A 55,880-nucleotide genomic window follows, 5' to 3' on the forward strand; every position below is an offset into this window, starting at 1 on the left:
CTTCACGCCGGGCTCTGACACTGCCGGATCGATACGCAAGAGGCGTGCCATCGGCTGCGCCAAGCGGTCCTTGAACCGAGTGGCTGCATTCCGGCGGACCAAGGCTTCGAGCTTGCTGATCTCGGTCGCATCGTGCCTATTTTTTGGACCGCTGTCCATCTTGCGCGCAGCACATGTCGCGGCTTGAAGCGACCGCGGGTTCGGTCTTAGCTTCGCATTTTACGGAGCGAACAATGTTCAGATACCTGACGCCGAAGACGATCAAACCTCCCTTCGCACGCTACAGCCATGGCGTCGAAGTACCGGCCGGCAAGCGGCTTGTCCTGTGCTCCGGCCAGCTCGGGATCAGACCGGACGATTTGGTACCGGACGATCCGGGCGAGCAGGCGCAACTCTGTTTCGCAAACATCGCCGCAATCCTCGACGAGGTCGGCCTGGCGCTTTCAGACATTGTCCGCATCAACGCCTATGTCACCGACCGCGCCTATCTCAGGGCCTACATGGACGTGCGCGACAAGCTATTTGCCGATCCGGCCCCGGCCTCGACGCTGATGATCGTTTCGGGCTTCGCGCGGCCGGAATTCAAGGTCGAGATCGAAGTGATCGCGGCTGGTTAAAAATAGCCGCCGAAGAGTAGCAGGATCGCGCCGACCGCGACGAGGAGAAGACCCGGCCAGTTCAGCCCGATCCCGAGGAAGCGGACGCCGCGATGCGCGGGTTCGAGCGTATTGCGCGACCCGAGGCCTACCGGGCCGGGTTCGCTCATGCGCCCGCGCCAGATCGCCTGCCCGGCCAGATAGACTATGCCGGCGACGAACAGCAGCGCGCCAAGCCAGATGAGCAGCATAATTGCCTCCCAATGCAAAGGATCGGCCGTTAGATAGGGCGCTACGCCCATTCGGAAATGCCAGCGCTAAATGCGCCCCTTACAAAATGCGCCGCGCTGAAATATTCAGGCAGTGCAGTTTGCGGCTTTCCCGACGAGGTCCGATGTGACGGAACAGAAGAAACGAGTCTGGTGGGGCGATTTCCCAACCACCGAATACGCCTCCATCAATCCGGAAGTAACGATCGCGGTGCTGCCGGTGGCGGCGATAGAGCAGCACGGCCCGCATCTGCCGGTTTCGACCGACGCGACTATCATGCAGGGCATGCTTGAGGCGGTCATCGGCCGGTTGCCCGCTGATCTCGACGTGAGGATCTTGCCGGTGCAAGCTGTCGGCAAGTCCAACGAACATCTCCACGCCCCCGGCACGCTGACGCTGCCGGCCGCGACGCTGATCGACGCCTGGACGGAACTCGGCGCCTCCGTCGCCCGCGCCGGCGTGAGGAAGTTGGTCGTGGTCAATTCTCATGGCGGCAACGAAGAGATTATGGGCATCGTCACGCGCGAATTGCGCGTGCGCTTCGACATGCTGGCGGTGAAAACCAGTTGGCAGCGTTTCGGACGGCCGGACGGCATGTATCCCGAACTGGAGGACCGCCACGGCATCCATGGCGGCGACGTCGAGACGTCGCTGATGCTGCATTTCCGGCCGGATCTGGTCGACATGACGAAGACGGAGAATTTTGTGTCGACCGTCGCCCGCGCCGAGCAGGAGTTCGAGCTGTTACGCCACACCGGCACGCACGCCTTCGCGTGGATCGCCAGCGATCTCAACCCGCACGGCGTCGTCGGCAATGCAGCCATCGCTACGGCGGAAAAAGGCAGTTTGACTGCCGCGCATCAGGCCGAAGGGTTCGTCCGCCTGCTGCAGGATGTCCGCAAGACCAAGCTGGCCGACTGGCTTGCGTGAAACGCGGCTGCGGTTCTAGCCGTCGATCCTGAGGGCGAAGGGCGTGCCCTCGAAGGCGTCGGCGCCGCGCCCAATCGCCTTGATAGCCTCGACCATCCGCCCATCGCGGCCGAGCACCTGGTCGGCCAATGCGATCAAACGCGGGTTCGGCGTGGCTGACGGCGACACGGCGCGCAAGGTGTTGGCGAGTTCAGCCTCGTCGCGCTTCGGCGAAAGAGCCGCGGCGATGATGTAGGCCGAGGCCGTCGAACGGCTGATGCCGGCGTAGCAATTGATCACCAGCGGGCGCGAACGATCCCAATTGCCGGCAAAATCGAGAATATCCCGCACGTGGACTTCGCCGGGCGGGGTCATTCCTTCCTGCGCCTCGATGATATCGTGCATGGAAAGCAGGAGGTGGTCCTGTTGCGAAATCGTCTCCGGCCGCATCATTTCTGTGCCGGCCGCAAGCAGCGAGATCAGCCTGGCCGCGCCAGTCGCGGCAACCGTCTCGCCGACCTTCGACAATGGACAGACATAGATCATGAGATTGTTTTCCTCTGGCCCGAAACGCGCTGCCGCGCCGAGCTTTGCAGAGCCCGTTCGAGCTTTGCCCATTGCGCTTCGCCGCCGGGAAGTCCGATGCGCAAAGCGGTCGAACTCCAGGCGAAATTTCGAACGAGAATGCCTTGTTCGCCAAATAAATCAAATAGGTCGGCGGCATGCGGAATTTCAAGATAGCGGAACAGCGGCGTGCCGCCGCGCACCGGGATATCGAAGCGCGAAAGCAGCGTATCGAGCCGTGCCATCTCGCTCCGCAGTCGTTCGCGCATTTCGTTTTGCCAGGCGTGATCGCCCAGCGCCCTGGCGCCGTATTCCAGCGCCGGACCCGCAACGGCCCATGGCCCGAGTTCCGTCTCCAGCCGCCGCGCGACAGGTTCCGCCGCTATCGCGAAACCCAACCGCAGGCCGGCGAGCCCGAAGAATTTCCCGAAAGATTTTAGCACGACGAGGCCGCCATGCCCTACGTCGCCTGCAACGCTTTGCTCCCGCGGCCCGACATCCATGAAGGCTTCGTCGACCACCAGCAACCCGCCTTTGGAATGCAGCGCACGCGCCAGTCCGAGCAGGTTTTCGCGCGTCACTACCCGTCCATCCGGATTGTTCGGATTGACGACGATCGCCAGATCGGCATCGGCAAGCGCGTCGATGTCGGCGACTTCACTCACAGCGTGGCCGGCGAGCGCCGCCGCACGGGCATGCTCCGCATAGGTCGGCCCGAGCACCAGCGCCCTGCCCGGCGCGACAAGCGACGCCACGCGCGGCAGCAATATCTGCGTGCCCGGCGCGGACACTATGTTGAATGCCGAGGGACAACCGTAAACACCAGCAGCAATTTCATTGAGTTCGCAGACCCGCTCCGGCTCGGGCAGGCGAGACAAGGCGGTGGCGGGCAGTTCGAAAAGCGGATAGGAGTGCGGATTGATCCCGGTCGACAGGTCCACCCACGGCTCCGGCGCTTGCGGAAAAAGCCTCCGCGCCCGGCCAAGGCTGCCGCCGTGATCGGTAATTTCTGCTGCCTTTTCCCCTTTCGGAAGCGCCATGTTCGTCCTTACCGCCTTCCTGTCGCTTCTGGTCGAACTCGCCATCGGTTACCCCGACCGCCTCGTGCGCGCAATCGGCCACCCCGTGATCTGGATCGGCCAGCTCATCTCTTTCTTTGATCGCAGGCTCAACCGCGCGGCCGCTTCCGACAGTTTCCGCCGCTTTTCAGGCTGCGTGGCGCTGTTGGTGCTGGTCGGCGTTCCGGCAGGACTGGCTTACGGCATTCAAACAACCCTTGGAGCGGGCCTGTTCGGCATCGTTGCGACTGCTGTCCTGGCCAGCAGCCTTCTTGCCCAGCGCAGCCTCGCCAGCCACGTCAATGCGGTCGCCGAAGCGCTTGAACAAGGCGGTCTCCCCGCGGGGCGAACCGCCGTGTCGCAAATCGTCGGTCGCGATCCCGAGCGCCTCGACGAGGCCGGCGTCAGCCGCGCGGCGATCGAGAGCCTGGCCGAGAACTTTTCCGACGGCATCGTTGCGCCGGCTTTCTGGCTGGCGGCAGGCGGGCTGGCGGGCGGCGTCGCTTACAAGGCCGCCAACACCGCCGACTCCATGATCGGCCACCGCACGCCACGCCACGAAGCTTTCGGCTGGGCGGCGGCGCGCTTCGACGATCTCATCAATCTGCCGGCCTCGCGTCTCACAGCGCTGCTAATTGTATCGGCCGCGTTTTTCGTGCCCGGCACGGACGTGGCGTCCGCCTGTCGCGCGGTGTGGCGCGATGCGAAAAAACACCGCTCGCCCAATGCCGGCTGGCCGGAAGCAGCGATGGCCGGCGCGCTGGGCCTCGCTTTGGCAGGCCCGCGCGTCTATGGCGGCGTCACCGTCGATGACGCGACGATGGGCGCAGGCGGAAGGCGCGACGCCAACGCGGCCGATATACGAATGGCGTTGAAGCTCTACTGGATGGCCGACCTGCTGATGATTGGATTGTTCGGCACGATCGGCGGGCTTTTCCTGCTTTTGAACTGAGCAAGTGGGTGGTGCCTAAAACTCGATGCCCTGCTGCGCCTTCACGCCGGCCGAGAAATGATGCTTCACCGCGCCCATCTCGGTGACGAGGTCGGCGGCTTCGATGAGCGCAGGCTTGGCGTTGCGGCCGGTGACGACGACATGCAGCCCCTCGCGACGGCTCTTCAGCGTTTCGACCACCATGTCGAGATCGAGATAGTCGTAGCGTAGCGCGATGTTCAGTTCGTCGAGAATGACGAGGTTGATCGACGGGTCGGCCATCAGTTCTACGGCTTTCGCCCATGCCGCTTCGGCGGCGGCGACATCGCGCTTGATGTCCTGCGTCTCCCAGGTGAACCCCTCGCCCATCGTATGCCAGACGACGCGATCTCCGAACGCGGCGAACGCGTCCTTCTCGCCGGTGTGCCACGCGCCCTTGACGAACTGCACGACGCCGACGCGCCGGCCATATCCGATCATGCGCAGCGCCAGCCCGAAAGCCGCCGTGGTCTTACCCTTGCCGGGCCCGGTGTTGACGATCAGCAGGCCTTTTTCGACGGTCTTGCCGGCGACTTCGGCGTCTTGCATGGCCTTGCGCTTGGCCATCTTGGCCTTGTGCTTCTCGGCGGTTTGTTCATCGATCGTCTTCATCATTTCACCTGCAGCGGCAGCCCCGCCACCATGAACAGCACGCGGTCGGCCTTTGCCGCGATCTTCTGGTTGAGCCGCCCGGCGACGTCGCGGAATTTTCGCGCCAAGGCGTTGTCGGGCACAATGCCCAGGCCGACCTCATTGGCAACGACGAACCAGTTTCCGCGCGGTTTTGCGAGGATTTCGGCCAGCCTCTCCGACTCGGCTTCCACGTCATGATCGGCGAGCAAATGGTTCGACAGCCAGAGCGTCAGGCAGTCTATCAGCAGCGGCCGCCCGTCTGGCACGCCGTCAATGGCTCCGCAAAGATCGAGCGGCGCATCAATCGTCTGCCACCCCTCTTCACGCCGCCCTCGATGAAGCGCAATCCGCTCCGTCATTTCCTCGTCGAAAGCCTGCGCGGTTGCGATGTAGGTCCACGGCGCGGGTACGGAGGTGACCAGCTTCTCGGCGTGCGCGCTCTTGCCGGAACGCGCGCCGCCGAGAAGCAAGGTCAGTGAAGTGCCGTCACGCAAAACTGTCGCGCAGGCTGCCGGCCGACCGGGCGACCCTCGAGCGGATCGCACCGGAGACGCCGCCGAGCACCACCCAGAAAATCAGGTTGGTGACAGTGGCGGCGACCACGAATTGGTGGTGCAGGTCGGCCGGGATCGGCGAATCGTGACTCACCGGCTGCGGCGCGCCGACGATGTGCGGAGCGACGATCAGCGCGACACCGACAAGTGACCAGACCACTCCGCTGCGGAAAGCGATCAGGCCGAGGCCGACGGCGGTCGCAATCACGGTCGCCGTCCACCAGATCTGTCGGTCGCCGAGATCGGCGGCAGGCATCGCCGGCAGTTCCGGCGGCAGGCCAAGTCCCGGCGCCAGAGTGAACACGGCAAAGCCTGCAAAGCCCCAGAAAATGCCCTGGCGCCAATTGGCGATACCGCCGAAGATTTCCGAAACCGCGACCAGGACCAGCGCGAAGCCGATGGCGGTGACTATGTTGGCGAGCGCCGTATAGGCGAAGCGCTCGAAGCCGTCGGCCGGTCCCCAGGCTTCCTCATCGTGCTCGTGCGCGGGCGTCGCGGCATCGTGCGAATGAGGCGCGGCGGTTTCGGCACCAGCCACAGCATCGGCAGCAGCGTGATCATGGCCGCCGCCGGCGTTTTCGAAGGTTTCGGCCTTGAGGATCAGCGGAACGGTCGCATAGGTCTGCATGGCGGTCATGACGAGACCAGCCAATAGCCCGGCGAGCGCCGCGACGAACACGACGTTGCGAAAAATGGTCATGTCAAAAATCTCTCAGTGGCAGGGAAAGGCCATCGAATGGCGATAATCGTGGGCCGCATTGTGGACCGCGTCCATCTGCGAGAAGCCCGCGAAGCCGACGATGAAGACGCCGAGCAGGGCCGCGAAGCCGAGCTGGACGGCGCGCGACGCGGCGGAAGACGAAACGCCGAGAGAAGAAATTGCTGTGTTCATAATCAATGTCCTTTTCGCCCTCCACCCGAGGGCCTGTAGAGTGTCTGCGTCGCCGGCAGGTCTCCTGGCTTGCGGATCGCCGCCCTTCCCCGCCTTCCCGAAGAATTCTTCAGTGGCCTCTGGGGAGGGCTAGCCGCTTACAGTTGCGGGGGCAGCCGCGGCTTTGGGCAGAAGCCCGCACCGCATTCCCTATTGATTCCTCGCGGAACCGTCGACAGCGCGGATCATAAGCACAATCCAAAAATGCCGCAAACCAAATTCCCGGCGCTTCCCCGCGAAATACGTCGCAATCGCGCTAGCGGCCCTCTTCGATCAGTTCGGCAACCAGCTTCTGGAGCCGCCACAAATGGCGGTCGTGAATGCCGCGTTCTTCCAGATGGCTGACGGTGTTGTAAAGATAGTCCGGCCCCGAGCCGAGATGGCCGCAGGCGCCGGCCAGCGCTCGGGCCACGGCTTCCTCGTCGAGTTTGCCGGCATAGGTGCGGCCGCTGCGGTTGACGACGAAACCGAGCGCCGTGACCTGCCCTTCCGCCGTCTCCAGCTTCATCCAGCTCGGCGTGTAAGTCGAGGGTTTGGCGGTCATTTCGCGCCGGAACAGTTTTGCAAAGCGCTCGCGCAAATCCCCGCCGGGCAGTCTGTAGGCGAGGCCGCGGCACTGGCCGCCGCGATCGAGGCCCATCATCAGTCCCGGCCTGTCGAGCGTGCCCCGCCAGCGCGTCATCTTGATGCAGAAGGCCCGATGCCAGCCGCGCGCCAGCGCCAGCCGCTCCTCGACATGCTCCAGTTCCGGCCTCCAGATCAGCGAGCCATAGGCGAACAGCCAGACCGGCTCGGCGTCGCTGCGACCCGCAAGGGCGGTGTCCAGCATCGCCTCGTAATCCGCGTCATCGAGATATGCCAGGCCCGGTTCGGGCCCGGAATCCTCGACCGCCCGGTGGCAGCGCGCCACCAGTTCAGGCGTCAGCGATATTCTTCTCGGCGGCATATTATGCCGCGTCCCATTGTGGCGAGAAATCGTAATCGCAGATCCGGATATTAGCCTTTGACAGAGCCGAGATCGCCGCCATTTCGGCATCCGACAACGCGAAATCGAAGATCGCGAAATTTTCCGCCAAGCGCTCCAGCCTGTTGGTGCGCGGAATGGCGACGACGCCGTCCTGCTGGACGTGCCAGCGCAACACGATCTGGCCCGGGGTCTTGGAATGACGCGCGGCTGCCTCGGTCACCGCTCTTTCCGCAAACAACAGGCCGCCTCTCGACAGCGGGCAATAGGACACCATCGCCATCCCAGCATCGCGGCAGGCGCGCCGCACCTTGGTCTGGTCGAGATAGGGGTGATACTCGACCTGGTTAGCGACCAGCGGCGCATCCGACAGCGCGATCGCTTGCGAAAGCAGCGCGGTGGGGAAATTGGAGACACCGATATGCCGGGCCAGCCCAGTGCTTTTGGCGGCGTTCAGCGCCTTGATCGAACCTTCGAGCGGGATTTTCGGATTCGGCCAATGGATCAGGAGCAGATCGACCTGATCCAGCCCGAGGCGTTTCAGGCTCGATTCGGCGGAGCGCATGAGATCGGCCGGCGCGAGATCCGTCCACCAGACCTTGGTGGTGACAAAGATGTCACTCCTGGCGAGGCCGGACGCCCGCAATCCCGATCCGACAGCGGTTTCATTGTCGTAGGCTGCCGCGGTGTCGACATGGCGATAGCCGACCGACAAGGCGTGCGACACCATTTCCGCGCAGTGATCGCCCTTCAGCGTCCATGTGCCGAGGCCGAGCGCGGGAATTGCCGCTCCATTGGCGTTGACATTGTGCATGGGAAATTCTCCGGTTCTTGCCGATCGCACATCCGTGATAACGGTTGCGCGACTCCGCTCCAATAACACGCGCCGCATGTATCCTGAACAATCCAGACCCAAGGAAGCGTCTACCGGACGCATCGAAGCCCTCGACGTGGCGCGCGGCGCCGCGCTCGCGGCCATGGCGATCTACCATTTCGCTTGGGATCTGGAGTTCTTCGGCTATGCCGACGCCGGCATGACTGCCACGGGCGGCTGGAAACTGTTCGCGCGCTGCATCGCGTCGAGCTTCCTGTTCCTTGTCGGCGTCAGCCTGTTCCTCGCCCATGGCCGCGGCATCCGCTGGAAAGGCTTCTGGCGGCGGCTGGCCATGGTTGCGGGCGCCGCGGCGGCAATCTCGCTGGTCACCTGGCTGGCGGTGCCCGGTGGCTTCATCTTTTTCGGCATATTGCATCAGATCGCGCTGGCGAGCCTGCTCGGCCTCGCCTTTCTGCGCCTGCCATGGTGGCTGACGTTTATCGCTGCGGTCGCGGTGATCGCCGCGCCAAACTTTCTGCGCTCGGAACTCTTCGCCCACCCGGCATGGTGGTGGACCGGCCTGTCACCGGTGAACCCGCGCTCCAACGACTACGTGCCGGTGTTTCCGTGGTTCGGCGCGGTTTTGATCGGGCTGGCGTCGGCAAAACTAGCTGCTTCGCTCGGTTTTTTCATACGGCTCGCCGGCGTAGATACGGGCCGGTGGTCGCTGCCCCTCGCCTTTGCCGGCCGGCACAGCCTCGCCGTCTATCTCATTCACCAGCCCGTTCTGATCGCCGGCCTATGGCTGTTTGCGCAAGCTTTTCCGGCGCCGGTCGAAACGCCGGAGGTGCAGTTCCGCGCTTCCTGCGAGGCGACATGCGAGGAGAGCCGCGACGCGGAGTTCTGCACGCGCTATTGTGTCTGCATGCTGGACGCACTCGAACCGGACGGTTTGTTGAAGAGGCTCTTTGCGGGCGACCAGAGCGCCGAACTGCGCTCGAAAATCGAAACGTTCGCCGGCCAGTGCACCATTGAGACCGACAATTCCATTCTCGAGGGAGGCGCGCCATGACGGACATCCAAGCTAGGCCTAACCGGCTGCCATGGCCGCCGATCATCTATCTCGTAGCAATCGCGATCAGCATAGCGCTCGGTCTGCTCTATCCGCTGCCGTGGATTTCGGCGCCGCTCTCCGACATCCTGTTCGCCGCCGGCTGGCTGCTTGTCGCGGCGATGGTCGCTCTCGACTTTTCGGCGATGCGCACAATGGCCCGCGCCAAGACCACCATCAGGCCCGACAAGGCTTCCGAGCACCTAGTCACGACCGGCGCGTTTTCCTTCACCCGCAACCCGATCTATCTCGGCAACACCCTGCTGATGATCGGCGTCGGGCTGATAACCGGTATCGCCTGGTTCCTGCCGCTTGCCATTATCGCCGCCTTCGCGACTCAGAAACTCGCCATCGAGCGCGAGGAGAGGCATCTCGAGGCGCGGTTCGGTAAAAGATACCGCGATTATGCGAAGCGAGTCAGACGCTGGATATGAGCACAGACCGTGCGGGAGGATTTGGCTATGGGATCGCGTAGACCATCACTTCGCGCTCTATACCGCGCAGCGAAGCGCCCTGCGACACAGGCGTGAGATCCTTCATGTGCAGCAGGTCCGCCGCTTTGGCGTCGTTGACGACCGACCCGGTTGCAAAGATCGACTGCGAATTGGCGAGGCCCTGGACGCGCGAGGCGATGTTGACGGTCTGGCCGAAATAGTCCTGGCGCTCGTTCATCGTCACGGCGATGCAGGGCCCTTCATGGACGCCGATCTTCAACAGGAGATCCTCGCGGCCGCTTTTCGCGTTCATGTCGTGCATCGCCTCGCGCATCCTGAGCGCCGCGGCGACCGCGCGGTCGGGCGTCGGAAAGGTCGCCATCACCGCATCGCCGATCGTCTTTACGACCGCGCCCGCTTCCGCCGCGACGATCTCGTTCAGAACGCGGAAATGCTCCCTGACGAGATCGAACGCGACGAGATCGCCGACCCGCTCGTAAAGCTCGGTCGAGCCGCGCAGATCGGTGAACAGGAAGGTCAGGCTGGTGATCTTGAGGCGCTGATCCACGGTCAGCGTATCGGTCCGGTAGAGGTCGCGAAAGGTCTGGTTGGTCAACAGCCGCTTGGCCGTAACGAACGGCCGGCGCTTGCCAAGCAATCCGTGGAGGACATCACCTGCGATGCAGATGGTCGGCAAGGTCCGCCTGTCGGTTCGGTTCTCGAATGCTATGCGCAGCGGCCCCGGGCGCATTTCCAAAGTTTGGCTGTGGACGTGGTCTTTGTCGAACGTCAGCGAAAGATTCTGCCGCTCGCGCGTCGGCTCGCCTTTCACATCGATGAACTGCGCCGAATGCGTCACTGGTTCAAAGACGATGATGAATTCCGGGGGAAGCTGGATCGACAGAATCGCCTTCTCGCCCGGAGGCAATTCAATGTCCTCAAGCACGAAGCCTTCGATCGCCTGCTCAAAGCCCTCTTCCGGAAGGTCGACCCCCGAGCCCCAGTAGATCTGGCGAAAATACTCGGCGAGCGGCAATTCGTCGGGATCGTGCGCGGCTATCTTGCGGACACGCGGGCTGACGGTGAAGGTCACCTCCACCATTTCGTCGAGCGTCGGCGAATATCCACCTGCGCAGAGCGCGCACACATATTCGTCCTTGAGCACGGTCTTCAGCGAGGCATTGGCGTCCAGAACGCCGCCGCAACCGGGACAGAGCACGTTCCAAGACATGTCGAACAGGCCGATCCTGGAGGCGTGAAGGAAGGCCGAGACCGTCTTTTCTTCATCCAGCGCCTGCTTGTCTGCGAAGGCCAGCGCGTTGATCCGGCACAGGCCGCGGTCGGGTCCGCGCTCTAACGCAGCCTCGATGGCGTCGACGGCCCGGGCATCGGCTGCCTCGCGCAGGATCGACAGCAAGTTTCCGGTTTCGCTCATTTCACCCTCTCAGGGGACGGAGCATCTTCGGAATTTCTCGGACATGTTCCGAAGCAGGGGCGGCGAGGCATCGACGCCCGATCGCAGCATCCTACATCTCCCCTGCCCTACCTGTCACCTGCGACGCAGGGTGGGCCGACCGTCAGGTGTTGACGCCGAGTTCGGCGAGGCGCTCGACGCAGGATTCCTCCGCCTGATCGAGTTCGGCCAGCGTCTCCTCGAGATCGCGGCGCTTCTGGCGCAGGTCATCGCGCTTTTCCTCAATCCGCTTGATCATCAACTTGAGTTGGCCGACCTCGCCGGGCGGCTCCTTGTAGATCTGGATGATCTCGCGGATTTCGTTGATCGAGAAGCCGAGGCGCTTGCCGCGCATGATCTGCCTGATCAGATGCCGGTCGGTCGGCCGGAACAGGCGGGTGCGCCCGCGCCGCACCGGCTGAATCAGCCCCTCATCTTCGTAGAAGCGGAGCGTACGCGTCGAAATGTCGAACTCGCGGGTCAGTTCGGTGATCGAATAATATTCCCGCATCATTGCTCCCAAGGGCGTTCGCCCGATTCCCCGGGGCAAAGTCGCATGACACTTACGTAAAAGTCAATTACGCATGCCCTTGGGGAAAATTCATGCAGGAGGGTAGCCGAGATGGAGCCACCAGGCGGCGAGCCCGAGGAAGGCGAAGAAGCCGATCACATCGGTGATCATGGTGGTGAAGATCGACGAGGAGATCGCCGGATCGGCTCCCAGCCTGTCGAGGAACAGCGGTATCAGGATGCCGCCCAAGGCCGCGGCCAGCATGTTGATGACCATCGCGGCGGCGATGACGCCGCCGAGATCGGCATTCTGGAACCAGAAGCCGGCGATCAGCCCGATGATCGTGGCGATAACGACACCGTTGAGCAGTCCCACCATCACCTCGCGGCGGATGACGCGGCCGGCATTGTAGATGTCGAGATCGCGGGTCGCCAACGCGCGCACCGTGACCGTCATGGTCTGCGTGCCGGCGTTGCCGCCCAGCGACGCGACGATCGGCATCAGCGCGGCAAGCGCCACCATCTCTTCGATGGTCGCGCCGAACATGCTGATGACCGAAGCGGAGAGGAAGGCCGTCGCCAGATTGACCAGCAGCCAAGGCACGCGCGAACGCGACGTGTCGATCACGGTGTCGGATAGTTCCTCGTCGCCGACGCCGCCCATGCGCAGCAGGTCTTCCTCGGCCTCCTGCTGGATCACGTCGACGACGTCGTCGATGGTCAGCACTCCCACCAATCGCTCATTCTCGTCTACGACGGCGGCCGACAGAAGATCGTACTGCTCGAATTCGCGCGCCGCCTCTTCCTGATCCATGCTGGCCGGGATGGCGTGCCGCGTCTCGTGCATCACCTCCTCGATCTTCACCGAGCGCTTCGAGCGCAGGATCTTGTCGAGGTCGACCGCGCCGAGAAGCTGGAAGGTCGGATCGATGACGAACACCTGGCTGAAGCGGTCGGGCAGGTTCTGGTCGTCGCGCATATAGTCGATGGTCTGGCCGACGGTCCAGAACGGCGGCACGGCGACGAACTCGGTCTGCATGCGCCGGCCGGCCGATTCCTCCGGATAATCCAGCGAGCGCCGCAGCCTGATCCGCTCGGTGAACGGCAGCTGCGCAAGAATCTCGTTCTGATCCGCTTCGTCGAGATCCTCCAGGATGTAGACCGCATCGTCGGAATCGAGTTCCTGGACCGCCTGTGCGATCTGCGCGTTGGGCAGAGCGTCGACGATTTCGAGGCGTATAGCCTCGTCGACCTCGGTCAGCGCCGAAAAGTCGAAATCCGCGCCGAGAAGATCGACCAGCGCGCGGCGCTGCTCGGGCAGCAGCGCTTCGAGCAGGTCGCCGAGTTCGGACTGGTGAAGGTGGCTGACATCCTGCTTGAGCGTCAGCGTGTCGCGATCGGCGATGGCCGCGCCGATATGAGCCAGGAACGAGGCACGGATGACACCGTCCTCACCGTAAATGTCGGGATGGACCGGCTCATGGGCATCGGCGCCCGGCTTCGGATCGTCCTGGCTTTCCAAATGCGCCTCTCGCTCCAAGATTCCGGGAAGGGGTTGTGGAGAGCTTTAGAGCCTTTCTCGTCTATATTGAAGCGTTCTGCCGGAGGAAATTCGCGATAAGATCGAGGGATTTGTCGCAGCGCCGCGCCAGAGGTGTGGCCAAGATAAAGCCCGAGGATTTGGCCCGCATTCGCCGCCCTCGTCGTGGATCAGATGGCATCTCAGTTTAGCCTGCCGCATCTCGCTCCTCGCAGCATCAAAGCGCATAGTCAAAGCGCATTGTCAGCCGTAACGGCTCCTGCAGTCGCCTCCATCACGCTACTGATTCGGTCGGAACAAATACCCAGCGGTAGAATTCCGATATAAAGCGAATGAAATTAAAGATGATCGCGCCTTCCCTCTAGCTCTATGGAGGACAGAATGTTTCGCGAATTTCTTGCAGTTGCCGCCACGGCAACCTTCATCGCGGACCCGACGATCGCCCTGTCACAGGCCCTGCTGTCAGATCAGCGAGACGCCATCGCGCACATGGCCAATGCGGCCATTGCAGGTGAACTGTGCGAGATGCGAGTGAACCAGGAAGTTATCGATATAACTATGGTTCATGTAGGCTTGAACCTGGTGGATTTGGAGGCTGAGCCATACAAATCCGCGTTCACGGAAGCAGCACAGGAAGCGCAGGTTAGTCTCAAAGCATCTGGCAGTCAGGCAGTCTGTGACCGCCTTGATACTATGTATGGGGCAACCGGCTTAAGGATCCCTGGTCTTATCACGAGATAGCTACCGAGGTGAGCGAAGGCCACTGCCGGGGTATTTGCCTGGCGCTTCTTAGGCGGAGGCCCGCTCCATCGCCGGGCTCGAACGCGCACGGAGGCGATGACCGGCGTTGAACAGGAAGATCAGGATCGCGGAGCGGTTTATGACGTTCAGTCCGACGATTGCGGCCACCACTGCAAGGCAGGGCAGCGTGAAAAAGGTGATCGGGAAGAGATCCGACCCATAATTTCCGAAGACGCGCCGGAAGATGATGCCGCCGAAATTGAACAGGATCGCGTGGCTGCAGAACAGGAAGAACGCGTACGGCTCGGATCGCATGAACAGTTCCGACAATGCGGAGCGGCGGACGGATTCGGTCAGCTTCCAGAAACCCGCCGCCATGGTGACGCGCAGCAGCGTGTCGAGCGTCAGCCGCAGCGTGTCGTCCATCTCGGACAGCAGGATACGTTCAATCCGGAGCGCCAGGAAAATCGCCACCATCGCAAAGAGGCCGATCGCGAGGAAGCCTGCGACACGGTCGATCGCTTCGTCGTCGGCGGCGCTAATGCGCAGCCACATGCCGAGCCCGAAGAACAGCATGAGTTGCGGCCTTTGCAGGATATAGAGATTTTCACCAAGCAGCGTGAACGCGACCAGCGCCAGTATGGTCGCGGCCGGAAAACGGCGCAGCCCAAGATAGAGAAGCGGGGCGAACAGGCAGCACACGAACAGATCCCGCAAAAACCATAGGGGCACGACAAGCGGCCATTCGGTAACGGCAAGGAGCGCGTTGGCCATGCCGAGCGGGCTGAATTCGGGCATGTCCTTCCAGTTGCCGGATAGGACGCCATATGCGGCAAGAAGCACCAGCATCAGGAGGTTCCAGGCGACCAGAGGCACCACGAGCGTCTTGAATTTGGAGACCGTCAGGGACCCGGCTCCGACCTTCAGCAGGCTGGAGACGATGAAATAGCCGGAGACGACGCTCAGCAGCGAAACCGAGCTCAGTCCCATCATCCGCGTCAGGACGAAATAGACGATGTCGAAAAAACCCGCGTCGCGGTCATAGACGTTCTCGGCAATGCCCTGCGGGACGTGAACGAAGGTCATGAAGAAGATGCAGAGCGAGCGAGCGATCTTTATGCGGTCCGACATGGCTTTCCCGATCGGCGCGACGGCGTCGTTCGGCGCAAAGGAGTTGGGTTTGATCGTCATCTGCATCTCCTCAAACCGATGGTCGGCATACCGCTTCGGACGTCGTCACGAGGGTCGACGGCAAGCCTGGCGCAAGATGAACGGAGCGGATGGTCCAAATGCGCGAACTATGGCATTCACACCGTTCGCCGGTTCACGAAACGCGGTGCGCTCGCCTGGAAGGCGGGCGACCGCGGATGGAAACAGTAGGGTCTTCGATGAGAAAGCTGGCAGGGCTTCTGGGCCTGCACAGAAACGCGGATAGGGAACGCCGGGCGCGGCTGAGGCTCGATACTTCCGACATCGCCGTCTATGCAGTGGGCGACGTCCATGGCTGCCTCGACGAACTGCTTTCGCTGGAACGCGCGATCGTGGCCGACGGCAAGGATGTGCCGGGCCGCAAGATAATCATCATGCTCGGCGACTATATCGACCGCGGACCGGCGTCCTCGCAGGTCATCGACCATCTGCTGGCGCCGCCGCCCGCCGGTTTCGAACGCATCTGCCTGGTCGGAAATCATGAAATCGTGATGCTGGACTACATCGACGGCCGGCTTGGACTTGCGGACTGGATGAGCATGGGCGCGGCGTCGACGCTGCTTTCCTACGGCATCGATCTCGACCGTCTCAGCCAGATCTACCGATCCGGCAAACAGATCGACGATGTGATCAGGAAGGCGATTCCGGCCTCTCACATCGCCTTCCTTCGATCGTTGCCGATCCTTGTCGAGGCGCAGCGCTTTGTCTTCGTGCATGCCGGACTGCGTCCCGAGGTCGACCTCGAGCGGCAGTCGGATGATGACCTGGTCCTCATCCGATCCGAATTTTACGGACGCGCTCATCTGCTCAAGAAGTACGTGGTGCATGGCCACACGCCGGTTTCCGAAGCGAGACGGGAGGGCATGCGCATCAACATCGACACCGGCGCGGTCTTTGGCGGTCGGCTGACCGCGCTTCGCATCTGGCGGGACAAGGGCCGATATCTGACCAACTGACCGGCGGTCATCGGTCACGCCCTTCCATTCATGCCGGCCTGCTCGATGTAATAGGAGGAGTAGCGGTCGAGATACTGCTCCGAGCCGCCAAACGCTCCATATCGCGCCAATTTCTTCATGTCAGTCTTGTTGAGGATCATCCCCAGCACCTTGGCCGCGATCTGCGGTTCGGCCTGCAGCGTCGCGCGGACCAGCGCGCGCGGCGTCACGCCCCACTCGGCAACCATTACGAAGCCATCCGCCAGCGGCGCGAACGCCTTGGCATCCACGACCGGTCCGAGCGGCGGCAGGTCGACGATGATGTAATCATAGGCCGTGCGCGCATCCTCGATCAGGTCGTGCATGCCCGGACCCGAGAGCAGTTGGCTCGTGTGCGACAGGCGCCCGCGCACGACAGCCGGGATTATCGCGAGCCTCGTCGAGCGGTCGATCATCACGGTGCTTCGCCAAGGTTGGTCGCCGACGATCGCCTCGACCAGTCCCTTCTCGGGCGTCAGCGAGAGGCCGCGGCTCAGGCCTGGATTCCTGAGATCGCCGTCGATGAGCAGCGTCCTTGCTCCATGGGAGGCAAGCAGGCCGGCAAAATTCGCGGCGACCGTCGTCTTGCCCTCGTGCGGCAGCACCGAGACGAAGCCGATCACCTTGCAAGGCTTGCCTTGCAACACCACGTCGCTGGCGATCTTCGCGTTGCGCAACGTTTCGGCAAAGGAGGAGGCCGGCGCGTTGATGGCGACCCGCAATATGCGCGGAGTGACGGCGCCAGTCTGATCTCGCGGCGGCTTGTCCGTGGCCTTTGCACCCCCGGATTTCGGGTTGGCAGCCGCCGTGAGACGGGCGCCCACGATCGGCAGGTAGCCCAGGAAGTTAATGTTCAGCGCGGCGCGGACATCGTCGCCGGTACGGAAAAACCGCTCGCGGAATTCCTGGAAAGCGCCCACCGCGGCTCCGCCAAAGAGGCCGAGCACCAGCGACAACCCCAGCACGATGGCCTTGCGCGGGCTCGATGCCGCTACCGGATCGCTGGCATCGGAGATAACCCGCGCCTTCGCGATCGGAAACGAGCGCTGCTGCGAAGCCTCCTCATGGCGGGCCAGGAATGTCTGGTAGAGCGTCGCGAGCGCCGCGGACTTCTGCTCCAGTTCGCGCAACTGCACCAGGGACTGGCTGGTTTCCGAACTCAGGCCGGCCATCAGGCCGACATTGTCGCGCAACGAGGTCTCGCGCGCCTTGGCAACCTCATATTCGTTGCGATAGCTTTCGGTGATCCGCTGCAATTCCTGGAAAATCCGCCCCTCCAGACCCTCCTGCTCGCGCCGCAGCGCGACCGCCTGCGCGTGGTCTTCGCCGAAGCGGGCGGCTATCTCCTGCTCGCGCTTGGTGACGCCGAGATAGCGCGTCTTGAGATCGTTGATCACCGCGCTGTTGCCGTTGTCGGATGGGATAGTCGCATTCCTGACGGCGTTTTCCGGACCGCTGTCGACAATCGACTTGAACTGACTGTAGCGGCCGAGCGCGTTGGCCGTATCGGCCTGCGCGAGAATGAGCTGGCTGTTCAGATCGGAAAGCTGCTGCTCGGAAATAAGCTCGCCGCGCGCCGAAGTCAGACCGTTTGCGGCGCGGAATTTTTCAACCTCGAGCGCCGCGGCCTGCGAGCTGTCACGCAAATCGGCTAGCCGCCCCTGGAGCCATAGGGTGGCGCGCTGCGTTGCGTCGAAATTGGCGTTGAGCTGGTCGGAAAGATAGGCTTCCGCGTAGGCTCGCGTGATCGCGCCGGCAAGCTTGCGGTCGTTGGACCTGAACGAGACGTCGATGACATAACTGCGCCCGGACCGCTCGGCAGTGAGACCGTTTTGCAGAAGTGCCACCGCCTTGCCGATCTTGGCGTTCTCCACCGAAGTGGCGGAGGGCGGCGGATCGAAGGCGAACATTCCGGTGATGCTCTTGATCTGAGCTTTAACCCATCCAATGGGCGAGCGGGGTGGATTGAGGAATGCCTCGTTGTTCTGCAGCTTTTCCGCGAGCACGACGGCGCGGGCAAGCCGGGCGGACTTCAGGATCTCGACTTCGCTGGAAACCATGGAATCCGCCTGGATTTGGGCGGGCGCCGTATTCTTCTCCTCCGCGAATTTGGTCAGGCTGTCGTCGAGCAGGATGCGCGTCGCGGCCGTATATTCCGCCGGCGTGAAGAGGAGATAGAGAACACCAAGAACTACGCCGATGGCGGCGCAAAGTGCTACCACCCTCGCCTGGCGCATTGCGATCACGGCCAGCCGCTCGAGGTCGATGAAGCGATCCGTGTCCTCGGACTCCATCGCCAGTCTGGCGTTCGGTGGAAAGCTTCTCTGGTGCATGGTCCTCGCAGGCGCCGCGCGCCACTTTCGGGTTTCTAGCTGTCGGCCGGCAGTTGGTCTGGAGCCGGAGGGAAATACTTTTGCGGGACCGTCATTCCCTGACGGCCCCGCCCGGATCGAGCCGCTCACAGCCGGACGCGCGGTCCGGCCATGCGACGGCTGGCGGCATTCAGGCCGCTACGGCGCTCTGTTCCTCGGCCGCGATCATCTCGGCTATCGGTTCGAAGACGAGATCGCGTATGTCCGCGCGGCCCAGCGCGAAGGCCACATTCGCCTGTATGAAGCCTTCCTTCGAGCCGCAGTCGAACATGCGTCCGTCGAACGGATGGGCATGAAAAGGCTGGCTGCCGGCAAGCCGCTTCATGGCGTCGGTAAGCTGTATCTCGTTGCCCGCGCCGCGCTCCTGCGTACCGAGAAGATCGAACACTTCGGGCTGCAGAATGTAGCGGCCGTTGATGTAGTAGTTCGAGGGAGCGACCGCCGGAGCAGGCTTCTCGACCATCTCGGTAACGGCAAATCCCGTTCCGACATTCCGGCCCCTGCCGACGATGCCGTATTTGTTGGTTTCGGTCGGGTCGCACTGCTCCACGGCGATGACGTTGCCGCCGGTTTGCTCGTAGAGTTCCATCACGCCGGCAAGGCAGCCCCTTTTCCCGAACGACACCATGTCGGGCAGGAGCAGGGCAAAGGGTTCGTCGCCGACGATGTCGCGGGCGCACCAGACCGCATGGCCGAGCCCGTGCGGCGCCTGCTGGCGGGTGAAGCTCACGGCGCCCGCCGGCAGTTGCATCGCTTGAAGCGCAGCGATCTGCTCGTGCTTGCCTGACTGGGCCAGCGTGTCAAGCAGTTCCGGCTGAATATCGAAATAGTCCTCGATCACGTGCTTGTTGCGTCCGGTGACGAAGACGATGTGCTCGATGCCTGCCTCAAGAGCTTCGTCGACGGCATATTGAACGACGGGCCGATCGACCACCGTCAGCATTTCCTTCGGCATGGCCTTCGTGGCCGGGAGGAAGCGCGTTCCAAGACCGGCTACCGGTATCACTGCTTTTCTGACTCTTTTCATATTAGCATCCCTGCACATTGAGCCGCCCCGCCCAATTCCGTGTTCATCGCTTAGCTATCCAACCTCCCCAAGGACCCTCCCCGGAAAAAACGGCAGGCCGAGCCGCCGCAACCTGGCTGCAATCGGCATTTTCAGGTGCCTCACCGCCCTCGGGTCACGCAAAGCGGCCCTCGCCGCCTTCAGCAGCGCGCGCTGCTTCAGGTGCTGCACAAGAGTAAGAAACGATGCGGCTTCTTGAAGGCTGCGGGTCCGCCGTGCCTGCGCGACGCCGGCGGCGGCATCCAGCGGATGGCCCAGCAGGAATACCGCATCGGCCGCCAGCATCGCCTCGACATGATGCAATTCGAGCACGCGCGAGATCGACCCCGACCGAATGTGGTAGGCGTAGCCCGGCCGCGGATCGACGACGCAACGGCCGCCCTTCGCCAGCGCCGAGGCGAGGAAAATGTAGTCCTCGCCGATGCGCAGCGCCTCGTCGTAGCGCAACGCATTCTGCTCGATAAAGCGCCGCTGGAAAATCGGCTTCATGTATCCGAAGGAGAATGTCTCCTTAAACAGCAAGTTCGCCCCGATGAAGTCGGCGAGGGTGAGTTCGGGGAATTTTTCGAGCGATGGCGGCGCAAACATGGTCGTCTTTGCGCCGCTCGTCTCTTGCACTACGTCGAGATTGTCGACCGCGACCTGCGCATCGAGCCGTTCGGCGCGTTCTATCATGCGGGCAAGACGGTCCGGATATACCACATCGTCGGAATCGAGCACCGCGACCCAGCGGCCGCGAGCGACTTCAAACCCCGCATTGCGCGCGCCGCCCGGACCACGGTTCTTTTCCAGCGAGACGACTCGCACCAGCTCCGGCGGGAATGAGCGCGCGAATTCGACGGTGCGGTCGGTGGAACAGTCGTCGGCGACGATCACTTCCACGGTCACATCGCGCTGCGCCGTCGCGCTTTCGATGGCGCGCGCGATCGTCCGTTCCGCGTTGAATGCAGCGATCACGAAGCTAACGTCAGGCTGCATCGGCGCGCCCCCCTGCCGGTTCGCCGTACTGGCGGATTTCGCGAACGCCGAGCAGCCCGCTGACCACGCCGGAATGCATGACGCCGCGAAGCACGAAGCGGTTGCGCCTTACCGGCGAGAACGCGTGAGCGGCAGCTGCCACGAAGCAGTAGATTGCCTTCGCCGCCGCGAGTCCGACCTGCCCCACGATACCTGGAAGCTGGCGCTCTTCGCCGACCAGCCGGCCGTGGGTCTGCCCCATCCTGAACCGGCGCTTCGTCAGCCATGAGAACTGCGTGCGGTTTTGGGGTACCGGCTCGTAGACCGCCGCCCGTGGCGCAAAGGCGATTGTGCCGCCCGCCTGGTGCAACTGGGTGAAATATTCGGTGTCCTCGCCGCCGGTGCGGCCGAGCGCGAGATTGAAGCGGCGTCCCGCGACATGCGGCGAAGCACGGCGCAGCAAGGTATTGGCGGTATAGCCGGTGCGGATCTCGTTCTTGACCCAGACGGGAGCGGTCGAATGGAAATCGCCTCGCCGCATCCAGCCCGGCGCGTCGTTGGCATAGAGAGCGAGCACCGGCCCGAGCACGACATCCGCGCCCGTCGCCTCGGCCACTTCGAGCAATTCCGCCAGCCATTCCTTCGATGCGGCCTCATCGTCGTCGATGAAGACGAGGAAATCGCCGGTCCAGTTGTCGAGGCAGGCGTTGCGGGCAATCGATATGTTGGAAGCCGGGCAATGAACATAGACGACTTCGAACGGGATCCCCGCCGCCAGCGCATGGACGCGATCCCGCGCGCTTGGTGTGGCGTCATTGTCGGCGACGATGATCCGCACGGCGGCGTTGGCAGGCACGAACAGTTCGCCCAGGGAGCGGAGCGTGTCGTCGAGTTCGCGCCTGCGATATGTGCAGACGCAGATGTCGATCCGCAGGGGCTGTTTGGAGTTTTCCCGAATCATGCCGCCGCCTCGCGTTTCCGGAAATCGAGTATCTGCAGCCAGAACCCCGCCGACCATGCGAGGTGCATGACCATCGCAGAAAACCCGGCAAGCGGGCCGTAGGGGTTGCGCTGGCTGACCGCCATCCATGCGCCGTAGCCGAGGCAGGCCGCCGCCCATAGTCCCGCCGGTATCAGCGCGGCCAGGTGCAGAAACGCCAGCGACATGCCGGCGACGACCGGGAACACCATCAGCGGAATCATTTGCCGGACCTTCGGCACGGCCCGGTGTTTCAGGATGTTCCTCGCGCGGCCCCTGCCGTAACCGAGATATTGCCGAAACAGCGCCGGCACGGATCCGCGCGGGTAATAGACCATGAAGGTCTTGTCGGTCATCCAGATGCGATGGCCTGCCGCCCGAAGCCGGTAATCGAGTTCGGCGTCCTCATTGTGGCTGAAGCCTTCGTCATAGCCGCCGACGGAGCGAAATGCCGGGATGCGCATGAAGGCGTGGTGGCCGTGGTCGGTCCAGTGGCCCTTGGCACCGTGCCTGTGCGGCGAGCCGCCATTCCCGAGCCGGGAATTCTGGGCCATGGCGGTCGCCTTCTGGAAAGCGCCGACGCCTTCTGTCGCCATGGAAACGACGACGGAATCGGCGCCCGTGGCCTCGGCGTCCTCCATCAACCGGTCGCAATAATTTTCCGGATAGTCGCCATGCGCGTCTATCCGGATGAAGCTCTGGAACTGATCGCCGAATTCCTCGATTGCCAGATTTATCGCCGCGCTCTGGATTTTCTTGGGATTGTGCAGCAGCGCTACGCGGGGATTGGCGGCCGCGATAGTCTCCACGATCTCTTGCGTTCCGTCGGTGCTGCCGCCATCGGCAACCACGATCTTCATGTCGAGCCGCTCCGCCGGCGGGCTTAGCTGGTCGATCAGCGCTTCGATGTGCTTCGCCTCGTTGAGGCAGGGGATCACCACCATGCACGGCATGACCGGCAAGCCGTTGGTCGCGCTCTGTTTGCTCGTCTGACCAGCCGACATCACGCCACCTGCAACACGGTTTCAGGTACGGACGAGCCAGCCAGCGCCTTCAGCCTGTCGACCAGCGCCCGGCAGTCGCGGAGATCGCAGGTCCACGTCCCGCGATCCTCGGCCAGTATCTTCCGGCGGGCAGTCGCGTATTTGTCGGCGTCCATATCGGCGAGACGAGCCGCAAGCGCTGGCGCCGACGCTTCGTCGAGCAGAACGCCCATGTGGCGATCGGCAAGGAACCGCCCTGTTTCGGTCTGCCTCATGGCGATCGGAACCGCGCCATACCGGCAGCCTTCGTAGAGCCGGTTGGGCAGCAGCCAGCTTGAGTTCAACCCCTCCTCGAAGAAGTCGATAGCCCAGGAGAAATGCACCTCGCCGTAGATCCGGGCGAGGTCTTCCGGATTGCGGTAGGCGCCCTCGAAGCGGATATGCGGTTCGGCGCTGACAAAGCCGTCGAAGTCGGCAAATTCCGAATAGGCGGGGCGGCCGCGCAGGACCACCTCGAAACGGCCTTCCATGCGCCGCGTGAATGCGGCGAGCAGCTCCAGCGACTTGCGGCAGCGCAATGCGCCGAACCAGCCGATCGTCCATGGCTCGTCTGGCGGAGCAGCAGGTTCGTGGCTTTCGGAATCGACGGGCCTGTCGGCCAGTTCAAGCACCTTGTTGTGCAACAGCAGCACCGGTGCGTCGATCTGGCCGAAGCGGTGGAAATAATCTCGCACGAATGCGGGCGAACTCGTCATCAAGAGCACCGCATCCCTGCCGAGCGCCCGCTCGGCGCTCCGCATTGCCTTGGACGCACCGCCTTCCCCGAGCAGCAGGCGATGGATGTCGAGGCACTCGTAGATAACCGGAATATCGTCTGAAAACAATGATCTAGCCCGCTTGGCCAAGGCAAGCATTTCGAGATTGCGGCCTATGATGACGTCCGGTCTGGAAACGCGATTTAGCCTTGAGCGGAGCGACAGCGCGGCTTTCCCGATGGCGAGGAGCCGTTGCGCGAATTTTCCGTCTTCTGTCTGTCCCAGATCGATCGGCGAAAGCCCGTCAACGGTAGCGGCCGCCGGGTGCGCGGTGCGCCGGAAGCCGGCCAGCGTCACCTTGGCGCCGCCCGCCTGAAGCATGATCACCCGGCGGCGCACGGCCGGATCGGAGAGATCATGCACGAGGTAAAGAACGTGCAGCATGGATATCACCCGCGTCCCGCCCGTCAATCCAGCTTGCAAACAATGGATTCGGGAAATTGGCAGGTCTCGCCGGCAGCGGTGAATGCTACCCTGTCGATTTCGGCTGCAACCGGCGCCTCCGGGTCCGCGAATGTGCCCATCCATGATTTCAGCGTGTCGCTGCCCCACAGGCTGATGTATATTTTCGAAGCGTGGCTCGGTAGCTTGGCCGGGTCGGTTGCTTCCCCGACGAGTTCGCCGTTCACATACCAGCTGATGCGATCCTTCTCCCAGACGAAGGCATAGTCGTTGAAGCCCTGGTCGGCGCCGCCGGGAACTTCCACCAGCTTTTCCTCGCCAACGCTCTTGCCGTCGACATACTGGTTGATCTGCACCTTCGAGGGATTCTTGCCGAGCACTTCGAAGTCGATTTCGTCATGCGGCTGTTTGTGCACCGGCCCGATATAGGTGAAAAAGCCCGTGTTCAGCCCTGATCCGGCGGCGGCCTTCATGCGAATTTCGTAGGCGCCGTAGCCGAAGCGCTGGTTGGTCTGAACTTCGCCGCAGACGTACTCGCGATCCTTGGCCTTTTGCTTGATGAAGCTCAGCCGCAGAGTGCCGTCGGACACCTTCACCTGTTCCTTCGACCAATTGCAATTCTGGTGATCGCCATTCGACCAGCCGTCCGAGACGAACCAGCGCTTCTTGTCGATCCGGTCGAAATTCTCGACGAAGGATTTCCCCCGCGGGTTCCTGTGCGCTGGAAACGTCCATGCTGCCTCCAAGGGAGACGAGCAGGACTCCGGCGCTCAAGATCAGGGGATTGAGTTTGATTTTCGTCGTGTTGGTCGCGTTGATAATCACGTGGCCTACCACCTGTATCTAGGCCGCGTCCTCCCAGCGCCGCCTGCCTACATTACAGCAAAATGCTGCACTGCACATAGATCGACGGCAAGATCAGAATGTGACGAGGAGGTCCAATTTCCGGGTGGCAGGCGGTAACTTTTTATGAGCGTCCGTTAATCCGGGCTTGCCTTCTCGAAAGCATCCTCCGGGCCATCGCCAGCATTTTCGCGGGAAAATTGCTCCACCTGGCCGTCAAGCCCGGTAACAAAACCGATCTGCTTCTCCAGCGTCTGCATGCGCTTCCTGTAGCGGATCATGGTCTCGGTCATGTCGGCGATTTTCAAGGAGGTCCCTGCCCCGGTGCGGTCATTCTCCAGTGCCTGCTGCGAAAAAGCGGCATCGGCGGCGACTTTCTCATAGCGGTCGCGAAGACCATCCCGCTCCCGCATTAGTTCGCCGCGAATATCCCCGAGCAGTCGCTGGAGCCTCAGCAGCCGGCCAGCGTCGGTCTCGCGATCCCGATTCGGGTTTCTGGTCTGAAAGCGGAACAGCGCCATTGATTTGATCCTTCGTAGTGTCTTGCCGATGGTGATGTTGTGTGGTGCGCTATCCGGCGGCGGCGAGCGCGCCGAATTCCTCTAAGGGAAAGGATCAGGGCGAGAATCGGGACGGTGACAAATTTCAGCCCGAATGTGATTGTCTTGGAGAGAACGCCCCAACCCACATTATTCGTCACAGTCTTCAGGCTAATTGCAGGCGGCATATACGAGCACCGTTTTTGAGAACGGGTCTTGTCCTCCACCGGACCCTGAAATTTGACAACCGACCGGAACGTCACCGATAGCCCGCGAGCCTCTAGATTTCATAAGGCGCAAGAAATGACGAAGTGTACAGTCATCATTCCTTACTTCCAGCGAGAGCCCGGCATTTTGCGCCGCGCGCTGAACTCGGTGTTCGCCCAATCGCATTCGGATTTCGATGTAATCGTCGTCGACGACGCCTCGCCATCGCCGGTCGAGACCGACCTAGAGTGTCTTTCGCTGGCCGAGCGGGCCCGGATAACCGTTATAAAACAACCGAATGCCGGTCCCGGAGGGGCGCGCAACATGGGCCTCGATCATGTGCCTGCTGACAGTTCTTATGCAGCCTTTCTCGATTCAGACGACGAGTGGACGCCCGATCATCTAAAGAATGCGGTCGCCGGCCTGTCACTTTTTGACGCAGACTGTTACTGGGCCTCGATCACTGGCGGAGAAGAATTCCACTACCATTTCGGGGTGTCGGCGCTGGCCGAAATAACCACCGTCAAACGGCTTTCACACAAGCCGTCACTGCTGGAAGTCCCGGACCTCGCCGGTGTGATGCTGAAGGACTGGGCCTTCCTGCACCTTTCCTGCATGGTCATCGGCAGAAGCCTGTTTCGGACGGTTCGCTTCGAGGCGGCGCTCAGGCTTGCCGCAGAGGACGTGCTGTTTTTCTACGATTGCGTCCGCGCGGCAAGACGCGTCATCTTGAGCGATGCGGCCGGCGCGACGCGCGGCGAAGGCGTCAATGTTTTTCATGGCCTCGACAGCGATTCGCCGCTTTTCCTGAAGCAGCAGTTCAACACCTGGGTAGCGCTCGACCGCCTCGAGAACCGCTTTTCGCACAAGCCCGAAGACAGGGCCTCGATCGAAACCTACAAGCAGAGGGCGCGCCGCCAGGCGCTCTGGGGGCAGATGCGGCTGATCCGCAGACGCAAGGCGCCGCAACTCGGCCTCCTGGCGGAATGGGCCTGGCGCGATCCGAAAATCCTGCGCAGCGCGGTGGAACTCGCCGTCGCCAAGATCTCCCGATAGCGAGGAATACATGCAACCGTTCTACTGGGAATCGGATCACGGCAATTTCGGCGACGACCTCAATCTCTGGCTCTGGGACTTTCTTCTCCCCGGCTTTCGCGAGGTCCATCCCGAGGTGCTGCTTGTCGGCGTCGGCACGGTCCTCAACGAGGTGCTGCTGCCGCGGACGACGAAGAAGCTCGTCGTCGGCAGCGGCTTCGGATACGGCAAGCTGCCGGATTTTTCCGAGGCATCCGAATGGGACATCCGATGTGTCCGCGGACCGCTGACGGCGGCCAAGCTGGGGCTCGACGCCGGCATGGGGATCATCGACCCGGCGGTCATGGTCGCAGACATGCCGGAGTTTGCAAACCTGCCGAAGACCGAGGACGCGATCTTCATTCCTCATTGGGAATCGACCGTCTGCGGCATCTGGCCGGCCATATGCAAGGCGATAGGACTTTCCTATGTGGATCCCTGTGGCGAAGCAAAATCGGTGATCCGGGCGATAGCGCAATCGCGGCTGGTCATCGCCGAATCCATGCATGCGGCGATCCTTGCCGACGCTTTCCGCGTGCCCTGGATCGCAGTCAGCACCTCGCACAGCATCAACAGCTTCAAGTGGCAGGATTGGGCGGCAACCGTCAACGTCGCCTACAAACCGTACCATGTACCGGTCTCCACGCGAGCAGAGGCTCGCGCCAAGGGCGCGCGCTTCTGGGGTGTGGACTTCAGCAGCAAGGCGCTGGCGCAGCCCGATGATCCCAATAAGCGCAGCTTCGAGGAGAGCCTTGTGATGACACGCACCGATCCTCGCTCGTCGACGCTTCGCAATGTGGCCAAGCAGGTGCTAGGCACACCGGCCACGCTGGCCCTGCGCCAGGCGCGCAAGGCAGCGCCGCAATTGAGCGCCGACGGCACTCTGGCCGGTCGCAAGGAGCGCTTCCGCGAGGTTCTTGACGGAATACGCCGCGATTATTTCTGAACGATCCTGGCCGGAAGCAGGTAGCGAAGGGCCGCGGTTTCCGGCCTGTTCGGCGCGCGACGCGCCTTGAGCGCATCGAATTTGTCCGCCGCCACGCCTCCGGCGATCGCCGGGAACGCCAACGGGTTCGCCAAAGCATAAAGTCCGGCTCGCCAGATCCCGGTCTCGGCCTTGATGTCGAGGAACCGGCGCAATTCATAACGCCCGCGAACATGGCGTTCGTGCCGACGCAGCGCGGCCGCGATCTCCTTCGGCAGGCCGGGCACGGCGAGGATCGCCCGGTCGGCCTCGTACAGACGCTTCAGGTCGAGGGTTCTGTGCCGGCCGCTGAGCAGATCCTGGCGAACGACCGCGCCATAGCCGCATCCGTGGACGATCTTGTAGCGCGCGCCATTCACCAGCGCCCGTGCATAGAGGTCGTAGTCCTCGCCGAGCCGCAGTTCCTCCTTGTAGCGAAGCCCATGGCTGTCGAGAAAAGACCGCCGCATGACCGGCTTGAGAAAGCCGATCTCGCCGCGCGAAGCGCCGCGCCGTGAGATGTTGCCTTCGATAAAACCATGAATGTCGAGGAAGCGGGGCGCTGCCTCAAAATCGGGAACGTCGGGTTCGATCACCTCGCCCCGCCCGTCGATGAAGACGATATTGTCGGCGACGAAGTCCCAGTCATCCTCCGCCAGAAGCCGATCGAAGCGGCCGTCCAGGAAGAAATCATCGGCGTCCAGAATGGCGATCAGCGGAGCCGTCGAATGGGCAATCGCGTGATTTCTGGCAAAAGCCGGGCCCTTGTTGACGCCGAGCGACAGAACCCGCAGGCGACCGCTGCCGTCATCGGCCGCCCGCGCCGCTTCCGCCGTACCATCAGTCGATCCGTCGTCGACAACAACAACTTCCGCGACGCAGCCCTCCCGTAGCCCCGAGCGGATGGCGCGCGTGATTGTCCCTGCAGCGTTCTTCGCCGCGATGACGACGCATACCTTGGCAGAAGATGTCATACGCACCTCGATCAATCCGTTCCAAATACCAGTAGGCCGCGGCTAGTCAGCCGCAGACGCTACTGATCCAAACCGGGATGGAGATTGTTCGCAAGTGCGAAAGGCGATTTCATGACAGCCGAACTGTCAGAGATCAGGGGTGACCCGAACGGGGCACGCCGGGCAACCGGCTGACCTCGCCCGTCTGGTCTTCCTTGGGCAGGTTTTGCAAGATTTCGTTCTTGGCCGGGGCTTCTTCAGCCTCCGGCCTGCCCGCAGACCTCCAAACGAGAAACAGGACTGCGACGAAATAGCCGACCTGCAGCACAACCGCGCAAATCACGGTTTGAATCAATGTCGTCCATAGGGATTGCGTAATCACATAAGTAGTGATCGCAAACACCAACAAGACACCGATAAGGCCACGGAGAAAGAGCAGAAAGGACATTTTTATCCCGTCGTGCCGTTTCCACGCAGTTGTGCGTTCAAGATCATGCGCAAATTCCTCCCGCCGGAACGTCCAGCCCACCAGCGGCCCAAATCCGCCGGTTTTCTTCGGGCCACACGTCAATGTTAACACGCGCGCATAGCATATATATTGAGCCTGAAGGAGATAGGCAACATGGCGGCCTTTTGCTTTGCGGTGCTTTCGAGCGTCGAACCGCCAGAGCCCAAATTCATAGTGCAGCGCACCCAAGATACGAAAAGCGCACGCCGAGAGAGATAATTCAAGGAATCCTGCACAAGGCAATATTTAACGTCAACAAAGGAAATTTTCGATTTATTCGAGTGTTTTTTTATAATTTCATTGAATTTTTGTTAATCGCACAAATTATAATTCCACAATACGCTCGGATTAACCAATTTATATTCCACAGCATCAACCACGGGCGGCTTGATGGATCGCCCGTTTGTGACCGATTGTCACAAAATATGATCTAGCGATAATTATTCGTCCAAATTTGATCACAGACATGACACATGCCTCGCGATATTAATGTCGTGTTGCGTTGCAGCATTTCGTATCGCCCCGAACCATTTTTCATCGTGGAGCAGCAAAATGAAATACGCCGCCAGATTGGCCAATTTGTCGTACCGGCTCCGATCGGCCTCCGAGAACCAGCCGCCGATAGGCGGGGCCATCAAACGCGGATTCGATATCGCCGCCGCCGCCTCGGGCATCGTGCTTCTGAGTCCGCTGTTCCTCATGCTTGCAATGCTGGTGAAGTTTTCGGACGGCGGCCGAGTGTTCTACGGTCACAGCCGCATCGGCCGTAACGGCGATATTTTCCATTGCCTGAAGTTCCGCACCATGGTCGAGAACGGCGATCAGGTGCTGGCGGCGCATTTCGCCGGGAACCCGCAGAGCCGTGAGGAATGGCTCGCCACCCGCAAGCTGCAGAACGATCCGCGCGTGACGCGCGTCGGCGCCGTGCTGCGCAAGCTCAGCCTCGACGAGTTGCCTCAGATGTTCAACATACTGCGCGGGGACATGAGCATTGTCGGCCCCAGGCCCGTGGTCAAGGATGAACTCGAACTCTATGGTCCGGCGGCGGACTTCTATCTGAAATCACGGCCCGGCCTGACCGGCCTGTGGCAGGTCAGCGGCCGCAACGACGTCTCCTACGGGACGCGCATCGCCTTCGACCGGCACTACGTCGAAAACTGGTCCTTCATTTTCGACCTCAAGATCATCGCCAAAACGGTTCCGGCCGTCTTTTCATCTCGCGGCAGCTATTGATCCGCGCGGTCTGCTGGTTCCGGGCGCTCGCCCGAGAACTCGGCCAGCGCCGCCAGAAAGGCTCGCTTTGATCAGCAAATTCACCGCCTGTTTCGCATCGTCCCCAATCGGACGTTTTTTTCTCGCCGGCATGACGGCATTCGCCGTGCTGGCGCCATTGACCGTGACAGCGGCGCAGGCCGAGGAATACCGGCTCGGCACCATGGACAAGCTCCGCATCCGGGTGGTCGAGTGGCAGACTGCCGAAGGCGCAGTTCGCGACTGGTCCATGATCAGCGGCGACTACACTGTCGGCCCTTCGGGCAACATATCGTTGCCGTTCGTCGGCGAAATGCCCGCCAATGGCAAGACCACGTCCGAGATCGCCACTGCGATCAGCGAGGAACTGCAGCAGAAATTCGGATTGCTCGACCGCCCCGATGCTTCGGTCGAGCTTGCCGAGTTCCGGCCGGTATTCATCTCCGGCGACGTGCAGACGCCCGGCGGATACCCCTACGCTCCCGACCTGACCGTGCTGAAGGCTGTCAGCCTGGCCGGCGGAATACGCCGGGCGTCGGATGCCGGGCTGCGCATTGAACGCGACTTCATCAACGCCCGGGGCAATTACGACGTGCTCCTCGCCCAACGGAATGGCCTTCTGGCCAAACGCGCGCGCCTGATCGCCGAGGCCAACGGCCAGGAGGAGATCGAGTTTCCCAAGGAACTCCAGGAAAGCGCCGAGGGCAAAAAGCAGATCGCCGACGAAACAGCATTCAAGGCTGCGCGAGAGAGGCAGTTGCGCGTCCAACTTTCCGCGCTCGAGGATCTGAAGTCGTTGCTCCAGAACGAGGTCGCCTCGCTGGAAAAGAAGATCGGCAGCCAGAACCGTCAGATAGAACTCTCGCGAGAGGAACTGAAGGGCATCGGCAACCTTGCCGACCGGGGGTTGGTGGTGAACGCCCGCGTGCTTTCCATAGAGCGCTCGATTGCCGAGCTGGAAGGCAAGGTGCTCGATATGGAAACGGCGTCGTTGCGCGCCAAGCAGGATATCAGCAGGGCCACTCAGGATGCGACGAACCTGCAAAATGATCGCGACACGGAGATCGCCCAGGAACGCCAGCAAGCCGAAACGGAAATCGAAGGACTGGACCTGAAGATCGCCATGTACAAGGACTTGATGGCCGAGGCGATGGCCCGGGATCCGCAGGCTGCGCTCAGCACCGGCGCGGCAGCCACTGTCAGCTTTTCCATTGTCAGGAAGACGGGGGAAGAGCCGACGGAAACGCCGGCCGACGAGAACACGCCGGTTCTGCCGGGGGACGTCATCAAGGTGGGCGTCGCGCCGGTTCCCGCCAATTAGAGATTTCATTCCGATGGAATCGGAATGGGATCTCAACTGCCGATTAGCCGCGGCGCACCCCCGTCACTACGGAAACAGGCCATGAAAATCGCCAAGGCAAGCCTTATCAGTCCGGATCACAATTTCTGGTACGGCTTCGTCGCGATTACGATTTCGGTCTTCGTGCTCGCCTATTCGGCCCGGTTCGGACAGGTATCGGTGCTTGCATATTATGCGCTGTGGCTGCCGCTCGTTCTGGTGGACTATCGCCACTCGTTGGGAAATTACGCCAGATTCTACTGGATTATGGCCTTCGGCGTCTTCGCCTGCATGTCGGTGTTCTGGTCAGCGGCTCCCGGCGTCACGGCACGCGCAGGCGTGCAATATATGTCCCATATCGTCTGCGCACTGATTGCAGCTCGGACCATGAACGTCAGGACAATGACACTCGGCATGCTGGCGGGCGTCTTCGTCGTCGTGCTTTATTCGCTAGCCTTTGGCCGCTACCACTACGACCCGCTGGACGGCAATTACAGCTTCGTGGGCGCCTTCTCCTCCAAGAACCAACTCGGCTTTTTCTCCTCGCTCGGCATCTATTTCGCCTTTGCCTGCCTTTTCATCCTTCGCGAGCGCGGGCTCGGGAGGCTTCTGGCCCTGTCGGGAGGAGGTTTGTCTGGCTATGCGCTGATCGCCTCGCAGTCGGCGACGTCGATTATAGCCACGGCCGCCACCTTGTCCGTCATGATGGGCTTAAGCCTCATTCTCCTGTTTGCACCGCGCACCAGAAAGGCGTTCCTGGCCGTCGGCCTTGTCCTCGCACTCTGCGTCGCGGTCATCGGACTTAACTTTGGCGGCATGGACCTGCTGCTCGGCGCCTTTGGCAAGGATGCTACACTGACGGGGCGGACTTACCTCTGGGCGGAAGGTCTTGCGGCGGCTGCGCAAACGCCGGTCGTCGGAGTCGGATATTACGGCTATTGGGTTCAGGGCTTTGCCGAGGCCGAGCGGCTCTGGGAAGAATTCTACATAGACTCTCGCACCGGTTTCCACTTCCACAACACTTACATAGAAGTGCTGGTGGAACTCGGCGTCGTCGGGCTTCTGCTGTTGAGCATCGTGATCGCGCGGGTTCCTGCCGGGCATCTGATCAGGCTTCTCAATGATCGCGACAATGCCGCCTCGCATGTGATGTTCGGCGTCACATTGATGCTTTTGGTGCGTTCCTTCTTCGAGGTCGACGTGATCCATCCATATGTGATCGGGTCGTTCCTCCTCTATTACGCGGCTGGCCTGCTTGCGGCGTCGAAGTCAGTGCGCCGCCCGGTCTTCCCCGCCGCCTATCGCGACCTGCGGGTGCGCCACGTCTGATGAACAAACTGTACGGCATCCAGTATTTGCGTGCTCTCGCGGCCCTTGCCGTGGTCGTTTTCCACGCGGCCGAGCGCACCGGCGGCCATTTCACCATCGGCGCGGCAGGCGTGGACGTGTTCTTCGTCATAAGCGGCTTCATCATGTGGATCATCTCACAGCGCAGGCCCACAACACCCGCCCGGTTTCTGCGCGACCGGCTGGAGCGCATCGGCCCGGTCTACTGGATGGCCACCGGCGTCATGGTGTCCGGCGCGCTCGCCGGCCTGTTCCCGAACATGAAGCTCACGCTCGGCCACGTACTCGGTTCCCTGTTCTTCATCCCCCACCGCTCGCCGAGCAACGGCGAAATCTGGCCGGTGCTGGTTCAAGGCTGGACGCTGAACTACGAAATGTTCTTCTACGCCATCTTTGCCGCTTCGCTGCTGCTGCCTTCGAGGATGAGACTGGCGACTTTGGCGACAATTTTTGTTTGTCTCGTCGCGGTTGGCTTTGTCCGTAGCAACGGAGGCCCGATCTTCGCGACCTATACCGACCCTATGATTCTGGAATTTCTGGCAGGCGCCCTGATCGGCAAGCTGTGGCTCGATGGAAGGATCCCCTCGCCGGCCATCGGCGCTGCCTTGGTCGCCGCGGCCCTTCTCGGCTTCGCCTTCGTCGGCGTGACCTATATCGGGTTTGGTCCGTTGACCTTCGGGCCCTTGGCCGCCGCGCTTGTGATCGGCGTACTCGCGCTGGAAAAGAGTGGCGCGGTTCGTCTTGTCAGGCCAGTCGTCTATCTCGGCGACAGTTCCTATTCAATCTATCTCTGGCACACCATGGCGGTTTCGGTCGTGGCCAAGCTCGCGCTATCGCTATCGATGCCCGCCGCGCCGGCAATGATCCTGGCAGTCGCTTCCGGTATCGCAGTCGGCATCGGCTCCTACGAACTCCTGGAAAAGCCCTTGGCCGCGGCCTTCAAAAATTTCCGCAGCCGGCGCAATGAAAAAGACGCCGCCAAGAAACTTGCATCCGCCTAAGGATGGCGTGGAATCTGGCTCCAGGTCTGGGGCCATGGGCTGACCCCGCCGACCTCCATCGGAATCTTGATCCGAGCATCGGCATCACCCCAACAACAATGCCTCGAAATGTCAGGAGACGCATTTCGGAAGCTGACCAATTCTGTCAAAACTGATATATGCGTCGGCTCGCCGCAGCCCCAGCGTGTGAAATTCCATCTTGCGACTGCCGGACGATCACCATGAACGATGTTTCTCCTGCCAGGAACCTGTCCTTTACCGAATTTGCGCCGCCGGCCATTTCTGCGCGCGGCCTGGTCAAGACATTCGGCGATCTGCGCGCAGTCGACGGCATCGATCTCGAAGTGCCGCGTGGCATGATCTTCGCCATCCTGGGTCCGAATGGCGCAGGCAAGACCACCCTGATGCGCATGCTCGCGACCCTCGCGCGCCCGGACGCCGGCTCCGCCACCGTGATGGGACATGATGTCGTGCAGGCTCCACACGATGTCCGCGCCGCCATCGCCATGACCGGGCAGTTCGCGTCGCTCGACGAGGATCTGACAGGCCGCGAGAACCTCGTCCTGCTAGCCCGCCTCTGGGGCTTTCGCGGTCGCGCAGCGAAGTCCCGGGCCGACGATTTGCTCGCGGCCTTCGGTCTGTCCGATGCAGCGACGAAGCAGGTGAAGGACTATTCGGGCGGCATGCGGCGGAGGCTCGACATCGCAGCCTCGCTAATCGTCACTCCGGGCGTCCTGTTCCTCGATGAACCCACCACCGGCCTCGATCCGAATGCCCGAAAGGACGTCTGGGGCATGATCCGGGGGCTCGCGGACTCCGGCGTCACAATCCTGCTGACCACGCAATATCTGGAAGAGGCGGATCAACTCGCCGCGCGCATCGCCGTTATCGACCATGGCAGGAAGATCGCCGAGGGCACGAGCCGCGAATTGAAGGCGGCGACCGGCATTGGCTTCCTCCATGTCGCGCTGGCCGATCGCTCGCGTCTGGACGAGGCTGCGGAGATCCTTGAACGGCGGTTGGAACATCCGGTCCAGCGCAGCACGGAGGGCGCGGAACTTTTCGTCATGGCCGGTACGGCCAAGGCGGCTAACGATGCCCTCGCCGCACTGGTTGCCGGCGGGATCGAACTGTCCGATTTCTCCATGGGCCAGCCGAGCCTGGATGAAGTCTTTTTCGCTTTAACGGGAAAGCCGGCCGCTGGGGACAGCCAGAAGGACGAAAAAGCATGAGCGACGCGACATCCTTGCAGCGGCTGCCCAAGGTTGCCCGGCCTGCCAGCCCGTCAGCGGTTTCGAATGCACTGGTCTTCGGCTGGCGCGCGGTGCTGAAATTCAAGCACGTGCCGGAGCAGCTCTTCGATCTGGTGATGACGCCGATCATGTTTACGCTGCTCTTCACCTTCGTCTTCGGTGGCGCGCTCGCCGGTTCGCCCGCCGAGTACCTGCAGTTCTTCCTGCCCGGCATCCTCGTCCAGACGGTGGTGTTCAACGCCGTCTATTCGGGAATGGGACTGTCGACCGACCTCGGCAAGGGCCTGTTCGACCGCTTCCGTTCTCTACCGATCTGGCCGCTTTCGCCATTCGCCGGCCTGATGGTCGGCGATATCTTGCGCCACTTGATAGCAGCGTCCATCATTCTCACCATCGGGCTTATTCTGGGCTACAGGCCCGAGGCAGGCATCCTCGGCGTGCTCGCCGCCTTCGCCATGCTTGTCGCCATCGGATTCGGCATGGGCTGGGTATTCATCGTGCTGGGCCTTTTGATCCGCACGCCGACCACGGTGATGACGCTCGGCTTCACGTTCCTGTTCCCGCTCGTCTTCGCCTCGAATATCATGGTCGACCCGGCGACCATGCCCGACTGGCTGCGCGCCTTCGTCGACGTCAATCCGGTGTCTCTGATGACTACGGCGCTGCGCGGGCTGATGGGTGGCGGCGCGAGCCTCGGCCAGATCCTGCTGGCGCTGATCGCGCCGGTGGCGCTGACCGCGATCCTGGCGCCGACGACGCTGTGGCTGTACCTCAGAAGGTAGACCGCCCAATCTGACGGTCGAAAGTGGTGGAAGCTGCCTGCATATCGGCACTTTCTCCAGTCCCTGAGCCGTCGGCGCCCACAACTCGGACTTGCTGCCGCTTCGGTGCACGAGAAGCCGGCAAGCTTGACTTGCAGCGTCATGATGGTGCTCCCTAAGCTTGCGGGTTCGATCGAGGGCCGCGGTGATCGCCAGCCGTTTATGCCAGTGGGCCTAAACGGAAGGCGCTTCAGGTCGGCGTTTCCTCCGCGCGACCTGAATGCTTGAAAGGGAGGTTCACCACCATGAAACTTCGTCACGCACTTCTTGCCTTCGCCGTCGGCACTGTTCTGGCGGCCGGCCCGGCGCATGCCGTCGATATGGCGATCGTGTCGGGCGACACCGGCAACGGCCTGCAAATTCTTCGCGAGATACTCGATCAATTCGAGGAGAACACCGGCAACAAGGTCACCATCGTTCCGATGCCGACCTCGACGACGGATCAGTTCGGCCAGTACAGGCTCTGGCTCGCCGCCCAGAACACCGACATCGACGTCTATCAGACGGATGTCATCTGGGCTCCGCAGCTTGCCAACCAGCTCCTCGACCTGACCGAGGCTACAAAAGACGTCGTCGGCGCCCATTTCCCGTCGATCATCGAATCACAGACCGTCGACGGCAGGCTAGTCGCCCTGCCGATCTTCACCGACGCGCCGGCGCTCTATTACCGCAAGGACCTGCTGGACAAATACGGCGCCAAGGTCCCGACCACCTGGGCGGAACTTGCCGACACCGCCAAGCTGGTCATGGATAAGGAGCGCGATGCCGGCAACCCCGACATGTGGGGCTTCGTCTTCCAGGGCAACGCCTATGAGGGGCTGACCTGCAACGCGCTCGAATGGGTGAAGTCGAATGGCGGCGGCCAGATCGTCGAGCCGGACGGCGCCATCTCCATCAACAACCCGCAAGCGGCGGCGGCGATCGAAACGGCCAAGAGTTGGGTGGGAACCATCGCGCCTCCCGGCGTCCTGGCCTATCAGGAGGAAGAGGCACGCGGCGTCTGGCAGAGCGGCAACGCGGTCTTCATGCGCAACTGGCCGTATGCCTATTCGCTCGGCAACGGCGGCGACTCTCCCATAAAAGGCAAGTTCGACGTGACCACGCTGCCGGCCGGGTCCGGAGAAGGCGCCCGCTCGGCCGCGACGCTTGGCGGCTGGAACCTCGCGGTCTCCAAATACTCAGAGAATCAGGAAGCGGCTATCGAACTGGTCAAATGGATCGCCTCGCCAGAGATGCAGAAGTATCGTGCGCTGAAGGGATCGAACCTTCCGACCATTCAGGCGCTCTACGACGATGCCGACATCGCCAGAGAGCAACCGATCATTCCACGCTGGAAGGACGCCTTCCTCAACGCAGTGCCGCGACCCTCGGCCCAAGTCAAGCTCAAGTACAATGAGGCGTCGAGTCAATTCTGGACCGCCGTGCACAAGACCATGTCCGGCGAGGGCACGGCGGCCGACAATTTTGCCGAACTCGAGGTCTCCCTGACCAAGCTCAAGGGCGCCGGCTGGTAGTCGCGCCGCGCCGGCGGGTCGCCCGCCGGCTTTTTTTTCACACTCGTCAAGTCGAGTGGATCACGGAATTGCCGCCGCCCCTTGCAAGGGCTGTCAGCGATTCGAGTGAGTGAATTAGCAGGTGTGCCATGGCGCAAGCCGGACTGACGCTTGAAATCGCTGTGCCGACTGCCGGCCGCTCGCAGCTGATGCGCCAGCGCGCGCGCTCGGCCTGGCTGTTCCTCGCCCCGATGCTGATCGTGCTCGCCGCCGTCGCCGGCTGGCCGCTGATGCGCACGATCTATTTTAGCTTCACCGACGCTTCGCTCGCCGACCTCGAGGCCAACCGATGGATCGGCTTCGCCAATTATTTCTCGGTCCTGCAACTGCCGAGCGGCCGGGTCATCTATGACGGCCTGCTCGTTGATCCCGTCTGGTGGCGCGCCGTCTGGAACACGGTGCGCTTCACGGTGATCTCGGTCACCTGCGAGACGATCCTCGGCATGATCGTCGCGCTGGTGCTCAACACCGAGTTTCGTGGCCGCGGCATCGTGCGCGCCGCCATCCTCGTTCCCTGGGCGATCCCGACGATCGTGTCGGCGAAAATGTGGCAGTGGATGCTCAATGACCAGTTCGGCATCCTCAACGACATCCTTCTCAGGCTCGGCCTGATCAGCACGAAGATTGCTTGGACCGCTAATGCCGACACCGCGATGGTCGCGGTGCTCATCGTCGATATCTGGAAGACGACGCCCTTCATGGCGCTGCTCATTCTCGCCGCCCTTCAGATGATCCCGACCGAAATCCACGAGGTGGCCAGGCTCGACGGCGCCAACCCCTGGCAGGTTTTCTGGAAGGTGACCCTGCCGCTCATTCGGCCGGCGCTGATGGTGGCCGTGATCTTCCGCGGCCTCGACGCTTTCCGAATCTTCGACCTGATCTACGTGCTCACCCCGAATAATGTGCAGACCAAGTCGATGTCGGTGTTCGCCCGCGAAAACCTGTTCGAGTTCGACAAGTTCGCCTACGGCTCGGCCGCGTCGACCCTGCTTTTCGTCATCCTCGGCTCGCTGACCATCCTCTTCATGTGGCTGGGCCGGGTAAAACTGGGCGGAGGCCGCTGATCATGTGGATCGTCAGGCGCGCGGCTTTCTATCTCCTTGTCGCGGTAATAGTCGTCGTTGCCGTCTTCCCGTTCTACTACGCCATCATCACCAGCCTGAAGTCGGGGACGGCGCTGTTCCAGATCGACTATTGGCCGAGGACGTTCACGCTTCGCAACTACGTGACCGTTTTCACCGAGGGAACGTTTCCGCGCAACCTCCTGAACTCGCTCGTCATCTCGACCGCCGTCGTCGTCATCTCGCTGTTTCTCGGCGTCACCGCCGCCTACGCGCTCGCGCGCATCCGCTTCCGCGGCCGCTCGCTTCTGCTCGTCACGATCCTGTCCGTCTCGATGTTCCCGCCATTGGCCGTGCTTGCCGGCCTTTTCGAGCTGATCCGGACCCTTGGCCTCTACAACTCGCCATTCGCGCTGATCTTCTCCTACATGATCTTCACGCTGCCGTTCACCGTCTGGGTGCTCACCACCTTCGTTCGCGACCTGCCCATCGAGATCGAGGAGGCGGCGATCATCGACGGCGCGACGCCCTGGATCATCATCACGCGCGTCTTCCTGCCGCTGATGGGACCGGCGCTGGTGACCACCGGGCTGCTCGCCTTCATCGGCGCGTGGAACGAATTCCTCTTCGCCCTCACCTTCACCTCCAACAACGAGCAGCGCACCGTGCCGGTCGCCATCGCGCTGCTCTCGGGCAGCTCGCAGTTCGAGGTCCCGTGGGGCAACATCATGGCTGCCTCGGTGATCGTCACCGTGCCGCTGGTCATTCTCGTGCTGGTCTTCCAGCGCAGAATCGTCCCCGGCCTCACCGCGGGCGGGGTGAAGGGCTAAAGGCGATGAAAGCGTAGGTTGCTCCGCCAGCTTACCGCTCTGGCGAAACGGCGCTTAGGCACCTAGTTGACTGAGCTTACCAGAACGTCTCTGCCGTCCAGGATCGAAACCCAGCGCCCTGTGTATCGCGCTGACTGGCGTTTCATGAAACGATATCCCGTCTGCGTCCACGGCTTCACGTCGTTGTTCAGATTGTCGAGAACAAGATCGCCCTCATTCGTCCTGACGGTCAGAACGGCATGTCCTTCGCCGTCTTTCAGTCTGACAACTGTGATCAACAGGTTCGAAAACGGAATGCCATGCGCGTGAAGCGTTTTCCGTTTGAGCAGCACATAGTCCTCGCAGTCGCCTGTGCCGCTGTCAGGATACGCCCAGAATTCCTTTTTACTGTATGCCTGGTCGTCGCTGATCGCCTTGACCGTCTTGTTGACGGCCGTGTTGACGCTGACGAGCAACATCTGCATCGCGTCCGACATCTGCACCGGATCGCGTGGACCGGACCAGATCCTGCATTCCGAACCCATCCGTTGGCAGAATTGGTAGTGGCCGATCGGCGGCGATGTTCGCCTGCCAATCAGCATCATTCCCGGCACGTCGTTGTCAGCTGTCGCCTGCCCTGCTGACATTCCAGCCACTGCAAAAGCCGCAAGAATCCCAGCACGAATCCATATTCGCGTTGCAAAGAAGCCCATTACCCCACCCAAGTCACGTATTTTTTCACCCGTTTACCATCCGTTAACGACCTTTGGGAAGCCCGGCTAAATAACGGATTCGTGAATTTGGACGTGACCGAGAGATATGCTGATGAAAGACCGGTTCGCGCCTTCGGCAATTTCGCCGAGCTTTCCGAATACGAGGTCAATACGCGCGCGCCGATTTTCAGGAAAAAGCGCCCGCCCCACGCGCCTATCATTCGCATCGCGCGACAAGTTCGACCGCAGTTCAATCGAACAGATGGTCGGGCGAGATGCCGATGCCCGCCGTGTCGGGAAGTTTGATCTCGCAATCCGTGACCTTCAGGATGGTTCCGGCAAGATCCTCGCGCAGCGCGTTCGGGTTAGTGTCGATCTCCAGCATTCCCCCGCCACCTGCGGCGGCGAGCAGATGCGCCGATGTGAGAAGTCCGATGCCGCCGCCGAGGAAATGCGGGCAATAGACGAGCCCTCTGGCGGCGGCCTCCCGGGCGACCGCGATGCAGCCCGAAACGCCGCCCCACTTGGCGACGTCGGGCTGGACATAGCCGATTGCCCCGCTGGCCGTCATGGCGTCGTAGCCGGCGCGCGTGTCGATATTCTCGCCGGCGGCGAGCGGGACGGGAGAGCGTCTGGCGACCCGAAGCCACTCCTCGATCGGCCGATCGGCGCGCAGCGGCTCCTCGATCCAGCCGAGGCCGAAATGCGCATATTCCTCGGCTCGATCGACCGCTTCCGCCGCGTCCCAACCCTGATTGGCGTCGATCATGAGCGCAGCCTCTTCGCCCATCGCCGCCCGGAACGCCTTGAGCGCGCGCAAGTCCACGTCGCGGCCGAATCCGACCTTGAGCTTGAAAGCCCCGTGGCCTCGGGCCGCGGCCGAACGAGCAACCGCGCCGGGATCTTCCAGTCCGATTCCGCTGGCGTAGGCCCTGATCCTCCCGTCGCCTTGGGGGTGAGAAGGCGATAAAGCGGAAGCACCGCGCGACGTGCAGCAAGGTCCCAGACCGCGGCGTCGAGGCCGGCTGCAACTTGGCGCAACGGCCCCCATTCGCCGCTCTGAAGCGCGAGCACATGCAGCCGTTCCATCAGAAGATCATAGACCGATCCCGTTTCTATAGCGCCAAGCGCTACAAGCGCGGGACCGACGACCTCCTCGGCCAGGCGCTGACGGTGCTCCGCCGCGACGGTCGGGAAATTGCACCAGATCTCTCCGTAGCCGCTGATGCCGGCGGCATCGGTTATACGCAGGAACACCGCAGGCCGATCCTTCATCGAGCCGAACGAAGTTCTGACAGGAATGGGGTCTGGGCAATGAGCGGGAACCCGGTTGCAGCCGAAGCGCTGGGCTTTGCCGGATACGATTTCGTCGTGCTCGACATGGAACACGGTCCCAACGACGTGCCGCGTATCCTGACGCTGCTCCAGGCGATGGCCGGTACGCCGGCCTCATCGGTCGTCCGGTTGCCGTGGAACGATTTCGTGATCGTGAAGCAGCTTCTCGACTGCGGCGCCCAGACGCTGACGTTCCCTTATGTCCAGAACGCCGAAGAGGCGCGGCGCGCCGTGGCCGCGACCCGCTATCCCGCTGAAGGCGTTCGCGGCGTCGCCGGCATGAGCCGGGCGACCCGCTATGGCAGCGTGCCGGACTACTTCCGCGACGCGGCCAGGGAGATTTGCGTCGTGCGGCAACTCGAAACCGTCGAGGCGGTCGCGAACCTTCCTGAAATCGCCGCGGTGCCCGGTGTGGACTGCATCTTCATCGGCCCCAGCGACCTGTCAGCAAGCCTCGGTCTGATCGGCAAGACCGACCACCCGGATGTCCAGAAGGCGCTGGCTTCAGCGGCAAAGGAATGCAGGCGTGCTGGCAAGCCTTGCGGAATCCTGGCGACGAATGCGGCCCGCGCCGCCGATTACCTGGACTATGGCTACGACTGGGTCGCGGTCGGCTCGGATCTCGGGCTGATGATGGCGGCGGCGCGAAAAGACTTGAGCGTGCTTAGGCAAACCGGTGAGCCGATGCATATTCTGACGCCCGAGGCGATTCCGGTCGGGGAAACGAAGGCGGTGCTGGGGGAAAGCGCCTTCTGGTCCGCGGAAGACGACGCACTGCTTTGGGTCGATATCCTCGGCAAGAAGGCTTTCCGGACGCGACCCGACAGCGGGCGGAGCGAGAAATGGAGTTTTCCGGAGCAAACCGCTCTCGTGCAGCCGGCCGACGACGGCACGTGGCTCGTCGGCCAGGAGAAGGGCATCGTGCGCCTCGATCCTGCCACCGGGCGGACGGAAGATTTTCTCGCGATCGAAGCGGATGATCCGACCACACGGACAAATGACGCCGGCTGCGACCGTCAGGGCCGCCTTTTCGTCGGCACGATGCGTAGTCCCGATTTTGGTTTGGAGCCCGTCGGCTCGCTCTACCGGATCGCCGGCCGCGGCCTAGCGGAAACGGTCGACACTGGCCTCACCATCCCGAACGGCATCGCCTTCAGCCCCGAAGGCGACATCGTCTACTGGGCCGATACCTACATGACCAATCGCCAGATCTGGCGCGCCCGCTACGACGCGGCGACCGGGCGCGTTCACGAAAAGCAGCCGTTCGCACAACTGCCGGAAGCGCTTGGCCGTCCGGACGGAGCCACTGTCGATGCAGACGGCTGTTACTGGGTCGCGGCGGTCTGGGGCTGGCAATTGCTGCGCTACACGCCTCACGGCGAACTGGATCTGGCTGTGCATCTTCCGGTCCAGCGGCCTTCGAAGCTGGCCTTCGGAGGGCCGGACCTGAAGACCATCTACGTCACCTCGATCAGCGATGGGCTGAGCGCGGATGCTCCGCAGACCCAGCCGCTTGCCGGTCGCCTGCTGGCGATCAACCTCGGGATTCAAGGATTGCCCGCGGTCCGTTTTCACCTTGCCTGGACGTGAGACGAATTCGCAATCGTATCGCCGAGGACGTCAGGGCTTCCCTGGTTCAGACTCCTTCGCGAGATGGCAAAAAGTCCGGCCCACGGAACCTGGACTAGGCGTTGACGCGGGTGCCGGCGAGCTTCGCCTGCAGGATTACCACTGCGAGCAGGAACAGCCCGCGTATGACCGACTGCCAATAGGCGGAGAGCGAAATCCAGCCGAGCCCGTTCTCGAAATTCAGTATGTTGAACACCATCGCCAAAAGCAGCGCACCGGCAAGCGTCGCACCGATCGAGCCGACACCGCCGGTCAGAAGCGTGCCGCCGACGACCACCGAAGCAATGGCGAAGAGTTCCCAGCCGACACCTTCGGTCGGCTGGCCGGCGCCGAATTGGGAGGCGAGAATGACACCAGCCATGCCGGCCAAAAAGCCCGAGGCGAGATAGACGCCCATCAACGTGCGCTCGACCTTGAGGCCCATCAGCTTGGCGGTGGCCTCGCCGTCGCCGATCGCAAGGATGCGGCGGCCGACCGGCAGGCGGCTCGAGCGCGATCCAGCCGATCACATACATCAGCAGCGCGATCCAGGCGGGGATCGGGAAGCCGAGGAAATCGTCCTGGCCGATGATCGTGAAGCCGGTGTCGTAGGAGACCGAAACCGACTGGTTGCCTGCCAGAAGCAGCCCTGTGCCGTAGGCCGCCAGCATGGCAGCGAGGGTGGCGATGAAGGGCTGTATCCTCAGCCTGGTGATGACAATCCCGTTGATCAACCCGACGGCGAGGCCGGCAGCCAGCCCGCCTCCGAGGCCCGCCGCCCAGTGATAGGGCGAGAGCAGCGCCGCGACGACGCTGGACATTGCGGCGGTTGCGCCGACCGACAGGTCGATGCCGCCGGTCATGATGACCAGCGCCATTCCGAGCGCAATCAGCGCGAACATGGAGTTGTAGCGCAGGAAGGATAGCGCGTTGTAGGACGACAGGAAATTGTCGTAGCGGATGCCTCCGAAGATGATGAGCGCGAAAAGTGCGGCGACCACACCGAGCCGCGCCAGGTCGATGTTGGAGCGTGGCGCGAACGGACCGAGGAAGGCGAGGCGGGAGACGACGGTGTTCATGAGTAGAGTCCGAAAAGGTACAGCGCCATCGATCTACCCCTTATCAGCGCGCTGCTGGATATACACGGCGGCAACGATCAGCGCCGCCTTGACGACAAGCGCGGCGGCATCGGGCACCCCATTGGCGAGCAGCGTGTAGCGAACCATCTGGATGACGCAGGCGCCGAGAAGCGTGCCCAGAATGTTGGCGCGGCCGCCTGTCAGAAGCGTGCCGCCGACTGCGACGGCGGCGATGGCGTCGAGTTCCATGCCAAGCCCGACGAGGTTCGCGTCGCTCGCCGAATTGCGGGCGACGACGATCAGCCCGGCGATGCCTGCCAGCGCGCCGCTGATGACATAGACCAGCCGCTTGACGCGCTTGGCAGGAATGCCGGCGAGACGCGCGGCCTTCTCGTTGCCGCCCACCGCGATGATCTGGCGGCCAAGCCCGGTGCGGCGGATGAGGAAGAAGGCCGCGGCCACCACGACGGCCATGATGATGACCTGTGCCGGGATGCCGAAGACGCGGCCGAGCGCGATGAACTGGAACTCCGGGTTCTTGAACACCTGGAGATTGCCGTTGGTCATGACCTGGGCGATGCCGCGCCCGGCGATGAACAGCACCAGCGTCGCTACGATCGGCTGGATCGAATAGCGCGTAATCAGCATGCCGTTGAACCAGCCGAACGCCGCCGCGACGACCGCCGGAACGGTCAGCGCCAGCGCGACCGCCAGCGCCGGGTTGGGGATAGGCACGATGGAGCCCAAAAAGATCATCGGCGCGAGCGCGCCAGATATCGCCATCAGCGAGCCGACCGAGAGGTCGATGCCACCGGTGGCGATGACCAGCGTCATGCCGACCGCGACGATGACGATGGTCGCGACCTGGGTAAGATTGACGTTGAGCGTCTGCCACGACAGGAAATTGGGCGTGACGGCGATGTTGAAGGCGATCAGAGCCAGGAACGCCGCCAGCGTTCCGTAGCGGCTGAGCCAGACCAGCCGGCTCTTTCGCGTGCTCGCCTGGGCAGGGCCTGCCGTGTCGATGCTGGTCATGCCGCCTCTTCGCCCTGGTGGGCCATGGCGGTCATCAGTCGCTCTTCGCTCAATTCACCGGCCGGCAGGTGGGCGACCGAGCGGCCGTCGCTGAGCACGGTGACGTGGTCGGCCGCCGCGATCAGTTCCTCCAGCTCCGAAGAGATCATCAGGACGCTCAAGCCCTGATCGGCGAGGCCGCGCAGGAGCTTCAGGATCTCGGCCTTGGCGCCGACATCGATGCCGCGCGTCGGCTCGTCGACGATCAGAAGTCGCGGGTCCATGCACAGCCAGCGGGCGAGCAACACCTTCTGCTGATTGCCGCCGGAAAGCTCGCGGATCGGCTGCTCGGGCGAGGCGCATTTGACGCCGAGCGCTTCGATATAGCGATCGACGACCTTCTGCTGTGCTGCGTAGTCGACAACGCCCGATTTCAGGAGGCGCGGCAGGAGCGCCAGCGTCAAATTCTCGCGCACGCTCATTTCGGGGATGATGCCTTCGACCTTGCGGTCTTCCGAGACGAAGCCGATGCCGTCGGCGATAGCATCGGCCGGCTCGGAATAATTCTTCTCGACGCCGGCGATCTTCACCGAACCGCCGTCGCGGCGGTCGGCGGCGTAGATCAGCCGCGCGGTCTCGGTGCGGCCCGAGCCGAGCAGGCCGGCAAGCCCAGCGATCTCGCCGCGGCCGATGTTCAAGGAAACGTCGCGCACGCGCAGGCCGGACGAAAGCCCGCTGGCCTCGACCAGCGTCGGACCATCCGCTTCGGTGCGGTTGCGCTGGCTGGCTGTGAAGGCGGTCAGCTCCTTGCCGAGCATGGCGCGCACCAGCTCGATCTTGGAAATATCCCTCATGGCGCTGACGGCGACCGTGCGGCCGTCGCGCATGATGGTGACGCGGTCGCACACGGCATAGAGTTCGTCGAGCCGGTGGCTGATGAACAGGGTCGCCACGCCGTCGGCCTTGAGCGTTCGGATGGTCTGGAACAGCACCGCAACCTCGCGCTCGTCGAGCGAGGAGGTTGGCTCGTCCATGATGACAAGGCGAGCATTCTGGGTGACGCCGCGCGCGATCGCCACCATCTGCCGGGTCGCTGCGCCGAAATCCTCGAGCGGGCGGCCGACGTCGATGTCGAGATTGAAGCGCCGGAGCACGGCGTGAGCTTCCGCGCGCATGCGGCGTCGGTCGATCATGCCGAAGCGCAACGGCTCGCGGGCGAGGAAGATGTTCTCGGCGACCGAGCGGTTCGGCGCAAGGTTGATCTCCTGGTAGATCGTGGCAATGCCGGCGGCCTGCGAGGCGGCCGGCGAAGAGAAATCAACGGCGTTGCCCCGGAAGAGTATCTGGCCGGCATCGCGCGAATAGGCGCCCGTCAGGATCTTGATCAGCGTCGATTTGCCGGCGCCGTTCTGGCCGACCAGCGCCATCACCTCGCCGACCTCGATGTCGAGCGAAGCGGAGGTCAGCACCCTGACCCCCGAAAAGCTCTTGTCGACGCCTTTCATGGATAAAAGCAAAGGCGGCTCCTCCCGCATCGATACTGCGCCCGCGCCGCATCGTTTTCAATCGGCGCAAAAAAGCGGAACCGGCCGGAATGCCCGGCCGGCCCCGCCCGGGAGAACCTCAGTAGGCGTTCGCCACTTCGTCCTTGGCGTTGGACGGATCGTAGAAGGCGTCGATGTTCTTCACCCACGGCTCGATCGCCTCGCCGGCGGCATAACGCGCCATGGTTTCGAATGCCTTCGGGCCGAAGCGCGGATTGCATTCGACGACTGCCGCGATCTTGCCGTCGACCACCGCCTGCACGGCTTCCTTGCCGCCGTCGATGGAGAGCACCAGCACATCCTTGCCTGGCACTTTGCCGGCCGCCTCCAGCGCCGCGATGGCGCCCATCGCCATCTCGTCATTGTGGGCGTAGATCACATTGGCGTCGGGGTGCGCCTGGAGCAGCGCCTCGGCCACCTGGCGACCCTTGTCGCGGGCGAAGTCGCCGGTCTGCGAAGCGACGATCTCGAAGCCGGCCATGCCGGCCAGCGCCTCGTCGAAGCCTTTCTTGCGGTCGTTGGCGGGCGACGATCCGGTAGTGCCTTCGAGCTCAATGATCTTGGCGCCGTCGGGCTTGTTCTTGACCAGCCATTCGGCCATGCGCTTGCCTTCGTCGATGAAGTCGGAGCCGATGAAGGTGATGTAGTCCTCGCCGGCCTTGGCGAGCGACTGGTCGACATTGCGGTCGAGCAGGATGACCGGGATGCCAGCCTTCTTGGCGGCCATGACGGCGGGGATCAGCGGCTTTTCCTCGCGCGGGGCGAGGAAGATCAGGTCGACGCCCTGGGCGATCATGGAATTGACATCGGCGACCTGCTTGGCGGCCGAGCCGGCGGCATCGGTATAGACCAGCTGGAAGCCGAGTTCCTTGGCCTTGGCCTGCATGCTCTCGGTCTGGGCAATACGCCACGGATTGTTGGATTCGGTCTGAGCGAAGCCGACCTTGTAGGTGTCTTTCTTCGCCAGCACCGGCAGGTCGGCGAAAGCGATGCCTGCTGTGAGGCCGACGGCGCCGAGCGCGCTTGCGGCAAGCAAAATTGTACGGCGGGTAATGCTCGTCATGGCGTTTCCTTCTCCCTAACGCCCGGCTTCTGAATGGCCGGATGGAAGCAACGAATTTGCTTCACATTCTGAAATCTTGCGCTAATAATATTAGCAGTCAAGCGGTATTTTATGACTTTTGTTGCGGCCGAGGTGGCGAATGGCGGAAGGTAGCGGCGCGGACGAATCGCGGACCGACAAGAGGCGCGGCAGGCCGACGATGACGGACGTCGCCCGCATTGCCGGCGTGTCGCAGTCCAGCGTCTCGCTGGTGCTCAACGAGATGACGGGGTCGCGGATTTCGGCCGAAACCCAAACTCGCGTGATCGAGGCGGCGCGCCAGATCGGCTATACGCTGCCGGCGATCCGGCGCGAGGTCTCCCCGGCAAGCGAGCGCAGGACCATCGCCTATCTGGTCGACGAAATATCGACCAGCCCGCATCCGGTGGTCAATCTCGACGGCGCCCGCGACTTCGCCTTCGAGCAGGACCTTCTCGTCGCAGCCCACGTCACCCGCTCCAACCCGGAGTTGGAGGCCGCCACGATCGCCGCGATCAAGCGCGACCGCTCGGTGATCGGCGTCATCTATTCGACCATCTTCACTCGGCGCGTGACGCTGCCGAAATCGCTCGAAGACGTCCCGACCGTGCTGCTCAACTGCTACTCGGAGCCGCGCAAGCATTTGTCGATCGTGCCGGGCGAGGTCGCCGGCGGCTTTACCGCAACAAGGCACCTGACAGAGCTCGGCCACCGGCGCATCGGTTTCATCAATGGCGAGCCGTGGATGGACGCCTCCGCCGACCGACTGAAGGGCTATCGCCAAGCGCTCGCCACCGCCGATATCGGCTTCGACGAAACCCTTCTGCGCAACGGCGACTGGTTGCCGCTTTCCGGCTACCAACTCACCTTCGAACTGCTGGCGATGCAGGATTCTCCGACCGCTATCCTGTGCGGCAACGATCTGATGGCTATCGGCGCGCTGGAGGCGGCAAGCGAACTCGGCCTCGCGGTGCCCGGCGATCTATCGATCATGGGTTATGACGACCAGGAACTCGCCCGCTATACGCATCCGCCGCTCTCGACCCTGGTGCTGCCCAATTACGAGATGGGCCAGCGCGCGGCTGAGGCGCTGATCGACCTAGCCGTCCATGGCAAGACGCTCAGGTCCATGACCATCAAGATCGACGGCCCGCTCGTGCAGCGGGCGTCGACCGGGCCGGTGCGGTCGAGCCAGCGGATTATCAGGGAGGTGCGAGGATGAATTTGAACATGCAGGTGCAGGACCGGATTGACGTCGCCGGCGATCTCGAAACCCTGCTGCGCGACGGCATCGTCGGGCGCAAGGGCGCCTTCTCGCGGGCGTGGGCCGAGGCCATGCGCGAGGACATGATGACCGCCTTCTGGGACGCGATCCAGCGGCCTGGTGGAGCCGTTGGCCGCGGGCCGCGCCGCTGGTATGTCGAGATACATCCGGAGCAGTTCGGCGGCTTCGTCGAACTCACCATGCATCCCTGGATCGTGGCGATGTGTGAAGCGACACTCGGCCGGGACTATCAGATCGTCGAGATTGGCTTCGACACGCCGTTCCAGGGCGCGAAATACCAGCCATGGCACCGCGATTTTCCCTCGCCGGCCGACACCTATCGGGACCGCCGCATCACCTCGCTCGCATTCAACCTGACCGGTGTCGATGTGACGCCCGACATGGGGCCGTTCGAGATCGCGCCGGGCACGCAATATGTCGACGGGCGGGAATGGAAGCACGAAATGTTTCCGCCAAGCGAAATCTGGCCGCAATTCGCCGAGCGAGGAGTGCGCAAATACCCGGAAATGGGCGATGTCTCGTGTCGCTCGGCGCTCACCGTCCATCGCGGAACTGCCCATCCTTCGCCGGTCGCCCGCCCGGTTCTGGTGCTCGGTGTAGATGCGCCCGGCGCGGGCCACGCTGCCTTGCACGACATGATGGTGACGCAGAAATACTACGACGCGTTGCCGACGCCGGTGCGCGACCATCTCGTCTGCCGCGTGGTCGACGAACTCGTTCCGGTTACCCAGAAGCACGATATCGAGGGGCTGGTCATGGGTAGCGATTAGAGCATCGACAGAGATGGCTGCAAACCGGCGACAAGCTTGTTCAGTCGATGCAAATAGAAAAAGGCGGCTAGGCCGCCTTTTCGCTTTAGATACAAACGTCTTAGCCGATTTGTGAATGGTGCGGTCGAGAAGACTCGAACTTCCACGGGTTGCCCCACAGCGACCTCAACGCTGCGCGTCTACCAATTCCGCCACGACCGCACGTCACGAAAGAACCGGTCGGAACCGGCCAGCGGCATTTAGCAAATCGTTTCCGGCGAAACAAGTGCGCCAGCCGCTTTATTCGGCTCAAGTTCACGCCGTGCGAAACAGTGCGCCTGATGTCTCTGGCCCACAACAAAACTGGACCTTTTCAGCGCTTGCCGCCATATGATGGAGCCTAGCGAGAACCTGATGCCAGAACGCAGCCAGATAGCCGGATCGTTCCTGCCCGCGCCCGGTTCGGCGCCGGTCGAATGGCGAATCGAGCCCGGCCTGACCGGATACGAGGAGGCGCTTGCGGTGATGGAAGCCCGCGCCGCCGCTATCCGCGACGGCACGGAGGGCGAATTGATCTGGCTGGTCGAACATCCCCCGCTCTACACGGCCGGAACCTCGGCCCGCGTCGAGGATCTCGTCGAACCCGACCGCTTTCCGGTGTTCAATGCCGGCCGTGGCGGCGAATACACCTATCACGGCCCCGGCCAGAGGGTCGCCTATGTCATGCTCGACCTTAAACGGCGACGCGAAGACGTGCGCGCCTTCGTCGCCGCGCTGGAGGATTGGATCATCGTTGCGCTGGCGGCATTCAACGTGCGCGGCGAACGTCGTGAGGACCGCGTCGGCGTCTGGGTGGTGCGGCCGGACCGGCCGCCCATGCCGGACGGATCGGCGGCCGAGGAGAAGATCGCCGCGATCGGCATCCGGCTGCGGCGCTGGGTCAGCTTTCACGGCATCGCCATCAATGTCGAACCCGATCTTTCGCATTTTACCGGCATCGTGCCTTGCGGCGTGGCCGACCATGGCGTGACCAGCCTGGTCGATCTCGGCCTGCCGGTGACGATGACCGACCTCGACCTGGCATTGAAGTCCGCCTTCGTCGAGGTGTTCGGGCCGGTTCTTGACGTTGCGGGGGCGCAGCACAGAAGGAGCGCATGACATGAACGGAGGAGTTTTCGGGAGCGGCGCCTTATGGCGCGCGCTAGCCCTGACCTTACTGCTAGCCGGGCCGGCCTCAGCGCAGCAGGCGGCCGACACGGTTGCGCCGGAGGCAAAGACCGCGGTCGAATTGAAGCCGGCCGTTCAGGCCAAGCGCCAGATGGTTGTCGCCGCCAACCCGCTGGCCGCCGAGGCAGGGCTCGAAGTACTGCGTGCCGGCGGCAACGCGGCCGATGCGCTCGTGGCGGTGCAGACGGTGCTAGGCCTCGTCGAGCCGCAATCCTCCGGCATGGGCGGCGGCGCTTTCCTCGTCTGGTATGATGGCAAGACCGGCGAACTCACCACCTTCGACGGCCGCGAGACCGCTCCCGCCGCGGCGACGCCGGATCTCTTCCTGGGTGAAGACGGCCAGCCACTCGAATTCATGGACGCCGTGGTCGGCGGCCGCTCGGTCGGCGTTCCCGGCGTACCACGGCTGCTCGAAACCGTCCACCGGCGCTTCGGTACGCGCCCCTGGCAGTCGCTGTTCGAACCGGCGATCAAGCACGCCGAAGAGGGTTTCGCGATCTCCCCTCGCCTTGCAGCCCTCGTCGCCAATGAAGGCGAGAAACTCGACGAGGATCCCGGCGCACGCGCCTATTTCTTCGCGGCAGACGGTTCGCCTCTGCCCGCCGGGCACATGCTGCGCAATCCGGATTATGCCGCAACGCTGAGGGCCGTGGCGGCGGATGGGGCCGACGCCTTCTACAACGGCCCTATCGCGGCGAAGATCGTCGAGACGGTCCGTTCGCATCCGACCAATCCCGGCCGCCTGACGCTGGACGACATGGCCGTCTACAAGGTCAAGGAGAGGCCGGCTGTCTGTGCGCCCTATCGCGGCCACGAAGTCTGCGGCATGGGACCGCCCTCCTCCGGCGCGATGGCCGTCGGCCAGATACTGGGCCTGCTCGAGCCCTTCGACATCGCCACATTGGGCAAGGATGATCCGGAAGCCTGGCGGCTGATCGGCGACGCCACCCGCCTCGCCTTCGCCGACCGCGGCCGTTACGTCGCCGACAGCGATTTCGTCTCGATGCCCGAGGGCCTGCTCGATACGACATATCTCAAGGCGCGATCCGAATTGCTCCGCCGCCCGACCGCGCTGGGCGAGGATGAAGCCAAGGCCGGCGAACCAGCCTGGCAGAAGGCCGAGTTCCGCATCGACGGCGTCTCCTTTGAAATGCCCTCGACGTCGCATTTCGTGATCGTCGATGCGGCCGGCAATATCGCCTCGATGACCACGACCATCGAGAACGGCTTCGGTGCGCGGCTGATGACGGGCGGCTTCCTGCTCAACAACGAGCTTACCGACTTCTCCTTCGCGCCCGTCGAGGACGGCGACAACGTCGCCAACCGCGTCGAGCCCGGCAAGCGGCCGCGCTCGTCGATGTCGCCGACCATCGTGCTCAAGGACGGCAAGCCGGTCTTCGCAATCGGCTCGCCGGGCGGATCGAGCATCATCTCCTATGTCGCCACCACGCTGATCGGGCTGATCGACTGGAAGATGGACATGCAGGCTGCAATCTCCATGCCGCATCTCGTCAACAGGTTCGGTCCCTACGATCTCGAAAAGGGAACTGCTGCCGAAGGCTTGGCCGCCGATCTCGAGGCGCTGGGCTACAAGGTCGCCGTGAAGGACCTGAATTCCGGCCTGCACGGCGTCGCCATCCAGCCATCAGGGTTGACCGGCGGAGCCGATCCGCGCCGCGAAGGCGTCGCCCTCGGCGATTGAGCGCCGGAGCAACACGCGGCGGCGACCCGGCAGTCGCCGCCGAGAACCGACAATTTCAGAGCGCGCCGATCCATACGGCCATCGAAACCAGAAATGTGCTCATGCAAACCAGCGAGACCACGTCTTGAACCAGATCGGTCATGATTTCCCTCCTGTTTTCTGTATGTTCGTACTTTGTTCCCCTTTCATTCAAATGTCAAACGCTTGCGCGCGCCCGGAACGCGCAAGGGTAAATGAAAGGTGAAAGGCAGTAGGGCCCGCTGCCGCGCGGCAGAACCGTCAGAGAGGAACGACTTTGCCCTCGTCGAGGGTGACGCGCCGGTCCATGCGCCGCGCAAGCTCGTGATTGTGCGTGGCGATCAGTGCGGCTAGCCCGGACTGGCGGACAAGCGCCGCCAGTGCCTCGAACACATAGGACGCAGTCACCGGGTCGAGATTGCCGGTCGGCTCATCGGCGAGCAGCACCAGCGGGGCATTGGCCACGGCGCGGGCGATCGCCACGCGCTGTTGCTCGCCGCCCGACAGTTCCGACGGGCGGTGGTGGCCGCGATTGCCGATCTGCATGTAGTCGAGCAGCTGGTTGGCCCTCTCGCTCGCTTCCGACGCCGGCAGTCCTTTAACCAGCTGCGGCATCATGATGTTTTCGAGCGCCGAGAATTCCGGCAGCAGATGATGGAACTGGTAGACGAAGCCGATGTCATTGCGGCGGATGGCTGTCCGGTCGTCGTCCGAGAGGCGGCCGCAGGCCCTGCCGGAGAGGATGACGTCGCCTGCGTCTGGGCGCTCCAGAAGGCCTGCCGTGTGCAGCAGCGTCGACTTGCCGGTGCCCGACGGGGCGACCAGCGCCACCATCTCGCCGCGCTTCAGCGAAAAATCCACGCCGTTCAAAATGGTGAGCTTCCGCGGGCCTTGCACATAGTGCCGCTCGACGCTTTTCAGCTCGATGATGATGTCGCCGGAGCGATTGCCGCTTGTCATTCGTAACGCAACGCCTCGACGGGATCGAGCTTGGCCGCGCGCCATGCCGGAAACAGCGTCGCCAGGAACGACAGCACCAGCGCCATCAATATGACGGACAGCGTCTCGCCCGGATCCATCTTGGCCGGCAGCTTGCTCAGGAAATAGAGCTCGGGATTGAACAGCACCGTACCCGACATCCAGGAAAAGAGCTGGCGGATCGATTCGACGTTGAGACAGATGACGATGCCGAGGATAACGCCGGCGATCGTGCCGGTGACGCCGATCGCCGCCCCCGTCATCAGAAAAATGCGCATCACCGCACCGCGCGACGCGCCCATCGTGCGCAGTATGGCGATGTCATGGCTCTTGTCCTTCACCAGCATGATGAGGCCGGAAATGATGTTCAGCGCCGCGACCAGAACGATCAGCGTCAGGATCATGAACATGACATTGCGCTCGACCTGAAGCGCCGAGAAGAAGGTCTGGTTGCGCTGGCGCCAATCGGACAGGAATATCTGCCGCTGGGCTGCCGCCTCGACCGGCTCCTTGAGCGCGTCGACGTCGTCGGGATTATCCACGAATATCTCGATCGACTGGGCGCGGCCCTCCATGTTGAAGTAGAGCTGCGCCTCGGCAAGCGGCATGAAGATGATCGACGCATCGTATTCCGACATGCCGACTTCGAATATCGCGGTGACGGGGTAGGCTTTCACACGCGGCGTGGTGCCGAACGGCGTCACATCGCCATCGGGCGAAACCAGCGTGATGGAATCGCCGAGCGCCAACCCGAGATTGTCTGCCATGCGCTGGCCGATCGCCACGCCCTCGCTGGTGTCGAAGCCGACGATTGAGCCTTGTCGGATATTGTTGGCCACCAGGGTGACCTTGCCCAGATCCTCGCCGCGTATGCCGCGCACCAGCGCGCCGGTTCCAGGTCCGGCGTCGCCCGACGACAGCACCTGCCCGTCGATCAGCGGGATAGCGTATTTGACACCCGGCACACCGTTGATACGGCCCGCCACCTCCGCATAATCCTCGAGCGGCATGTCGACCGGCTGGACAATCAGGTGGCCATTGATGCCGAGGATGCGGGTCAGGAGTTCGGCGCGAAAGCCGTTCATGACCGCCATGACGATGATCAGCGTCGCGACGCCCAGCATGATGCCGACGAAGGAGATCGAGGCGATGACCGAGATCACCGTCTCCTTGCGCTTCGAGCGCAAATAGCGCCAGGCGACCATGCGCTCGAACGGCGAGAACGGTCCGGCGCCGGTTGGCCTTGCTGTCGCGACCGTCTCGCTCATGCAGCGCCGAACCTTTTCGCCGCTGCTTCGATCGGCAGCGTTTCGCGTTCGCCGGTGCGGCGGTTCTTGACCTCGATCTCGCCGGCGGCAACGCCGCGCGGTCCGACGATCAACTGCCAGGGCAGCCCGATGAGATCGGCGGTGGCAAACTTGCCGCCGGGCCGCTGGTCGGTGTCGTCGTAGAGCACGTCCTTGCCGGCAGAGGTCAGCTTCCGGTAGAGTTCTTCGCAGACCCGGTCGCATTCGCCGTCGCCGGCCTTCATGTTGATGATGCCGACATCGAACGGCGCGACAGATTCCGGCCAGATGATGCCGTTCTCGTCATGACTGGCCTCTATGATTGCCGCGATCAGCCGCGTCGGTCCGATGCCGTAGGAGCCCATTGAGACGAAATGGTCCTTGCCGTCGGGGCCGGCCACGCGCGCATCCATAGGCTTCGAGTACTTGTCGCCGAAGTGGAAGATATGGCCGACCTCGATACCCCGCGCCGAAAGCCGATCGCCCTCGGCGATCTTGTCCCATGCAGCCTCGTCATGCATTTCGTCAGTCGCGGCATAGGGCGTTGTCCAGTCGCGCACGATACCGGCGATCTCGCTGTCATTCTCAAAATCCGTCGCCTCGCCAGGCACCGGCAGTTCAAGGAAATCGCGGTGGCAAAAGACCTGGCTTTCGCCGGTGTCAGCGAGGATGATGAATTCGTGGCTGAGATCGCCGCCTATCGGGCCGGTGTCGGCGCGCATCGGAATCGCCTTCAGACCCATGCGGGTGAAAGTGCGCAGATAGGATACGAACATTCGGTTGTAGGCAGCCTTCGCGCCTTCGAAATCGAGATCGAAGGTGTAAGCGTCCTTCATAAGGAATTCTCTGCTGCGCATCACGCCGAAGCGCGGCCGCACCTCGTCGCGGAATTTCCACTGTATGTGGTAGAGGTTCAGCGGCAGGTCCTT

54 protein-coding genes, 1 tRNA gene, 3 pseudogenes and 1 riboswitch (1 of these 59 only partly in view) are annotated in these 55,880 nt (G+C 62.7%); of the genes and pseudogenes, 23 read left to right on the forward strand and 35 right to left on the reverse strand.

Annotated features, from left to right (window positions below; genetic code table 11):
- The first annotated feature begins 233 nt into the window (after positions 1-233).
- Positions 234-617 (forward strand): RidA family protein, encoded by a 384-nt coding sequence (locus tag ACG873_RS14605; protein ID WP_394892617.1) that lies wholly within the window; start codon positions 234-236, stop codon positions 615-617.
- Here ACG873_RS14605 and ACG873_RS14610 read toward each other — a convergent pair.
- Positions 614-847 carry a hypothetical protein gene (locus tag ACG873_RS14610; protein ID WP_394892618.1) on the reverse strand — a complete coding sequence of 78 codons (234 nt, stop codon included), beginning with the start codon at positions 845-847 and terminating at the stop codon, positions 614-616. The genes ACG873_RS14605 and ACG873_RS14610 overlap by 4 nt on opposite strands.
- Before the next feature lie 145 nt (positions 848-992).
- On the opposite strand from ACG873_RS14610, the gene ACG873_RS14615 reads away from it, so the two are divergent.
- Positions 993-1,796, forward strand: coding sequence for a creatininase family protein (locus tag ACG873_RS14615; protein ID WP_394892620.1), 804 nt, complete (start codon positions 993-995; stop codon positions 1,794-1,796).
- A 15-nt stretch (positions 1,797-1,811) separates the two neighbouring features.
- Here the strand turns inward: ACG873_RS14615 and ACG873_RS14620 are convergent, their stop codons facing one another.
- On the reverse strand, positions 1,812-2,321 hold the full coding sequence (locus ACG873_RS14620) for a tyrosine phosphatase family protein (protein ID WP_394892621.1): 510 nt from the start codon (positions 2,319-2,321) through the stop codon (positions 1,812-1,814).
- Complete coding sequence (cobD, locus tag ACG873_RS14625; protein WP_394892622.1) at positions 2,318-3,379, reverse strand: threonine-phosphate decarboxylase CobD; 1,062 nt, start codon at positions 3,377-3,379, stop codon at positions 2,318-2,320. Before cobD ends, ACG873_RS14620 begins: the two co-directional genes overlap by 4 nt.
- On the opposite strand from cobD, the gene cbiB reads away from it, so the two are divergent.
- Entirely contained in the window at positions 3,378-4,349 is a 972-nt protein-coding gene (cbiB, locus tag ACG873_RS14630) for an adenosylcobinamide-phosphate synthase CbiB (RefSeq protein WP_394892624.1), read from the forward strand. The two genes, cobD and cbiB, sit on opposite strands and share 2 nt — an antisense overlap.
- 15 nt (positions 4,350-4,364) lie before the next feature.
- On the opposite strand, the gene cobO is transcribed toward cbiB, so the two are convergent.
- The 6 genes from cobO to ACG873_RS14660 all read right to left on the reverse strand — a co-directional run bounded on the left by cobO (position 4,365) and on the right by ACG873_RS14660 (position 8,263).
- A complete protein-coding gene (gene cobO / locus ACG873_RS14635) occupies positions 4,365-4,979 on the reverse strand; it encodes a cob(I)yrinic acid a,c-diamide adenosyltransferase (protein WP_394893522.1) in 615 nt (204 codons plus the stop codon).
- Complete coding sequence (gene cobU, locus ACG873_RS14640; protein ID WP_394892626.1) at positions 4,979-5,494, reverse strand: bifunctional adenosylcobinamide kinase/adenosylcobinamide-phosphate guanylyltransferase; 516 nt, start codon at positions 5,492-5,494, stop codon at positions 4,979-4,981. The genes cobO and cobU overlap by 1 nt, the downstream gene beginning before the upstream one ends.
- On the reverse strand, positions 5,487-6,254 hold the full coding sequence (locus ACG873_RS14645; RefSeq protein WP_394892628.1) for a CbtA family protein: 768 nt from the start codon (positions 6,252-6,254) through the stop codon (positions 5,487-5,489). Before ACG873_RS14645 ends, cobU begins: the two co-directional genes overlap by 8 nt.
- 12 nt (positions 6,255-6,266) lie before the next feature.
- Entirely contained in the window at positions 6,267-6,446 is a 180-nt protein-coding gene (locus ACG873_RS14650; protein ID WP_394892630.1) for a CbtB domain-containing protein, read from the reverse strand.
- A 36-nt stretch (positions 6,447-6,482) separates the two neighbouring features.
- Positions 6,483-6,674: riboswitch (cobalamin riboswitch) on the reverse strand.
- A 67-nt stretch (positions 6,675-6,741) separates the two neighbouring features.
- Positions 6,742-7,431, reverse strand: coding sequence for a gamma-glutamylcyclotransferase (locus tag ACG873_RS14655; RefSeq protein WP_394892631.1), 690 nt, complete (start codon positions 7,429-7,431; stop codon positions 6,742-6,744).
- Position 7,432: 1 nt separating this feature from the next.
- Positions 7,433-8,263 carry an aldo/keto reductase gene (locus ACG873_RS14660; RefSeq protein WP_394892634.1) on the reverse strand — a complete coding sequence of 277 codons (831 nt, stop codon included), beginning with the start codon at positions 8,261-8,263 and terminating at the stop codon, positions 7,433-7,435.
- Positions 8,264-8,339: 76 nt separating this feature from the next.
- Between ACG873_RS14660 and ACG873_RS14665 the strand changes: the two genes are divergently transcribed.
- Both ACG873_RS14665 and ACG873_RS14670 read left to right on the forward strand, forming a co-directional pair.
- Positions 8,340-9,335 (forward strand): heparan-alpha-glucosaminide N-acetyltransferase, encoded by a 996-nt coding sequence (locus tag ACG873_RS14665; protein ID WP_394892636.1) that lies wholly within the window; start codon positions 8,340-8,342, stop codon positions 9,333-9,335.
- Positions 9,332-9,808, forward strand: coding sequence for a methyltransferase family protein (locus ACG873_RS14670; RefSeq protein WP_394892638.1), 477 nt, complete (start codon positions 9,332-9,334; stop codon positions 9,806-9,808). The genes ACG873_RS14665 and ACG873_RS14670 overlap by 4 nt, the downstream gene beginning before the upstream one ends.
- A 25-nt stretch (positions 9,809-9,833) precedes the next feature.
- On the opposite strand, the gene ACG873_RS14675 is transcribed toward ACG873_RS14670, so the two are convergent.
- The 3 genes from ACG873_RS14675 to mgtE form a co-directional block, all read right to left on the reverse strand.
- Complete coding sequence (locus ACG873_RS14675; RefSeq protein ID WP_394892639.1) at positions 9,834-11,243, reverse strand: adenylate/guanylate cyclase domain-containing protein; 1,410 nt, start codon at positions 11,241-11,243, stop codon at positions 9,834-9,836.
- A 142-nt stretch (positions 11,244-11,385) separates the two neighbouring features.
- The gene (locus ACG873_RS14680; protein WP_394893523.1) at positions 11,386-11,772 is read right to left on the reverse strand and encodes a MerR family transcriptional regulator; all 387 of its coding nucleotides are present in this window, start codon (positions 11,770-11,772) and stop codon (positions 11,386-11,388) included.
- 90 nt (positions 11,773-11,862) lie between these two features.
- Positions 11,863-13,293, reverse strand: a complete 1,431-nt coding sequence (mgtE, locus tag ACG873_RS14685) for a magnesium transporter (protein WP_394892640.1) — start codon at positions 13,291-13,293, stop codon at positions 11,863-11,865.
- A gap of 399 nt (positions 13,294-13,692) precedes the next feature.
- Between mgtE and ACG873_RS14690 the strand changes: the two genes are divergently transcribed.
- The gene (locus tag ACG873_RS14690) at positions 13,693-14,052 is read left to right on the forward strand and encodes a hypothetical protein (RefSeq protein ID WP_394892642.1); all 360 of its coding nucleotides are present in this window, start codon (positions 13,693-13,695) and stop codon (positions 14,050-14,052) included.
- Positions 14,053-14,100: 48 nt separating this feature from the next.
- Here the strand turns inward: ACG873_RS14690 and ACG873_RS14695 are convergent, their stop codons facing one another.
- Positions 14,101-15,243, reverse strand: coding sequence for an acyltransferase family protein (locus ACG873_RS14695; protein ID WP_394892643.1), 1,143 nt, complete (start codon positions 15,241-15,243; stop codon positions 14,101-14,103).
- A 197-nt stretch (positions 15,244-15,440) separates the two neighbouring features.
- Between ACG873_RS14695 and ACG873_RS14700 the strand changes: the two genes are divergently transcribed.
- Positions 15,441-16,217, forward strand: coding sequence for a metallophosphoesterase (locus ACG873_RS14700; protein ID WP_394892645.1), 777 nt, complete (start codon positions 15,441-15,443; stop codon positions 16,215-16,217).
- Between the two features lie 14 nt (positions 16,218-16,231).
- Here ACG873_RS14700 and ACG873_RS14705 read toward each other — a convergent pair whose 3' ends face one another.
- From ACG873_RS14705 to ACG873_RS14745, 9 genes and pseudogenes are all read right to left on the reverse strand, one after another.
- Entirely contained in the window at positions 16,232-18,529 is a 2,298-nt protein-coding gene (locus tag ACG873_RS14705; RefSeq protein WP_394892646.1) for a polysaccharide biosynthesis tyrosine autokinase, read from the reverse strand.
- 208 nt (positions 18,530-18,737) lie between these two features.
- A complete protein-coding gene (locus tag ACG873_RS14710; protein WP_394892647.1) occupies positions 18,738-19,634 on the reverse strand; it encodes a UTP--glucose-1-phosphate uridylyltransferase in 897 nt (298 codons plus the stop codon).
- A gap of 54 nt (positions 19,635-19,688) precedes the next feature.
- Complete coding sequence (locus ACG873_RS14715; RefSeq protein ID WP_394892649.1) at positions 19,689-20,651, reverse strand: glycosyltransferase family 2 protein; 963 nt, start codon at positions 20,649-20,651, stop codon at positions 19,689-19,691.
- A complete protein-coding gene (locus ACG873_RS14720; RefSeq protein ID WP_394892651.1) occupies positions 20,641-21,591 on the reverse strand; it encodes a glycosyltransferase in 951 nt (316 codons plus the stop codon). Before ACG873_RS14720 ends, ACG873_RS14715 begins: the two co-directional genes overlap by 11 nt.
- Positions 21,588-22,613 (reverse strand): glycosyltransferase family 2 protein, encoded by a 1,026-nt coding sequence (locus ACG873_RS14725; RefSeq protein ID WP_394892652.1) that lies wholly within the window; start codon positions 22,611-22,613, stop codon positions 21,588-21,590. Before ACG873_RS14725 ends, ACG873_RS14720 begins: the two co-directional genes overlap by 4 nt.
- A complete protein-coding gene (locus ACG873_RS14730; RefSeq protein ID WP_394892654.1) occupies positions 22,613-23,791 on the reverse strand; it encodes a glycosyltransferase in 1,179 nt (392 codons plus the stop codon). The genes ACG873_RS14725 and ACG873_RS14730 overlap by 1 nt, the downstream gene beginning before the upstream one ends.
- Positions 23,792-23,814: 23 nt before the next feature.
- The gene (locus tag ACG873_RS14735) at positions 23,815-24,555 is read right to left on the reverse strand and encodes a glycoside hydrolase family 16 protein (RefSeq protein WP_394892655.1); all 741 of its coding nucleotides are present in this window, start codon (positions 24,553-24,555) and stop codon (positions 23,815-23,817) included.
- A gap of 234 nt (positions 24,556-24,789) precedes the next feature.
- Positions 24,790-25,173, reverse strand: a complete 384-nt coding sequence (locus ACG873_RS14740; protein ID WP_394892656.1) for a hypothetical protein — start codon at positions 25,171-25,173, stop codon at positions 24,790-24,792.
- 55 nt (positions 25,174-25,228) lie between these two features.
- A pseudogene (locus ACG873_RS14745) lies at positions 25,229-25,379 on the reverse strand (oligosaccharide flippase family protein); the annotation flags it as partial.
- 115 nt (positions 25,380-25,494) lie between these two features.
- Between ACG873_RS14745 and ACG873_RS14750 the strand changes: the two are divergent.
- A complete protein-coding gene (locus tag ACG873_RS14750) occupies positions 25,495-26,454 on the forward strand; it encodes a glycosyltransferase family 2 protein (protein WP_394892657.1) in 960 nt (319 codons plus the stop codon).
- A gap of 10 nt (positions 26,455-26,464) precedes the next feature.
- Positions 26,465-27,418, forward strand: a complete 954-nt coding sequence (locus tag ACG873_RS14755; RefSeq protein ID WP_394892658.1) for a polysaccharide pyruvyl transferase family protein — start codon at positions 26,465-26,467, stop codon at positions 27,416-27,418.
- Here ACG873_RS14755 and ACG873_RS14760 read toward each other — a convergent pair.
- Positions 27,409-28,410 (reverse strand): glycosyltransferase family 2 protein, encoded by a 1,002-nt coding sequence (locus ACG873_RS14760; RefSeq protein WP_394892660.1) that lies wholly within the window; start codon positions 28,408-28,410, stop codon positions 27,409-27,411. The two genes, ACG873_RS14755 and ACG873_RS14760, sit on opposite strands and share 10 nt — an antisense overlap.
- A 133-nt stretch (positions 28,411-28,543) precedes the next feature.
- On the reverse strand, positions 28,544-29,086 hold the full coding sequence (locus ACG873_RS14765) for an exopolysaccharide production repressor protein (protein WP_394892661.1): 543 nt from the start codon (positions 29,084-29,086) through the stop codon (positions 28,544-28,546).
- A 363-nt stretch (positions 29,087-29,449) separates the two neighbouring features.
- Here ACG873_RS14765 and ACG873_RS14770 point away from each other — a divergent pair, with 363 nt between their 5' ends.
- From ACG873_RS14770 to ACG873_RS14810, 9 genes are all read left to right on the forward strand, one after another.
- On the forward strand, positions 29,450-30,130 hold the full coding sequence (locus ACG873_RS14770; protein ID WP_394892663.1) for a sugar transferase: 681 nt from the start codon (positions 29,450-29,452) through the stop codon (positions 30,128-30,130).
- Between the two features lie 130 nt (positions 30,131-30,260).
- Positions 30,261-31,469, forward strand: a complete 1,209-nt coding sequence (locus ACG873_RS14775) for a polysaccharide biosynthesis/export family protein (RefSeq protein ID WP_394893524.1) — start codon at positions 30,261-30,263, stop codon at positions 31,467-31,469.
- An 81-nt stretch (positions 31,470-31,550) separates the two neighbouring features.
- On the forward strand, positions 31,551-32,816 hold the full coding sequence (locus ACG873_RS14780) for an O-antigen ligase family protein (RefSeq protein ID WP_394892665.1): 1,266 nt from the start codon (positions 31,551-31,553) through the stop codon (positions 32,814-32,816).
- Positions 32,816-33,835, forward strand: a complete 1,020-nt coding sequence (locus ACG873_RS14785; RefSeq protein ID WP_394892666.1) for an acyltransferase family protein — start codon at positions 32,816-32,818, stop codon at positions 33,833-33,835. Before ACG873_RS14780 ends, ACG873_RS14785 begins: the two co-directional genes overlap by 1 nt.
- A 221-nt stretch (positions 33,836-34,056) precedes the next feature.
- Complete coding sequence (locus ACG873_RS14790; protein ID WP_394892667.1) at positions 34,057-35,067, forward strand: ATP-binding cassette domain-containing protein; 1,011 nt, start codon at positions 34,057-34,059, stop codon at positions 35,065-35,067.
- Complete coding sequence (locus tag ACG873_RS14795; RefSeq protein ID WP_394892669.1) at positions 35,064-35,870, forward strand: ABC transporter permease; 807 nt, start codon at positions 35,064-35,066, stop codon at positions 35,868-35,870. Before ACG873_RS14790 ends, ACG873_RS14795 begins: the two co-directional genes overlap by 4 nt.
- Before the next feature lie 284 nt (positions 35,871-36,154).
- Entirely contained in the window at positions 36,155-37,423 is a 1,269-nt protein-coding gene (locus tag ACG873_RS14800) for an ABC transporter substrate-binding protein (RefSeq protein WP_394892671.1), read from the forward strand.
- A 188-nt stretch (positions 37,424-37,611) separates the two neighbouring features.
- A complete protein-coding gene (locus tag ACG873_RS14805; protein ID WP_394893525.1) occupies positions 37,612-38,526 on the forward strand; it encodes a carbohydrate ABC transporter permease in 915 nt (304 codons plus the stop codon).
- Entirely contained in the window at positions 38,526-39,353 is an 828-nt protein-coding gene (locus tag ACG873_RS14810; protein WP_394893527.1) for a carbohydrate ABC transporter permease, read from the forward strand. The genes ACG873_RS14805 and ACG873_RS14810 overlap by 1 nt, the downstream gene beginning before the upstream one ends.
- A gap of 62 nt (positions 39,354-39,415) precedes the next feature.
- Here the strand turns inward: ACG873_RS14810 and ACG873_RS14815 are convergent, their stop codons facing one another.
- From ACG873_RS14815 to ACG873_RS14825, 3 genes and pseudogenes are all read right to left on the reverse strand, one after another.
- Complete coding sequence (locus ACG873_RS14815; protein ID WP_394892673.1) at positions 39,416-40,045, reverse strand: transglutaminase-like cysteine peptidase; 630 nt, start codon at positions 40,043-40,045, stop codon at positions 39,416-39,418.
- A gap of 250 nt (positions 40,046-40,295) precedes the next feature.
- A complete protein-coding gene (locus tag ACG873_RS14820) occupies positions 40,296-41,096 on the reverse strand; it encodes a mandelate racemase/muconate lactonizing enzyme family protein (RefSeq protein WP_394892674.1) in 801 nt (266 codons plus the stop codon).
- Positions 41,063-41,320 (reverse strand): annotated as a pseudogene (locus tag ACG873_RS14825) (mandelate racemase/muconate lactonizing enzyme family protein); the annotation flags it as partial. The pseudogene ACG873_RS14825 and the gene ACG873_RS14820, both read right to left, overlap by 34 nt.
- A 39-nt stretch (positions 41,321-41,359) precedes the next feature.
- Between ACG873_RS14825 and ACG873_RS14830 the strand changes: the two are divergent.
- Positions 41,360-42,970 (forward strand): aldolase/citrate lyase family protein, encoded by a 1,611-nt coding sequence (locus tag ACG873_RS14830; RefSeq protein ID WP_394892676.1) that lies wholly within the window; start codon positions 41,360-41,362, stop codon positions 42,968-42,970.
- Between the two features lie 94 nt (positions 42,971-43,064).
- Here the strand turns inward: ACG873_RS14830 and ACG873_RS14835 are convergent.
- The 4 genes and pseudogenes from ACG873_RS14835 to ACG873_RS14850 all read right to left on the reverse strand — a co-directional run bounded on the left by ACG873_RS14835 (position 43,065) and on the right by ACG873_RS14850 (position 47,688).
- Positions 43,065-44,067 (reverse strand): annotated as a pseudogene (locus ACG873_RS14835) (ABC transporter permease).
- Positions 44,068-44,100: 33 nt separating this feature from the next.
- The gene (locus tag ACG873_RS14840) at positions 44,101-45,102 is read right to left on the reverse strand and encodes an ABC transporter permease (protein ID WP_394892678.1); all 1,002 of its coding nucleotides are present in this window, start codon (positions 45,100-45,102) and stop codon (positions 44,101-44,103) included.
- Positions 45,099-46,598 carry a sugar ABC transporter ATP-binding protein gene (locus tag ACG873_RS14845; RefSeq protein WP_394892679.1) on the reverse strand — a complete coding sequence of 500 codons (1,500 nt, stop codon included), beginning with the start codon at positions 46,596-46,598 and terminating at the stop codon, positions 45,099-45,101. The genes ACG873_RS14840 and ACG873_RS14845 overlap by 4 nt, the downstream gene beginning before the upstream one ends.
- A gap of 106 nt (positions 46,599-46,704) precedes the next feature.
- On the reverse strand, positions 46,705-47,688 hold the full coding sequence (locus tag ACG873_RS14850; protein ID WP_394892680.1) for an ABC transporter substrate-binding protein: 984 nt from the start codon (positions 47,686-47,688) through the stop codon (positions 46,705-46,707).
- Positions 47,689-47,827: 139 nt separating this feature from the next.
- On the opposite strand from ACG873_RS14850, the gene ACG873_RS14855 reads away from it, so the two are divergent.
- Both ACG873_RS14855 and ACG873_RS14860 read left to right on the forward strand, forming a co-directional pair.
- Positions 47,828-48,928: a LacI family DNA-binding transcriptional regulator gene (locus ACG873_RS14855; protein WP_394892682.1), complete on the forward strand. Its 1,101-nt coding sequence runs from the start codon at positions 47,828-47,830 to the stop codon at positions 48,926-48,928.
- Complete coding sequence (locus ACG873_RS14860; protein WP_394892684.1) at positions 48,925-49,761, forward strand: phytanoyl-CoA dioxygenase family protein; 837 nt, start codon at positions 48,925-48,927, stop codon at positions 49,759-49,761. The genes ACG873_RS14855 and ACG873_RS14860 overlap by 4 nt, the downstream gene beginning before the upstream one ends.
- A 116-nt stretch (positions 49,762-49,877) precedes the next feature.
- On the opposite strand, the gene ACG873_RS14865 is transcribed toward ACG873_RS14860, so the two are convergent.
- Positions 49,878-49,962 (reverse strand) — tRNA-Leu (locus tag ACG873_RS14865).
- Positions 49,963-50,154: 192 nt separating this feature from the next.
- Here ACG873_RS14865 and lipB point away from each other — a divergent pair.
- Both lipB and ggt read left to right on the forward strand, forming a co-directional pair.
- The gene (gene lipB, locus ACG873_RS14870; RefSeq protein WP_394892685.1) at positions 50,155-50,898 is read left to right on the forward strand and encodes a lipoyl(octanoyl) transferase LipB; all 744 of its coding nucleotides are present in this window, start codon (positions 50,155-50,157) and stop codon (positions 50,896-50,898) included.
- Position 50,899: 1 nt separating this feature from the next.
- Positions 50,900-52,669 (forward strand): gamma-glutamyltransferase, encoded by a 1,770-nt coding sequence (ggt, locus tag ACG873_RS14875; RefSeq protein WP_394892687.1) that lies wholly within the window; start codon positions 50,900-50,902, stop codon positions 52,667-52,669.
- 279 nt (positions 52,670-52,948) lie between these two features.
- Here the strand turns inward: ggt and ACG873_RS14880 are convergent, their stop codons facing one another.
- The 3 genes in view from ACG873_RS14880 to proS are tightly spaced (each overlapping or abutting the next) and all read right to left on the reverse strand, a layout consistent with a single transcriptional unit that may run on beyond the window.
- Complete coding sequence (locus ACG873_RS14880; RefSeq protein ID WP_394892689.1) at positions 52,949-53,647, reverse strand: ABC transporter ATP-binding protein; 699 nt, start codon at positions 53,645-53,647, stop codon at positions 52,949-52,951.
- A complete protein-coding gene (locus ACG873_RS14885) occupies positions 53,644-54,933 on the reverse strand; it encodes a lipoprotein-releasing ABC transporter permease subunit (protein ID WP_394892691.1) in 1,290 nt (429 codons plus the stop codon). The genes ACG873_RS14880 and ACG873_RS14885 overlap by 4 nt, the downstream gene beginning before the upstream one ends.
- Positions 54,930-55,880, reverse strand: the 3' portion of a protein-coding gene (gene proS / locus ACG873_RS14890) for a proline--tRNA ligase (RefSeq protein ID WP_394892693.1). It continues 375 nt past the right edge of the window; 951 of the gene's 1,326 nt are visible here — the last part of the coding sequence; the start codon falls outside the window, past its right edge — the gene reads right to left on this strand; its stop codon occupies positions 54,930-54,932. The genes ACG873_RS14885 and proS overlap by 4 nt, the downstream gene beginning before the upstream one ends.

This window comes from Allomesorhizobium aridi (genome assembly GCF_043769475.1).
Lineage (GTDB): Bacteria > Pseudomonadota > Alphaproteobacteria > Rhizobiales > Rhizobiaceae > Allomesorhizobium.

Coding starts and splice junctions, on each gene's coding strand:
- ACG873_RS14855 (WP_394892682.1), top strand. CDS start 47,828: ATGGCGGAAGGTAGCGGCGCGGACGAATCGCGGACCGACAAGAGGCGC.
- ACG873_RS14770 (WP_394892663.1), top strand. CDS start 29,450: ATGAAATACGCCGCCAGATTGGCCAATTTGTCGTACCGGCTCCGATCG.
- ACG873_RS14665 (WP_394892636.1), top strand. CDS start 8,340: ATGTATCCTGAACAATCCAGACCCAAGGAAGCGTCTACCGGACGCATC.
- ACG873_RS14840 (WP_394892678.1), bottom strand. CDS start 45,102: ATGACCAGCATCGACACGGCAGGCCCTGCCCAGGCGAGCACGCGAAAG.
- ACG873_RS14670 (WP_394892638.1), top strand. CDS start 9,332: ATGACGGACATCCAAGCTAGGCCTAACCGGCTGCCATGGCCGCCGATC.
- ACG873_RS14700 (WP_394892645.1), top strand. CDS start 15,441: ATGAGAAAGCTGGCAGGGCTTCTGGGCCTGCACAGAAACGCGGATAGG.
- cobD (WP_394892622.1), bottom strand. CDS start 3,379: ATGGCGCTTCCGAAAGGGGAAAAGGCAGCAGAAATTACCGATCACGGC.
- cobO (WP_394893522.1), bottom strand. CDS start 4,979: ATGAAGACGATCGATGAACAAACCGCCGAGAAGCACAAGGCCAAGATG.
- ACG873_RS14605 (WP_394892617.1), top strand. CDS start 234: ATGTTCAGATACCTGACGCCGAAGACGATCAAACCTCCCTTCGCACGC.
- ACG873_RS14610 (WP_394892618.1), bottom strand. CDS start 847: ATGCTGCTCATCTGGCTTGGCGCGCTGCTGTTCGTCGCCGGCATAGTC.
- ACG873_RS14790 (WP_394892667.1), top strand. CDS start 34,057: ATGAACGATGTTTCTCCTGCCAGGAACCTGTCCTTTACCGAATTTGCG.
- ACG873_RS14885 (WP_394892691.1), bottom strand. CDS start 54,933: ATGAGCGAGACGGTCGCGACAGCAAGGCCAACCGGCGCCGGACCGTTC.
- cbiB (WP_394892624.1), top strand. CDS start 3,378: ATGTTCGTCCTTACCGCCTTCCTGTCGCTTCTGGTCGAACTCGCCATC.
- ACG873_RS14660 (WP_394892634.1), bottom strand. CDS start 8,263: ATGCACAATGTCAACGCCAATGGAGCGGCAATTCCCGCGCTCGGCCTC.
- ACG873_RS14850 (WP_394892680.1), bottom strand. CDS start 47,688: ATGACGAGCATTACCCGCCGTACAATTTTGCTTGCCGCAAGCGCGCTC.
- ACG873_RS14805 (WP_394893525.1), top strand. CDS start 37,612: ATGCGCCAGCGCGCGCGCTCGGCCTGGCTGTTCCTCGCCCCGATGCTG.
- lipB (WP_394892685.1), top strand. CDS start 50,155: ATGCCAGAACGCAGCCAGATAGCCGGATCGTTCCTGCCCGCGCCCGGT.
- ACG873_RS14715 (WP_394892649.1), bottom strand. CDS start 20,651: ATGCAGCCTGACGTTAGCTTCGTGATCGCTGCATTCAACGCGGAACGG.
- ACG873_RS14880 (WP_394892689.1), bottom strand. CDS start 53,647: ATGACAAGCGGCAATCGCTCCGGCGACATCATCATCGAGCTGAAAAGC.
- ACG873_RS14690 (WP_394892642.1), top strand. CDS start 13,693: ATGTTTCGCGAATTTCTTGCAGTTGCCGCCACGGCAACCTTCATCGCG.
- ACG873_RS14785 (WP_394892666.1), top strand. CDS start 32,816: ATGAACAAACTGTACGGCATCCAGTATTTGCGTGCTCTCGCGGCCCTT.
- ACG873_RS14695 (WP_394892643.1), bottom strand. CDS start 15,243: ATGACGATCAAACCCAACTCCTTTGCGCCGAACGACGCCGTCGCGCCG.
- ACG873_RS14675 (WP_394892639.1), bottom strand. CDS start 11,243: ATGAGCGAAACCGGAAACTTGCTGTCGATCCTGCGCGAGGCAGCCGAT.
- ACG873_RS14820 (WP_394892674.1), bottom strand. CDS start 41,096: ATGGGGGCCGTTGCGCCAAGTTGCAGCCGGCCTCGACGCCGCGGTCTG.
- ACG873_RS14815 (WP_394892673.1), bottom strand. CDS start 40,045: ATGGGCTTCTTTGCAACGCGAATATGGATTCGTGCTGGGATTCTTGCG.
- ACG873_RS14645 (WP_394892628.1), bottom strand. CDS start 6,254: ATGACCATTTTTCGCAACGTCGTGTTCGTCGCGGCGCTCGCCGGGCTA.
- ACG873_RS14705 (WP_394892646.1), bottom strand. CDS start 18,529: ATGGAGTCCGAGGACACGGATCGCTTCATCGACCTCGAGCGGCTGGCC.
- ACG873_RS14725 (WP_394892652.1), bottom strand. CDS start 22,613: ATGTCGGCTGGTCAGACGAGCAAACAGAGCGCGACCAACGGCTTGCCG.
- ACG873_RS14720 (WP_394892651.1), bottom strand. CDS start 21,591: ATGATTCGGGAAAACTCCAAACAGCCCCTGCGGATCGACATCTGCGTC.
- ACG873_RS14755 (WP_394892658.1), top strand. CDS start 26,465: ATGCAACCGTTCTACTGGGAATCGGATCACGGCAATTTCGGCGACGAC.
- ACG873_RS14760 (WP_394892660.1), bottom strand. CDS start 28,410: ATGACATCTTCTGCCAAGGTATGCGTCGTCATCGCGGCGAAGAACGCT.
- ACG873_RS14830 (WP_394892676.1), top strand. CDS start 41,360: ATGAGCGGGAACCCGGTTGCAGCCGAAGCGCTGGGCTTTGCCGGATAC.
- ACG873_RS14750 (WP_394892657.1), top strand. CDS start 25,495: ATGACGAAGTGTACAGTCATCATTCCTTACTTCCAGCGAGAGCCCGGC.
- ACG873_RS14730 (WP_394892654.1), bottom strand. CDS start 23,791: ATGCTGCACGTTCTTTACCTCGTGCATGATCTCTCCGATCCGGCCGTG.
- ACG873_RS14680 (WP_394893523.1), bottom strand. CDS start 11,772: ATGCGGGAATATTATTCGATCACCGAACTGACCCGCGAGTTCGACATT.
- ggt (WP_394892687.1), top strand. CDS start 50,900: ATGAACGGAGGAGTTTTCGGGAGCGGCGCCTTATGGCGCGCGCTAGCC.
- ACG873_RS14620 (WP_394892621.1), bottom strand. CDS start 2,321: ATGATCTATGTCTGTCCATTGTCGAAGGTCGGCGAGACGGTTGCCGCG.
- ACG873_RS14800 (WP_394892671.1), top strand. CDS start 36,155: ATGAAACTTCGTCACGCACTTCTTGCCTTCGCCGTCGGCACTGTTCTG.
- ACG873_RS14650 (WP_394892630.1), bottom strand. CDS start 6,446: ATGAACACAGCAATTTCTTCTCTCGGCGTTTCGTCTTCCGCCGCGTCG.
- ACG873_RS14775 (WP_394893524.1), top strand. CDS start 30,261: ATGACGGCATTCGCCGTGCTGGCGCCATTGACCGTGACAGCGGCGCAG.
- ACG873_RS14710 (WP_394892647.1), bottom strand. CDS start 19,634: ATGAAAAGAGTCAGAAAAGCAGTGATACCGGTAGCCGGTCTTGGAACG.
- ACG873_RS14780 (WP_394892665.1), top strand. CDS start 31,551: ATGAAAATCGCCAAGGCAAGCCTTATCAGTCCGGATCACAATTTCTGG.
- ACG873_RS14795 (WP_394892669.1), top strand. CDS start 35,064: ATGAGCGACGCGACATCCTTGCAGCGGCTGCCCAAGGTTGCCCGGCCT.
- ACG873_RS14740 (WP_394892656.1), bottom strand. CDS start 25,173: ATGGCGCTGTTCCGCTTTCAGACCAGAAACCCGAATCGGGATCGCGAG.
- ACG873_RS14860 (WP_394892684.1), top strand. CDS start 48,925: ATGAATTTGAACATGCAGGTGCAGGACCGGATTGACGTCGCCGGCGAT.
- ACG873_RS14655 (WP_394892631.1), bottom strand. CDS start 7,431: ATGCCGCCGAGAAGAATATCGCTGACGCCTGAACTGGTGGCGCGCTGC.